This is a genomic window from Xylella fastidiosa (assembly GCF_011801475.1).
Classification (GTDB): domain Bacteria; phylum Pseudomonadota; class Gammaproteobacteria; order Xanthomonadales; family Xanthomonadaceae; genus Xylella; species Xylella fastidiosa.
Genome location: NZ_CP044352.1, coordinates 1,037,573 through 1,095,243, shown reverse-complemented (window position 1 = coordinate 1,095,243; position 57,671 = coordinate 1,037,573). Strand labels below are relative to the sequence as shown.

Below are 57,671 nucleotides of genomic sequence, written 5' to 3'. Positions count from 1 at the left end.
CTAAACCCTGCACCTCAATCAGTCACCAGAGCAAGCACCTGAGCAACAACCTCATCGACTTCCATACAGGTACTATCGATTAACAAAGCATCATCAGCTGGTTTTAACGGTGCCACAGATCGGCAAGCATCACGCGCATCGCGCGCCCTAATTTCTTCCAGTAAAGCGCCAAACATAACCGAAACACCCTTCTTCATCAACTGTTTATACCGACGTTGAGCACGCTCCTCGGCCTTAGCAGTCAAGAAAACTTTATATTTAGCATCTGGAAAGATGACCGTACCCATGTCACGGCCATCTGCAACTAATCCCGGAGTGCGCCGAAACATCTGCTGACGTTTTTTCAATGTAGCACGCACCTCAGAGATAGAAGCAATTGTCGAGGCCAACACACCCGTCGTCTCCATGCGCAGCACGTCGGTGGCATCAATCGAATTCACCAAGACACGCATCTCCCCATCAGCACACTCGGCAAAATTGACACACGTATCAAACGCGCACTTCACTAAAGCCGTTGTGTCGGAAACATCAACAGCAGCCCAGTCAGCCGCCACTGCAACAGCGCGATACAACGCCCCTGAATCCAAGTAATGCCAACCCAAGCGCGCAGCAACGATCTTACTGACTGTGCCCTTACCAACCCCGGACGGACCATCAATAGTAAGGACAGGCACAAGATCAGCCATTCAACCCCCGAGGGTCTAGAAAACAAGAGATTGTAGCTCCGCCTGTTTCTTTACGCGCTATAAGCACTTGAAAATCCACTTCAAAGACAGATACGATTGACAAGCAGATGCGATTGACATGATTACGTTCACGATCACATGATCGCATAGTCATTTTTAGGGCCTAGTGCATTTAGTTTTATTTAATTAAAAAATGCATGGGCATCCAACTCTAGCGATATTTTAAAGATAAAGCGTCTCACCGAGGTGTATATGAAAGTTCTATCCTCCCTAAAATCAGCAAAGACGCGTCACCGCGACTGCAAAGTCATCCTCCGTCGCGGTAAGATCTTCGTGATTTGCAAGTCCAACCCTCGTTTTAAAGCGCGTCAGCGCTAAAGCTGGGCTTTCTGGCAGTCTGTCCTGGAAAACCGCCTCAGGGCGGTTTTTTATTTTTACACTGCATCAAAAAAACGCTGGTACACCCCGTACGTATGTGACCAAAGCATTTCATCAATGTTTCTTGTTGTTGTCATCGTCGTTCAACATCATCCAATTGAGGAAATAAAAACATGCAAAACGGCCGTATCGCCTGCACGTTGAGCGCTCTACTGGGGATCTCCTTCACTGCACAAGCCGAAACGCTACTGATTGATCGCGTTAAAATTAACCCAGCAGCAGCCCCAATGCGGGGCCAATCCATCGCCCAGGTGGAAACCCACTACGGCACACCTACAGAGAAACTGGAGCCACGTGGTGGTCAAAAGCGGAAATGGCCAAAGATTGATCGGTGGGTCTACCCTCATTACACAGTTTACTTCGAGAAAGGGAAAGTCATCGACAGCGTGATGAACAGCGTAAGTGCCGACGAAATTGGACCAAAAGCAACGCCAACACGCTAATGGCAGCCATCATCGCTACAGCGTGGCAACCATTTAAGAATGAAACACCATTGACCACATTCCCGTTCCGCTTCCCCGCCGAGTGGGAACCCCAATCTGCCATCCTAATCGCCTGGCCGCATGCCAATACTGACTGGTCTGCACATCTTGCTGACGTCGAAGAGACCTACATTACATTGGTAGCAGCGATCACTCGCTTTCAGATGGTCATCATCTGTGTCTTGGACGACGACTTGCAGACCTATACCGAAGCACGGCTACGTTCAGCATCTGTCGCGATGCAACAAGTACGGTTCACCGTTGCCAGTTACAACGACACTTGGTTGCGCGACTCAGGCCCGATTATTCTAATTGGGATAAATGGCGATTTCCGCTTACTAGACTTCCGCTTTACTGGCTGGGGCGGCAAGTTCGAAGCGAAAGCAGACGACCAGTTGGTGAGCTCCTTGCACGCCAACGGTCTTTTCAAAAACACACAGATGCACAGCATCAACTTTGCCCTAGAAGGTGGCGCGATCGAAACGGATGGTGCCGGCACCTTGCTAACCACGTGGCGCTGTCTGCACGAACGCCACCCCCAGCGCACCCGTACAACACTGGATGCCAACTTGACTGCATGGCTGGCACAAAACAGGGTGCTTTGGCTGGAACATGGTTATCTTGAGGGCGACGATACCGACGCCCACATCGACACCCTTGCCCGCTTCGCCTCGACAGACAGCATTGTCTATCAGTCATGCGACAACACAACGGACAGCCATTACGCCGAATTGCAAGCAATGGCTAATGAATTGACCGCGCTACGCACCACCGAAGGACGTCCTTACAGACTGTTCCCACTCCCATGGACAAAGCCAATCCTAGACCAAGATCGACGCCTACCCGCTTCTTACGCCAACTTTCTCATCATCGAAGGAGCGGTCCTGATGCCAACCTATGACGATCCAGCCGATACAATCGCACAATCAGTGTTGGCCGAAGCCTTTCCAACTCGTGAAATCGTTCCAGTACCATGCCGTCCCTTAATCTGGCAAAACGGAAGCCTGCACTGCATCACCATGCAGATACCAGCTGGCCTGCTTGCCACATAAACACATGTATTGGATAACACTGCGCTGAGGCCGCAACCCCTCTCAAGATTACACACGAGCCCCCCATTGCGCATTCTTCATATATGTCATGACAACTCATCTTCTCCCCGTAGCGCTGATCCAAGAGCGCAACCATGGCACTGCGGAAGCCAATTTGAGCATCATCGAAGCACGTGTCGCCGAAGCTGCCGCACAGGGCGCTCAACTGGTGCTACTGCATGAATTACACAACAACGCATACTTCTGCCAACATGAATCGGTCAACGAATTCGACTTAGCAGAGCCAATTCCAGGTCCAAGTACCGAACGTCTAAGCGCACTGGCGAAACAACATCGTGTGGTTATTATTGGCTCACTGTTTGAGAAGCGTGCCGCAGGCCTCTATCACAATACTGCAGTGGTACTAGAAAAGGACGGCAGGCTAGTTGGCAAATACCGTAAGATGCACATTCCAGATGACCCTGGTTTCTATGAGAAGTTCTACTTCACCCCAGGTGATATCGGCTTCAAACCAATCGATACATCTGTCGGCCGTCTCGGTGTTCTAGTGTGCTGGGATCAATGGTACCCAGAAGCAGCACGACTAATGGCGCTTGCAGGTGCCGAACTACTGCTATACCCAACTGCAATCGGCTGGGATCCGAATGATGAACACGACGAGCAAACCCTGCAGCGCGACGCTTGGTTACTGAGCCACCGTGGCCACGCCATTGCAAATAGCCTACCCGTACTCAGTTGCAACCGTACCGGCCACGAACCATCGCCACTTTGCACCTCAGGCATTCATTTTTGGGGAAACAGCCACGTCCTCGGCCCACAAGGCGAGTTCCTCGCTGAAGCCAACAGCAACGGACCAGAAATTTTGACATGCGAAATCAACCTACAACGCAGCGAGCACGTACGGCGGATCTGGCCATTTCTGCGCGACCGTCGCATCGACGCCTACGGCGACTTACTCAAACGTTACATTGACTAGACGGTAAACACCTCAGCCTTACAGGCACGCATGAATGAGAAGCCAATGATCACACCTGCCCACCACCAGACAGCACATCCGTCTAGTGTGGCTCACCTTCCCTCTTCCGGACGAATCCTTCGATGATTCCTTCTGTTTCCCCACAACAAGACGCCCTCACCGGACAACCGCTACGTGTAGTTGAACGCGATGGCGTGCACTACACCCTCCTCGGTACTGCTCACATCTCCCAAGCCAGCGTGGCTGCGGTCAAACAGGAAGTTGAAAGTGGCTGCTACGACGCCATCGCTGTCGAACTGGACGCACAGCGCCTGCAAGCACTATGCGATCCGGATACGTTAGCTAAGCTCGACCTGATACAAGTGATCCGTAAAGGACAATTGGCATTATTTGCAGCCAACCTGGCTCTAGCGGCATACCAGCGCCGCCTAGCCAAGCAACTAGGCATCGAACCTGGTGCCGAACTGAAGACCGCGGTGACCATGGCACGCGAACGCGATCTCCCCGTCCATCTGATCGACCGCGAAGTCGGCCTTACTTTTAAACGTGCCTCGGCCAAACTTGGCTTCCTCGGAAAAATGAAGTTGGGCGGTGGACTGATTGCCGGACTGTTCGCCGCCGATGAGGTCGGAGAAGAAGAAATTGAAAAACTCAAGCAAGGCGACATGCTCGAAGCTAGCTTTGGCGACTTTGCCAACGAAAGCCCGGAGCTATACCAAACCATCATCGCCGAGCGCGACCGCTACATGGCCACCCGCCTACGCGAAGAAGTAAACAGCGCAACACCCAAAGTACTGGTGGTTGTCGGTGCAGGTCATTTAACTGGATTGGCCAAACACCTTGAGAACGACACAGAGCCACCTACCGAACTGCGCGCCCTACTGGAAAAAGTACAACAGAAAAAACGCGTCCCCTGGTTCACACTGGGACTAATGGCACTCATCGCCACTGGTATTGTCCACGGATTCTTGCGTGGTGGCTTCGCAATGGGCACGGATCTATTACTACAATGGGCGCTATACACTAGTACCCTAGCCGCACTCGGCTGCGCATTAGCAGGCAGCCATCCATTAAGTGTGCTGGTGGCATTACTGGTCGCACCATTCAAACCGTTCCGGGTAACCCTACCGACTGGTGCCTTCGCCGCACTGGTCGAAGTGCATATGCGCAAACCAGCCTACCAAGACTTCCTCACCCTACGCGACGACGCGCAAACCCTCTACGGCTGGTATAAAAACCGAGTCTCAAGAGTGATGCTGACCTTCGCATTCACCAACCTAGGCAGCATGCTCGGCGTCTGGATTGCCGTTGTAAGCATCTACAATCGCCTACACAGCTAACCCACCATCAAAAAACCCCAACGGGCCTCCCATACAAACGGATCACTGCACCACATAACGATACCCATCATTGAGTGGTGCATCATCCATTGCCGCAATGAGCACAAGCAGTCACAAAACACCACCGTCACTTCCACTACCAAACACACACCTCATGGCCCCTAGCGCCCCACAGGGCGTAACCCCATCGGCATATCAATTTCCACCGTCACCGGCAACCGCAAAATACGCAATTCCCTGCCCTGCCAAGCCGTCACCTCACCGTTAACCCTGGACACACCAGGCACGCCAGCATATGGCCAGCGAAATACCACACCACCAGATGGCATCACCAATCCCGACTTCAGCTCAATGCGTAATTTCTTTTCGCTCCCCTGAATGCGATAGCTCAATCGTCCCTGAGGCGTGCGCAGATCGTGCAAAGCCACACCCTCACCTCCAAACCAATGGACCGGCACACCTGCGGCAATCACCAAACTGGAATCCGATTCACGCGTATAAGCAAACATATCAAGTACCGAACGCACAAAATCCGAAGCAACCCAGGCATGCGGCAAATCACCAAGGAAAAACGGCACATTAGGGGTGTGCGAAACAACCTCGGGCCACTGATTCCATCCCTGCGGCGCACGGTCTCCAAGAAAATACTTAGCCGCATCCCAGACACGGTTACGCCAATCCAAGCGCACAAAAGCAGACACATTACGCCACTCATACAGCGTGTAATCCTTCCACTTGTGCTTACCATCACGGCGCTCAACAAAATCACTCCAGTAACGCTCAAAAGTATTAACGAGTAAATCCTGAGGCAGTAAAGACCGCTCCCCCTCAAGCGCCAACGCAACCGCCGTTGAGGTCGCATCAAAATCACCATGCTCGACCGACCCAGGTAAAAAATTGATACCACGGTTCCGAACCGCCGAACGCAACGACGCAGACAAATCAGCAGCGAACTCGTCCCGTGAAATGCTCAGACGCACCGCATCCTCAGGCTTATCCAACACACTCGCCAGATACGCCGCATCTTCATAGCCACGCAATGCCCAAAAATTATCCCAATACGCATGCACAGGCTTATCCGAATAACCCTCGTGACTGATTGACGCCGGCATCATCCCGTAAAACGCCTGATCACGCATGAAGTTAGCCTCGGTACGTTCACTCAAACGCAACGTATCCATATAAGCCGCCGCAGCATTCACATGTGGCCACATCGCCGCCAGAAAATCACGATCACGCGTATAGCGATAATACTCACCGATGGCGTAGATCAACTCCCCATGACTGTCATTCTCTGGTGATGGATCACTACCACGGTGATCCACACAACAGGGCACCATGCCATTAGCAAACTGATACTGTGCAAACCAGCGAATGTAGTCACGCACCACATCTTCCCGACCCAATCGCAGTAAAGCCTCGGAAACCATCGCACCATCACGAATCCAACTACGCGAATAAGCACGTGTCCCAGGCTGCACACTTGGCCCATCTCGCGAAATAAGCATATGCGCCAGTGCGGTGCGCATGACATCCACCACTGACCGACCTTCAGCAGGCACATCAATCTTCACCAAATCGAGTTTGTCGCGCCACATCTGCGCAACCTGCTGCTGAGCCTGCTGGGCCTCAAAACCACTCGGCCATCCGGAAGTCCCAGTTTGCGGCATCAACACGGCGATCTCACGCATTTCGTTTGGCTGAAGATGCCAGCGAAACAACATGGCCCCAGACGCCAACCCACTCTCATCATTCACCTGAGTGATAGATGGCAGAGACGCTTGCGCCAAATGGACAACATCCATACCGGCATCGAATGCAGTAGCGTATACCCTATCTGGTACCCGCGAAGCGAACACCCGCGCCTTGCCATTAACACTGACTTGAGTCCCATTGAACCCAAGCTGATCAATCCGACTGACACCACCAAGCATATTGAGAAATTGCGAAGGTGGATTCACCTGGAACGGCCGCACTGCCAACGCAAGCGTGAAATCACGCGCCTGCTTGCCCACATTACGCAACTGATAGCGCGCCACCAACTGTGCCTGCTCAGGTATCCCTTGCACGAATGCAGTCACCTGCAAATTGACCTGATCGTGACGCCACTCCACACGCGGAATCGGCAAATACCCCTCTTGTAGACTCTGCTGGCTGCTGACGTCAGACCAACGTAACAAGCGGTTACCGTCCATCACCACAAAAGGCTCAATACTGAAACCGGACTTAGTCGCCTCAATTGCACCATCTGTATTGATCAACCCCTGCTCGGTACCACCATCCAAACCGAGGATCGTCCAATAAGACTGCTCACCCGAAAAACCGCGTGGGAAACTACCACGTGGCCAAACCGACGCTAAAGATTTAATAAAATCGTTCGGCGTCGCAGCGAATGCCAACGGCTGCAACTTAATCTCCTTAATTCCATAGCGCCAATTCGGGCCATCCTGCAGATCAAAGCGCACATAACGCGCCTCAGTATCCGGTAGCGCCAGCCAATGAGTGAAGTAAGTACCAGCAACCACATTGCGCAACACCTTCCAGCGACGACCATCCATTGAACCGCGGACCGTATAGCGTGTCGCCTGTAATCCTGGCACCCAATCGATTACCGCACCACCAATCTCCCGTGGCCCTCCCATGTCCAAAGTGACCGTCTGCTGCTTGACTCCACTACTTAACCAAAAAGTCTCGGGCCTTCCATCCACCAAACGATGCACAAGCGCCGGCGCAGTGTCGGTAATTGCCTTAGCAGTCAACGGCGAAGTATCCGACGCAGGCAACACCTTCAACGCAAGCCTATCGAAACAGATACTCCCACGCCCACCAACACTATTGTGGATATTGAACTCAAGCTGCGCACTGCGACGCAGCGTCTTATCCGTATCCGGGCCCCAAGCATTGTCGATCTGGCGCTTACGGTAAGTGACCGATGTCCAATTGCCTGGCACCTCGAACTTAGTTCGATTGACCCACCAAACATTGTCACCACTCACATCAAGCAACTTCAATTGCAAATCGTTGGCTGGCGCATCACCGCGCACTAAGAAAGAGAACTGATAATTTTCAGAATACTGGATCGGCAACTCACGGCGGATACCAACATCACCAGCAACCCCATTAAAGTTGTAATCCAAACACAGCGCATAGCCCCCAGAAGCGACTGCCACTTGACGCAAAGTGCCACTCACATCATGAGAAAGAACCAGCTTCCAAGAAGAAATATTCTCAAAATCATCGAGAACCTGCTCCTGCTCAGCCTGGGCAGCGCATATCCAGATACACGCCACAACCACGCTGAGGACTTGTAACACTCGCTTCACCCTTTCACGCTCCCCAGCAACAAACCCTGGATGTAGTAACGCTGCAACAGCATGAACAACAGCAATACCGGGAGCACAGTCACCACTGCTCCTGCCATCATCATTTCTATATCCATGACGTGTTCGCGCGCGAGCGCAGCCAACGTCACCGGCAACGTGTAGTGCGCCTGGTCAGTGAGCACAATCAACGGCCACATAAAATCATTCCAAGACGCCATGAAAGTAAACGTTATTAACGTCACCAGTACCGGTTTCAGCATGGGCAGAACAATCTGGAAGAAAATCCGCATCTCACTGGCACCATCAATGCGTGCAGCCTCAATCAGATCATTGGGAATACCCCGCACGTACTGCCGAACCAAAAAAATGCCAAATACCGTGGCCAATGCTGGCATGATCACCCCGGCGAAACTATCGACCAAATGCAAATGCTTCATCAACAAAAATAACGGCAACATCGCCACCTGTGCTGGGATCACTAACGCCGTAAGAAGCAACTGAAAAACCCGTTCACGGCCAACAAAACGTAACTTGGCGAAAGCGTAACCAGCCATCGTATTAAAAAGCACTGAACCAAATGTAATCGATAACGACACCAGCAAACTGTTAACGAAATAACGCCCCATACCAACGCGCGCAAACAACTCACGGTAATTCGCGAACGTCACCACAGAAGGAAAAAATGGCGGCGGAAAGCGACTGGCCTCACCCGCTGGCATCAATGATGCAGACACCATCCAAAGCAAGGGCGCCAGACTCACCAACGCAAACATAAATAAGCACCCATTGACAAACACAATATTCCACTTCGTGCGCCCGACCTCACGACTCATACCAAATCTTTCCTACGTCCAGCACACAGCATCAACGTCGTCACCCCAAGAACAACCAAAAACAACAGAAACGCGACAGCAGAAGCACGTCCCAGATTCCACCACTTAAAACCCTCCTCAAACATGAAATACAGCACACTGACCGTACTCTGTAGAGGATCCCCTCGGGTCATCACATAAGGCTCTGCAAACAACTGGAAATAGCCGGATACCGTGATAATCCCAACCACCATCAGCACAGGCCCCAGCATCGGAAACGTGATATGCAAGAATTGCTGCCATTTGGACGCGCCATCAATGCGCGCAGCCTCGTACAGATCCTGTGGAATCGCCTGCAACCCGGCCAGAAAAATCACCATGTTGTAGCCAAAGTTCTTCCACACCGCGAACAACATGATCATCGGCATCGCCAAAGGCGGATCACCCAACCAATCAATTGGATGAATACCAACACAATTCAGCAGCCAATTCACCACCCCATACTTCAGGTGAAACAGATAACGCCAAATCAGCGCGACAGCTACCAGCGTCGTCACCACCGGAGCAAACAACACGGTGCGAAACAATCCCTTAAAACGCGCCGCTCTTGAATTCAGCAGCAACGCAGCTCCCAGAGACACCATAATCGACATCGGCATCCCCAGCAGCACAAAATAGGTCGTATTCCACAGCGACTTCCAGAACAACGGGGTGTGCAACAACTCCAGATAATTATCCAATCCAACAAAACGCAGATACATCGGATTGCCCAGAGCATACAAATCGAAATCGGTCAAACTGAGCGCCAACGCCATCAACACCGGCACACCGAAGAACATCCCGATAACCAACACCGCAGGACCAGCAAACACCCAACCCACCAAAGAAGCCCGCCTCATGGATGCACTCCCTCAGCATGCGGCCCCTTACCGACCTGTTGCTGGATCCAACGACGCTTAGCAAGAATCTTATCGACCCGCTGATCAAGTTGCTCTACCGCCTGCTGCTCCGATAAACCTCCACGCACCACCTGCTCAGTGATCAACCGCATCTCCTGCACGATCCGCTCCCACTCAAGCACCTTGGGTGTGGCTTTGACCCGCTCCAACTGCTCTGCAAAAGCACGCGCCAACGGATCTTCAGCCAAACCAGGAAAATGCCAAGTACTACGCCGCGGCGGCAAATCCCCAATGATACTGTGGAAGCGAGCCTGCACCTGCGGTCGAGACAGATATTCCACCAATCGCCAAGCCGCCTGTTTACTCTGCGAAGATTTAAAAATCACCAAACTAGAGCCACCAGCAATACCAGCACCAAGCCCATTCGGACCAGGTAGCGCCATCGTGCCCCATTGACCACTCATATTCGGTGGCTGACGCAACTTAAACTCACGCACATTCCACGGCCCTGAAAAATAAAACGCATAATTTCCGTTAAAGAACTCATACCAGACATTAGACACCTGGGTTTCGGACACCTTAGGTGCCCACTCTTGCTCATAAATGGTGCGATAAAAATGCAGCGCCCTACGGAATCCAGGACTGCGGAAATTGCCGTAATTATCGTTATCACGTAGCAGCGGATCATCCTGCTGCAACGCCAACGAAAGCTGCTGCTCAAACTCATTGAGCGGCATTAAGATGGCATAACGATCTGCTCCAACGTAGCGCTTGATCGCGGCCATCGCACGTTCCCAATCGGCCCACGTCGTTAAAGGCGTACGGTACCCAGCGGCCTCCAAAATATCCTTGCGATAGAACAGCAAACGTGTGTCCACATACCACGGCACACCATAAAGCCTCCCAGCAACGACGTTGGTCTCCCAAACACCAGGGAAGTAATCCGCAGACATCACTACCTTGGACGTGGACACATACGGCTGTAGCGGCTCGAGCGCATCCAACAACGCAAATTCCGGAAGCCAGGTATTCCCTAATTGGCACACGTCAGGAAGTCGATCCGCAGCAAACGCTGTCAACAACTTCTCATGAGCAGCACTCATCGGAATGTTCTGAAGCTCCACATGGATCCCCGGATACTCCTTCTCGAAGTCACGAACCAATGCAGCGACCACCTCAGCCTCACGGCCCATTGCCCAAAATCGCACCGTGTGCCTGGATGACTCATGACCACAAGCCACCATCACCAAACCAGCCAACAACCAAACAAGACATTTACCGGAATACACTCACTACTCCGGTTTCTTACCTAAAGAAGATGGGACCCGCTGCGTCTGCGCAGGCGGAGCATGTGACTCTGCAATCCCTAACGAACGTACCGCCGCCGCACGCTCATCCTTTTGCGACCCACGCAACACCTCATCCTCTTGGAGCCAGCCACCAGTAAAACCAGCACGCTCCAAACCAATACGGACATATTTATTCTTCTTCATCACATTCCAGACGAAATCATTACGATAATTAGCAATCATGCTAAGAATGATCCCTTGGTCGATACCGATATAATCACTGGCCACCCAACCACGGCCAGGGATCAAACGACCTGTTTTAAGCGGAACTTTATAATCGAAACTCGGATTAAACGCATCCAGAAAACCATAACTGGAATATAAAAAGTCACCGTAACGCTTATGCATCTCAAGCGTCGCTGGGATCACCACTTCCGGAGCGAACACGATCGAAGCCACCATCGCAGTTGGTGCAATCGTACCGTCATCAAAGAACTCAAACAGCCCAGCACCACGGCTGCGATAGTGGAAAAACTGACGCTGCTCACCGCGATATTCCTGCGTCGTGTTTTGCGGCCCATCGCTGGCAGTCAATCCCCAAACGTTCTCACTGTAATCCTTCCACTTCATCGGGTTATCAATTGCATAATCCCGGTGAGCAAGCACCGCACGACGACTATTAAGAAAATAATCAATACCGCGCTCACGCATGTATTGGTCTTGAATATCTCGAAAATCCACCCAGACATGCGTGTACTGATGGCCAAACAACGGCCCGAAAGCCAGATACTCCTGCCCCTGAAACACCCCCCAATCCTTGTTATAAGTGCGTGTCCATTCATCCCAGGAGACCGATTCCAACGGATGAGTTGGCGAACCGAGTGCGAGCAAATAGACCATCATCGCTTCGTTGTAGCCCATCCAGTCATGCTCAATGAAGCCACGCTCAGGATACCAACCCATCGAAATCAGCGGTTTGCGCTGTTGCAAATACAACCAATCAACCCGCCTGTATAGCTTGTCAGCAATCTGACGGATTTCCTTCTCACGGACATCCTCACCATCGTAATAAGACTCGACGAACAACACCCCCATCATCAGCAATGCAGTATCCACACTCGACAACTCCACCCAACTGTCGTAGCGATGCCCATGCTGCATATCCAAGAAGTGGTAGAAAAAACCCTTGTAGCCAGCGCAACCGGTACGCTGCGGCCCCATTGGAGCATCGCGCAAGAATTTCAACGTCGTCAAAGTACGATCAATCGCTTGATTACGACTGATCCAACCGTTTTCTATCCCGATAGGATATGCGGTCAGCGCAAACCCGACAGAAGCAATACTTGCAAACGGCCTTGACGGATAACGATCCGGAGTCAAGCCATTCATCTCATTCGTCGTGTCCCAAAAAAACTGAAACGTACGCCGCTCAATATCCAAAAACAACGGAGGCAGATCAGGTTTGAGCGGACGCGGCGGCAATTTAGCTTCAACCATGATGATCTGCCGCTTAGCCGATGGGGAGTCCTGTTTGCAGCCTACCAATAACAACGCAACAACTGACAAGGAAAAAAGCCAATGTGATGAAAATCGCAGACTCATCGAATCCACCAATATGCAACGCCTACATATCACATAAAAAAACACAGCCTTAGCAACCACCCCAATTTGGAGCGGAACCAACATACCCAATCACTCCCCCACACCGAACTCAAACAACAACTTGAAAGTGTCTTGTAATACGAACCTACAAGCGGATGCTGACACTTTGGATAGCCCCCCCTCCTTGACCATGGACCCTCTCAATTTACATGGAAAAATCACATATAAACAAAGACTACCAGCACATTATCAAATCTATAGAGTGCAGATTAACGAACAAGAAAATGATCTAATTTGTAAGACAAGACTCACAAAAGAATCCCAACTTCATGCCCCATCGCACATTGCATCCCTATGCCCAGTCAGCCACCTACTGACGACTATCAAAATGCTTTACTCAAAATACGTGAATGGCTGGAATCGATTCAAAGAAAAACCACACTAAAAACCTCACGGAACCACCCAAACAACCATCTCAATGCACCTAAAAAATGAAAACGAAACAGCATTGGAAAAACCACTTCAGACATTTTGGACAGCCCCAACGACAATCGTTTATTGCCCCTCACCTTCATCAACCAACGCTTGGATTGAGAGCGCGTGGATATCCGTTTTCATCATGGAACCCAATGCCGCATACACAGCACGATGCCGAGCGAGCAGCGTTTTTCCAGCAAACATCGGCGTGACAATCAAAACACTGAAATGCCCACGCCCATCACGCGCACCGGAATGACCAATATGGCGATCACTTTCATCCTTCACCTCCAACCGTGACGGTGCAAAAGCATCCCCAAGCGCAATCTGAATCCGTTCGACACGATTCACAGCCCCCCCCCACCCCACAGATAATTCCTTAACCTGACACAAGGATCCATATCGACACAAGCGACAGACATACCACGACAAACAAAACCAGACAATGACCGCACTACTACTGACCGCAACGGCCTCGCATCGACCACAGAGAACACACCAGCAACCGTCAAACCATTAAGCACCTGCAGACACTGAAGACCTCCAACCCTCGTCCCCCCTGCCTTCGCAACATCGGCACCACCCTCAACCTCAATCACGTAACACATACAACTTTGCTTGCGCTTAGCGAAAACCGACATTCATCGCAGCGCCCCCACCTCCACACAATGCTGGACACCGGACCAGCAAGCGAATTACCCTTAGGCAGAATGGTACGCTGCCACAGGACAACGGCTCTGCCGGTCTTGCGAAAAATATAGAAAAGGCATCCCAGTCATGATCAGCACGCTATGCGATGCTGGCAATGCAATACCACAGGACATCCTGTTTTGACCTCAAGTCACTAACGATTTCGATTGTGCATTCTCAAAGGCGTGCTACAAGCGACACCGCATCGGATTCCAGAAAAATTTTAATGTGATACAAAAACATCTACCGGATCGAAACCACGACCCGCAATTGCTCCATCCGATATCAACACGATGAATTCAGAACGCGCACAAATCGCGAACCCACCAACACAAACACCAGTGCCGCAACAGCAGGAAATACCGCTGGCAATGGTGCATGGCCAGCCAGTGCTACAGATCCCTCAGGACCTATACATCCCCCAGATGCGCTGGAAGTCATTCTTGATGCATTCGAAGGTCCTCTGGACCTGCTTCTGTATCTCATCCGCCGTCAGAACCTGAATATCCTCGACATTCCGGTTGCTGAAATCACCCGACAATACGTTGACTACATCAATGTGATGCAGGAACTGCGCTTTGAACTGGCCGCTGAGTATCTTGTCATGGCAGCTATCCTCGCAGAAATCAAATCACGCATGCTTCTACCGCGCCCACCCGACATCGAAAACGAAGAAGGTGAAGATCCCCGCGCCGAATTGGTACGGCGTTTGCAAGAATATGAACGCTTCAAACAAGCCGCTGAAGATCTGGACGCCCTACCACGGATGGACCGCGACAACAGCGCAGCACATGCCTTTGTTCCAGACCAGACCACAGTACGGATTCCTCCTCCGGTCAACATGAAAGAACTGCTGCTGGCACTACAAGACGTCCTCAAACGTGCCGAACTGTTCAGCGGCCACGCCATCCGACGCGAAGCACTGAGCGTACGCCAACGCATGGGCGATATACTGGCACATCTGGAAGGCGGCAAGTTTCACCCGTTTACGGCGCTGTTCACCGCTGAGGAAGGCAAGCTTGGTGTGCTAGTCACCTTCCTAGCAATACTGGAACTCGCCAAAGAACAGCTATTGGATATCGTCCAAGAAGCTTCACTAGGCCCGATCTACATAAAATCCCTGGCCACCCATCACACCAACGGAGCGCTGCAGCTCTCCAGCGACTTCGACAACAGCCCCTCAACCCATGTCCCCCCATGAAGCCGACAACCAGCTGGATTTGACATTGATCGCACGCATCGTCGAAGGTGCATTGCTGGCCAGCAATCAACCACTAACACTGGCGCAACTGCAAGGCTTGTTCCCAAACGACCCACCGATCCCCCCGGATAGCATCCAGCGTGCCATTGAACTGCTACAGCACACCTGTACTGAACGCAGCGTAGAACTGGTGGAAGTAGCCTCCGGTTTCCGTTTTCAACTCAAAGCAGATGTGCATGCTTGGGTCAGCCCGCTCTGGACAGAACGCAAGACAAAATACTCTCGCGCCACACTTGAAACCTTAGCCCTCATTGCCTACCGCCAACCGATCACACGTGGAGAAATCGAGCAAATACGCGGCGTCGCCGTCAACAGCAATATTATTCACACATTGGAAGAACGCGAATGGATTCGTGTTGTCGGCCATCGCGATGCACCTGGCAAACCAGCATTATTCGGTACTACCAAAGCATTTCTAGATTACTTCGGACTTAAACGTCTGGACGAACTACCGCCACTATCGGACCTGAAAGACATTGGCGAACTGGAACCGCAATTGCCGCTGCATAACAACCACCGACACACCGCACAGCTTCAAATTCAAACAGACCAGACTCCCAACAGATCAATATCAGGCACAACAGCCCCCATATCTGGCATTTCTCCGCAACCAACCCAAGAGGTGAATACCGATACACAGAGCAACAGACCTGATAACAATCGACCTTGAAAATCACAACACCTCCCCCTTTCCCCTCGAAGACGTACCGGATAACAGCGTGACACCACCAAACGAACACGAAGACAACACCATCAACAAAACGTCTACAGCCGATCACTACATTGACTCAGACTCACAGAGCGACGCAGACACGCCCCCGGACGGAACTTACCCCCATGAGTGATACCCCAAAACCACCATCAAACACACTTTCACTCAAACGCGAGACAGCCACAGAAGCACCAAAACTGGAAGAGCGCCTGCATAAAGTGCTTGCCCAAGCGGGTCTAGGTTCCCGCCGTGCCCTGGAACAACGCATCTCCAACGGACTCATCAAAGTCAATGGAGACATTGCGCAGCTCGGCATGTCCGTTAAAAGTGGCGACAAAATCGAACTGGACGGCCGCAGCTTCGTCGCCAGCGCCCTCACTGAACCGGCGCGCGTACTGATCTACAACAAACCAGAAGGCGAAGTGACCACACGCGAAGACCCAGAGGGTCGCCCCACTGTGTTCGAAACACTCCCCGTCCTCAAAGGCGCACGTTGGATCGCCATCGGCCGCCTGGATATCAACACCACTGGCTTATTACTGCTCACCACAGACGGCGAACTTGCCAATGCAATGATGCACCCCTCATCGGAAATAGAACGCGAATATGTCGTACGTGTACGCTCCCCCGAAGGAGAAGAACATGTGCAGGATGAGCTACTCGAGCAACTTACGCGCGGCGTCATGCTGGAAGACGGCACCGCAAAATTCGACACGATTGAACGCATCGGCAACACCGACTCACACGACTGGTTTCGTGTCGTCGTCAAAGAAGGCCGCAACCGCGAAGTACGTCGGCTATGGGAATCGCAAGGCTGCCAAGTCAGCCGCCTCAAACGTACACGTTATGGTTCCGTCCTCCTACCACGCGAACTACTGCGTGGCCAATCGACCGAACTACCCAAGACCCAAGTAGAAGCACTACGCACCCAACTGAAACTAGAAAAAGACATGCCGTTAGCACTCACCCTGCAACCGGTTATCGGCCAACGCCGTTCAGCCAAAGCCACGCTGCACGTGAATCGCAACGACAACAACAAACACGCCTACCACAACAACCACAGCACCGCCGATGAAAGTCGCGAACTGCGTCGCTTTGACACCCTGCGTGATGACCGAGGTCGCGGCCAAGGCAAGCACCACTTCAAAGATAGACTGACTGTCAGTGGTGAAGCTGCCGCAAAACAAGCACACAAACCCTTCAAACAATACAAACCCAAGAACGACCGTTCGCTATCGGAAGGCAGCCCGGCAACATTCCAGAGCTGGTACGTCCCTGAAGGCGTCAGCACCGGCCCCCGCAACCACCGCAATGCTGGTGCTGGCAATGGTGCCCACCCCAACAAAAAAAGCCCAAACCCAAACACCCGTAACACACAGGGACAACAAACACGCAAGTCTCCATACAAATACACGAACAATGCACCCAACTTCCCCTCCGACCACGCCACGCCAACCTTCAACCCCTATGGCAACCCTGGTCAGAAAACAGGAGCAGGCCAACCAAACAACAGCGGTGGCAAATACAACCGGAATCGGGGACCAAGATACCCATAATCATTCAACCCTCATTAGCCCCATTGAAACATCTCAAGCATTCACCACCACATTCCCCCCTTACAAACGCTTGAAACCAAATCAATCACCAACGAATAACCTTGCATTCCGCAACATCAATACCCATTGATTTAGCTAAAACACCCGGAACGCCCGCTTATCCTGCCTGCCTGATAAGCAGGCACCCACCACTGCACACCTGCGAACAACTTACAACCTTACAAACCCCTGAAAAGCGGCTTCGAAGCTCCCCACAACAATAAAACGATGCATAGTACTCAATCAGTAAAACCAACAACGAAACACCCACTGTAACCACACACAGCACCTGACTCACAGCAAACCCAGGCCCCACCTCCATTCATTCATCATTCCGTCATAGCAACCCCAACGGAATCCTCAACTTGCTGGTTTGCACCCCCCTGCCGAGCGTGGCTGCACACGCCGCGCAACATTGCTCTGGCCGCCAGATTCACGGCGTTTAATGACGAAATTGCCGAAACCAATACCAAGATCAATGCCACTCCCCGTCCCGCCTAGAGACAACGACGCATCCCCTTTCGTCACTAACTGGATGTTCCCTGATTTCACAATCCCGACATGCGCCTCCGCCCCACCATACGTGCCAAACACATCATTGATGTTGTAGATCCCAAAGAACTTGCCGCGCCCACCAATGATCTTGGACTTGCCAAACGTCAGCCCCCCCCCTTGGCGCTAATCGTGACTGGAACCACCATGCCATTCGCACACGTGACCGTACCAATACCACTGGCCGTCTTATAGAACACCGACCAACCAGCCAAATTAAAGCGAAGCTTACAGCCCATATCGTCTACAGCTTTGGCTTGTGGCGTCAATAAAACCGTACTCAAAGCCACCGCTATGGCCCAATACTTAAAATGCATGATCGGTATTCCAAATGAACAATGGCGCTGACTGTAGCAGCCCATCCCCCTAGGAGATGAGATACCCCCAAGTGCCCATTCAGCAACTAATCACCGATTAATACCCGCCCATTTCCAACGCAAAAGCATCTGCATCCAGCATTGCCGGAAAACGAGCGCGGTGCTCTGCCAACACCTGCCCCGAAATGACCGTAGTCACCACCTGTTCACGCCCGCGGATCTCCACTTGAGCCTGACCAAAGACATCAATCACCGCACTATCCCCCACATAATGCAATTGATTACCATCCACCCCCACCCGATTGACCCCAACGACATAACATAAATTCTCAATCGCACGCGCCCGCAACAGCGTTTTCCAAGCCTCAGCCCGTACCGACGGCCAGTTGGCAACAAAAAGCTGCACATCAAAATCAAGCTGGCCAGAACGCTCAACGTCATAGCGATTCCTGCAAAACACGGGGAAACGCAAGTCATAACAAATCTGCGGATTGATTCTCCAGCCCTTCCATTCCACAACCAAACGCCTACACCCAGCGACATAACGCTGATGCTCGTTCGCATAACGAAACAAATGCCGCTTATCGTACGTCTCCAACCGTCCCTCTGGAGTCGCCCATAACAACCGATTGAATACCCCCTCAGGCGTACATAACCGCACACTTCCCGTCACCACAGCCTCTAAAGACGCCGCCTGCTCAAGAACCCAAGCGACCGTCGGACCATCCATCCCCTCCACATCCTCAAGGACATCGTTAGAAAAACCACTGGTAAACGTCTCAGGCAACACCGCCACATCCGTGACACCCGCCAGAGGAGCCAACAGCGCACCGTAGTAATGCCGATTACCCGCTGCGTCATGCCACCGCGTCTCACCTTGAACAAGAGAAATACGCAAATCCTGCATCACATCCTCCACATCAAAGCCGTTGTAACCGCTCGATCGCCGCCCCCAACGTCATATCATTTTTAGCGAAACACAACCGCACCAAACGCTGCCCCGCTGGAGCAGTCTCATAGAACGGCGATAACGGAATCGACGCCACCCCCTTTTCCACCGCTAACCACCTTGAAAACTCCACATCAGACAAATCACTGACCGCCCCATAATCCACCAACTGAAAATAACCTCCCGACACAGGCAACGGCACTAACTTGGTTGTCAACAACTGCTCACGGAAACAATCCCGTCTTGCCTGATAGAACAAACCAACCTGCTCCACATACCCAGGCTCCTCATGCAACATCGCAGCAAACGCATATTGCGCCGGTCCAAAACTAGTAAACGTGTTGTATTGATGGACCTTACGAAACTCCGCACTAAGCGCCGACGGTGCAATCGCATAACCGATTTTCCATCCGGTGCAATGATAGGTTTTACCGAAACTAGAAATCACAAACGCACGCGCACGCAACTGCGGCCAACGCAACACCGACTCATGGCCACACCCATCAAACACAATATGCTCATACACCTCATCGGAAATCAGCAAAATATCCGTCCCATCCAACAAAGCCGCTAAAGCCCGCATATCATCGGCTGAAAACAACGCCCCGGACGGATTATGCGGACTATTCACGATCAACAACCGCGTTCTTGACGTGATCGCCGCACCCACCCGCTCCCAATCCACCTTAAAACTCACCGCATCCAATGGCACATGCACCGCACGCGCACCGGCCAACACAATCCCCGGCTCATAACAGTCATACGCTGGATCAAGCACAATGACCTCATCACCCGCCCCCACCACCGCATGGATTGCATTAAAAATCGCCTCCGTCGCCCCACTGGTCACCGTGATCTCAACATCCGCATCCACCTGCGCACCGTAACAGCGCAACACCTTCGCAGCGATTCCCTGACGCAACCCAGCCACCCCAATCATCGGCGGATACTGATTGTGTCCCTCACGCACCGCACCCGCCAACGCCTCCTGCAAACGCAACGGCACCGGAAAATCCGGAAACCCCTGCCCTAAATTGACCGCCCCATACACATCCGCCAACTGCGACATCACACTAAATATCGTGGTCCCCACTTGGGGTAACTTACTCGTGACCTGCATGAAGGACTTATCTCTCGTCAGAACATAAAAGAACGCAAAGTCTACTGAATGTGTATCCGAGTACCGCCCCATGGACCGCAACATCCACCATACACCTGCCCACCACACCGCTCCACACACCATGCCGCGATACAATGCCCCCGCATTCACCTGCCTGCCACATATCGCGTGCTTCCCAATCGCACCCCCTGATGACCGCCCTTCCCTCCTCCGCACCGCCCCTACTGGCTGCACATGCCCTGACCTACTCGCGCAACGCAATCCCCATCCTCGGCCCCCTGCATTTCCACATCAATCCCGGTGAAGCCCTCATCGTCCAGGGACCCAACGGCATCGGCAAAACCACCCTACTACGCATCCTGGCCGGACTCCTGCACAGCGACAGCGGCCACATCCACATCAACACACACCACAACACCACAGCCCCAGAACGCACCCGCCACATTGCCTACCTGAGCCACCTCCCTGGACTGAAACAAGACCTCTCAGCCCTGGAAAACCTCCACTTTCTGAACGCCTTGCACGGCTGCCACCCCCAACGGACACCCAGCAACGCACTCACCATCGTTGGCCTGACAGACCATGCACAGACACTGGTTCGGCAACTTTCAGCCGGCCAGAAAAAACGCCTCAGCCTGGCCCGACTGTGGCTCTCACCAGCCCCGTTATGGCTCTTGGACGAACCCTACGCCAACCTAGATCCAGAGGGCATCACACTCCTCAACCACATCCTCACCACACACCTTCACACCCAAGGCGGCACACTGCTCACCACACCCGGCGCGCTCCCCACACTGCCAGTCCCCACCCGCCTGCTTCACTTACAGAAAGCTCCATGAGCGCACCGCCCCCTCCCCTATCCCTCTGGCAGGCCTCATCTGCCATCATCACCCGAGACCTGCGCCTACTGTGGCGCCGCCGCGCCGCCGCCATACACCCCATCTTAGTTGCACTGCTCATTACCCTCCTCTTCACCCTCGGCCTGGGCCCCAAACCACAACAACTGGCAGACGCCGCCCCAACCATCCTATGGATCACAGTGCTCCTCGCAAGCTTACTGACACTGGACACACTGTTCCGCGCCGACGTTGAAGACGGCACCATGGAACAATGGCTCCTCTCACCCGTCCCCCTCGCCTGGCTCATCGCCGTGCGGATCGCCTGCCACTGGACCGCCAGCGTCCTACCACTGATCATCATCACCCCATTACTGGGCGCATTCCTGCAACTACCACATGAACAACTGCCCATCGTGATGGCATCCCTACTATTGGGCACCCCACTACTAAGCCTCCTCGGCGCTGTCATCGCCGCACTGACCGTCACCATGCCACGCGCTGGGATCCTCGTCGCGCTCCTTGCACTCCCCCTATACGTCCCCGTCCTGATATTCGGCACCGGCAGCATCACCGCCGCCACCCAGGGCCATGACAGTACTGGCGCACTCCTTCTCCTCGGCGCCGGCTTAGCCCTTGGCACAGTACTAGCGCCACTCACCGCTGCCGCAGCAATCCGCATTTCACTCAGCTAAAACACCCTTGTTTATCCAAGCACCCACCACCGCATGAACACCTTTGTCCATACACTGCATCGGCTCAGCTCACCGCAGACGTTCGACCAATTCGCCGCCCGCTGGGCACCCCGATGCTATTGCACCGCACTGATCCTGATGATTCCCGCACTGTGGCAAGCCCTGATCGTCTTGCCACCAGAACACTACATGGGCGACAGCGTACGCATCGTCTATCTCCATGTCCCCAGTGCATGGATGAGCCTGTTCATATTCGGACTGATGGCACTGTACGCAGCAATCGCCTTGGTATGGCGCATCAAATTGTGCGAGATCCTCGCAATGGCATGCGCCCCCAGCGGTGCCGCCTTCACCCTCATCACCTTACTGACCGGAAGCCTGTGGGGTCGTAGCACCTGGGGTACCTTCTGGGACTGGGATCCCCGCCTGACAAGCGAACTAATCCTCCTATTCCTCTATTTGGGCGTGATCGGCCTCTACCACACTATCGAAGACCGCCGCACCGCAGCACGCACCGCCGGACTCCTTGCCATCGTCGGCACCGCACTGCTACCCGTCATCCGTTACTCCGTCCTCTGGTGGAACTCCCTACATCAAGGGCAAACCCTGCGCCTCTTTGGCACATCAAGCATGTACGGCATCACCACAGTGTGGCTGATGGTGGCAGCCACCCAATGCTGGTTCCTTGGCTCACTGCTACGCCGCGCCCGTGCCGAAAACCTACGCTGGAACGCCAACCAACACTGGGTCACCGCACACCTGGAGTCACCCCGATGACCCACCTCCCCTATGTCACCGGCGCGTATGCCGTATTCATCCTCATCCTCCTATGGGACTGGCTCGCCGCACGCCGCCAACTCCACACTGCACAGCGACTTGCACAGCATTTACACAAATGCCGCAACACACCTGCCATCAACAACACACCGACACAATGAATGCACGCCGCCGCCTTTGGAGTGTCCTGATGCTGATACTGGCCGTCGGAACCGCAGCCACCCTCACTATCATGGCGTTGCGACACAACCTCACATACCTATACATGCCCTCAGAAGTACTACGTGGCGACACGGCACAGCAAACACATTTCAGACTCGGCGGCATCGTAGAAAAAGGATCATTCCAACGCACCTCCGGCACCCTGAACACCCGCTTCATCGTCACCGATGGCAACGCACGCCTCCAAGTACGCTATGCCCGCATCCTCCCAGACCTGTTCCGCGAAGGCCAAGCAATCGTCGCAACCGGACAGATGCAACATGGCACCTTCATTGCAGAAAACATCTTGGCACGGCACAACGAAACCTATACACCGCGGCAACTGGCCAACAAAATGCAACCCACACCTACGCAACACACCCACCTAGATACCCCCATCGCCGAAACAACACCTTGAGCAGTTCCGCACCACCACACCGGTATCAGATGATGCCTCCCCAGCCCCTGGAACCACACCCTGCACCCCTGCTCCTCCCATGAAGCCCCCCCGCCGCATCCCCACTCGATACAACCCACATGCTGCCTGAGTTTGGCCAGATCCTCCTGATCCTCGCCCTGCTGACAGCACTGCTGCAGGGACTGCTTCCCCTGATTGGCGCCCAGCGCCGCCGCACTGCTTGGATGGCCGTTGCACGCCCAGCCGCCTATGTGCAACTGAGCCTGCTCGCTAGCGCATTCGCACTGCTCACCTATGCCTTCCTCGGCAACGACTTCTCCGTCCAGTACGTCGCCGAAAACTCTCATTCACTGCTACCCACCCTCTACCGCTCTACCGCCGTGTGGGGTGCCCACGAAGGATCCCTCCTACTCTGGGTATTACTCCTGGCAGGATGGACCGCCAGCGTCGCCTTACGTTCCCACACCCTCCCAGCCACCCTGAGCGCACGCATCCTTGGCGTCCTGGGCCTGATTGCACTCGGCTTCCTCGCACTGATCCTCTTCACCTCCAACCCATTCGCACGTCTCCTGCCTGCCGTCCCAGAAGGGAACGACCTCAACCCGTTGCTGCAAGATCCCGGAATGATTCTGCATCCCCCCCTGTTATATGCCGGCTACATCGGTTTGGCGGTACCATTCGCCTTTGCCGTCGCGGTCCTGCTGGAAGGACGGATAGAGCCAGCCTGGCTACGCTGGAGCCGACCTTGGACCAACATCGCCTGGGCACTGCTGACCTTGGGCATTGCCCTGGGCAGCTGGTGGGCCTATTACGAACTCGGCTGGGGCGGCTGGTGGTTCTGGGACCCAGTGGAAAACGCCAGCTTCATGCCTTGGCTCATCGGTGTCGCACTGATTCATTCCCAAGCGATCACCGACAAACGCGGCAGCTTCACCCAATGGACACTCCTGCTCGCAATCACCGCCTTTGCACTAGCACTGCTTGGCACATTCCTCGTTCGCTCAAGCGTACTGACCTCAGTCCATGCCTTTGCTGCTGATCCGGTACGCGGCACGTTTATTCTGCTGCTCATCTTCACGTTGATTGGCGGCGCACTGCTGCTGTATGCACGGCGTGCACCGCAGCTCACCCCCGTCACAATGGACATGCAACAACGCTTTACACCCGTCTCACGCGAAACCCTATTACTGCTCAACAACCTATTGCTGACCTGCGCCTGTGCGATGGTACTGCTAGGCACCCTCTATCCCCTGCTGGCCGATGCACTGGCACTGGGTCAACTTTCAGTCGGCCCACCCTACTTCGGCCCCCTATTCACCCTGCTGATGACACCACTAATCGTCTTACTGCCATTGGGTCCATTCACCCGATGGCAACGCGAACACCCCTCAACACCCCTCGTATTGCTGGCCCCTTGGGCCGCACTGAGCCTGGTTGTCGCCGCACTGGCTGGCATCGCCACACCACAACACCATTGGAAAACCATGCTCAGCGTGGCCGCGGCAGCATGGGTACTCCTAGGAACCCTCCGCTTCCTCTGGTGGCACTGGCGCACCACCGAATCCCGTCCCACCCCCAGCACCCTGGGCATGGTCCTGGCACACGCCGGAATTGGCGTCTTCCTCACTGGTGCGCTGTTAGTTGAAACACTCAGCCTACAACGTGAAATTGCACTCACCCCTGGCCAGACACTCACCCTCGGCCCCATCACCCTACACTTTGATGCCATCCTCGAACACCACGGCCCCAACTACGTGGCTGATCGCGCCCAATTCAGCCTATTACGCAACACGCATCCCCTGGGCACCCTGACGACAGAAAAACGCCGCTATGTCAGTGGCGGCCAAGTCACCACCGAAGTTGGCATCCATCCTGGAGCGCTCGGTGATATTTACGTCGCCTTAGGAGAATCGCTCGGCAATGGGTCATGGGCAATTCAGGCACACTACAAACCATTCGTCCGCTGGATCTGGCTGGGCGCAGCACTGATGGCCCTGGGCGGGCTGATCGCTGCTGCTGATCGCCGGTTCCGCCACCACCCGGAGTCATCGCATGTCTGATTCACCCCGCCGCTTTCCCACCCCGCTACTCCTTACAGGTGTCATGGGAGTGCTGATCCTGATCGCACTGCTCACCTTCACATTAATGCGCTCCTGGGATAACGCATCGGACCAATCGGCACTACTCGGGAAACCAGCGCCAAACTTCTCACTCCCACTGCTGCATGACCCGTCACTGCAAATCAGCAACACCGACTTAGCCGGTGCCCCCTACCTGTTGCATGTCTGGGGCAGCTGGTGTGCCGCCTGCGCCACCGAACAGCCCGTACTGACGCACTTTGCACTCAGCAAGCGGGTACGCGTGATTGGCTACAACTGGAAAGACCGGCGGGAAGATGCCTTGCAATGGCTCGAACAACTCGGCAACCCGTATTTGGCCGTGGTGTCTGATCCAGAAGGCAAAACCGCTATAGATTGGGGCGTGACCGCCGCACCAACAACATTCTTGATTGACGGACGTGGGATCGTACGCTGGCATCACAAAGGCGCCCTGAATCAGCAGATGATCGAACACAAACTACTACCGATCCTTGCCGATATCGAACACTCACCCACCGCCGCACCCGCATTGCATCAGGCACCATGAAACACGCACGTGCACTTCTGCTATGTGCGGCATTGCCCTTTGCCATCCAAGCACAGCTAAGGAGCGATCCAACACCACTCCACTATCGCGATACCGCCGAAGCAACCCGTTTTCACACCCTCACCGCAGAACTACGCTGCGTGCAATGCCCAAACCAGTCACTGGCTGATTCTCAAGCCCCAATCGCCCAAGACCTGCGGCATCAAGTGTTGTCACTGATGCACCAAGGTCACAGCGACGCACAAATCAAACAATTTATGGTGGATCGCTACGGCCTCTTCGTGCTGTACCACCCACCATTGCAGTACACCACCCTGGCACTGTGGTTCGGTCCACTGCTCTTACTACTCATCGGCGTGACCGTGGTTACAGGGGTGATCCGGCGCTACCGCGCACCCCCACCGCCCTCAGACAACCGCACCACCAGGTGAAACCCACGTTTTGGTTCCTGACGCTATTATTCACCCTGGCAACATTAAGCCTGGTGCTAAAACCACTGTGGCCCCAAGCACGCGGCACCCTGGCAATGTCATTACTCCTGCTGAGTCTTGCTGCCGCCGCACTGTATACCTTGGTCGGCACCCCACAGGCATTACAACCGGCCCAGATCGCCGCACCGCAGACCCTTGATGCAGCCATTGCACAACTGCGTGACACCTTGCATCAGCATCCAGAACGGATAGAAGGCTGGATGCTACTGGGACACGCACTGCGCCAACAACAGCGTTTTGGCGAAGCACAGAAGGCCTTTACAGAAGCCGCGCGACGCGCCCCAAACAATCCCGATATTTTGATGGCTACTGCAGAAATACGGATGCACATGGCACCAAACCAACGCCTTGACGCCGAAGCAATCGGCCTCCTCAAACACGTCTTGATCTTGCAACCCCGGCACCAACGCGCCCGCTGGTTTCTCGGCATGGCATACCGCCAAGCCGGCGATGCCGCCGCCGCAGTAGCAACCTGGGAACCGCTGCTGAGCGTCGTCGACACCGCAACCGCCCGCAGCCTAGGCGAACAGATCGCCCTAGCACAGCACGATGCCCACGTAGCAGCACAGCCACATCAATCGCACCCACATCAATAACTGGGCGCACGTTCCACCAACCGCACCGACACTGGGCCGCAACCGGACACTCCCCAGCTTGGACACCAACACATTGCCTTACACCAATCGCCGTGACCGGCCCCCTAGAGAAACGACCACTGCATCTGCGCGTTGCTAACAGCACCGCCCCTGAAACCACGCCAGCCATCCTGCCACATCAACAGGGAGCAGCAGCATCCCACCTGGCACACAACAATCACACATCACCACGCAGCAAAAACCTGGCCTATGCTCTGGCACGCTTTGATCGACAAGAAAACAAGCCAATTGCACTCACATCCCATCATGAAGATGCAAAGACCTGCCGTAGCCCATTCCCGCTCTGGACATGCTCCTAACTCACACTGCGTCCCCCTTCTGGGGCATCACACATCAGGCACTATCTGCACACCACATGAAAAAGGCAGAGACCACAACAGCGACGCGCGCCACAACCACATCTGCCAGGTTCCCCCACGTCGTGCCAAACACGGATCGCTCAATCCTAAGCACAGACCTCACTAGAATTTTGAAATGACCGAATTTATCCCTCCGGGCAGCCTATTCCATGCGCTCTCCTCTCCATTTGCGATGAAGCGTGGCGGACAACTCCACCACGCCCGCATCGCTTACGAAACATGGGGCCGCCTCAATGCCGGCGCCACCAATGCCATTCTGATCATGCCTGGCTTATCACCCAATGCACATGCCGCACACCATGACAGCAATGCTGAGCCAGGCTGGTGGGAGTCAATGCTAGGTCCAGGCAAACCCATCGACACAGACCGTTGGTTCGTGATCTGTGTCAACTCACTTGGTAGCTGCAAAGGATCGACTGGCCCTGCATCGTACAACCCCATCACGCAGGCCATGTATCGTTTGGACTTTCCAGCACTGTCAATCGAAGACGGGGCCAATGCCGCAATTGAAGTGGTACATGCACTGGGCATCAAGCAACTTGCCAGCCTGATCGGCAATTCAATGGGGGGCATGACGGCACTGGCCATCCTGCTGTTACATCCAGATATTGCCCGCAGCCACATCAACATCTCAGGCAGCGCGCAGGCATTACCGTTTTCCATCGCCATTCGCTCGCTACAACGCGAGGCGATCCGCCTGGACCCCCATTGGAAGCAGGGACACTACGACGACACCCACTACCCGGAATCGGGGCTACGCATCGCACGCAAACTCGGGGTGATCACCTACCGCTCCGCGCTGGAATGGGACGGGCGTTTTGGCCGGGTACGCTTGGATTCGGACCAAACCAACGACACACCATTCGGACTGGAATTCCAAATTGAAAACTACTTGGAAAGCCATGCGCACCGCTTCGTGCACACCTTCGACCCAAACTGCTACCTGTACCTGAGCCGCTCCATGGACTGGTTCGACGTGGCCGAGTACGCCAATGGAGACATTATTGCCGGACTGGCCAGGATCCGAATCCAACGCGCACTCGCCATCGGTAGCCATACCGACATCCTCTTTCCAATACAACAGCAACAACAAATTGCCGAAGGGCTACGCCGTGGCGGTACACACGCCACCTTCCTGGGCCTTGACTCACCGCAGGGACATGATGCATTCCTTGTAGATATCGCAGGATTTGGCCCTCCAGTGAAGGAATTTCTGGACGAACTGTGAGCCCCCCGGAACCGTAAGACGCCTGCGCAGATGTACACAGACAGGCTCATCAGCACCAAGCAACCCGCATCCCCGCAAGCGCAACGATGCATTGATCCACACCTTGAGGAGTGCGCTCATACAACAACAGCGTGATCCAATAGCAACGCGCAGCCGTGGAGGCCGCCGACCAGCGCCTCCACGTTCATTCGACACATCCGGCATTTTTTGAAATGCCGTCATTGTGACCGACAGCAGCTGTGTTGCTTGGATCAACGTCCGGCCACTGCTGTTTCAACATCCGCATGGCCGCTGTACAGCTGCGATTGGACACACATTGATTAGATAGGCGAATCAGGAAATACGCTGGAAAAATTGATAAATGCCGCCGAACAATCGTATGGGTTGCCCACACCTGGACTTCCACTCACAGTCACATCGTAAGCAACCGAGGGGGTAATCAAAGGAGCGAAACTGACCGGACCGGGACCGAAGTGAAAATGCACTGCCTGCGGATTGGCGAATACGACACTGCTGGGAGGCGCTATCAATGTTGGCAAAAAACCGTCGAATACGACGTTATCCATGCTCAGCGTCATTGGCAGATTATTCCCACTGCCCAGGATCCCCATGAAAAGCAGCTGACCAGCACCAAAGACAGGACTTTCAAGCACATGAATATCTTGCAGCACGATATTTTTGAAGAGTGGATAAGAATTCCCGTTGGAAGGTTTGTAGAAGGTGTCAAACGCCAGCGGACGTTTCAGACGACGCATGCATATTTTGGAGTAGGTGACATGGTCGACCACTCCGCCATGATCGGCATCAGATTTCATCTGCAAACCATTGCTGTTAGGGCTGTCAAAGCCGTCGATACTCAAATCACTGACTTCCATATCGTGTACACCTGACTCGGTGTCGCTACCGATGGACATGCCATGTCCATAGCCAAAGTGGTTGTGTAAGAAGCTCAGAGCGTAGCTTGGCATCTTGCCCCGCGCTTTGATGGCAACGTGGTCATCCCCAGTGCTGATGTAGGAGTACGCTAGCAGCACGTGGTTTGATTGCCCAGGATCAAAGCCATCGGTGTTCTTGACCGTGTCCGGGGTAAAGCATGTCGCCGGCGTCACAACATCCGGCGTGGTACCGGGCGGACAGTGGTACCCCGGCGTGGTATAGACCAAGCTTGGGGTCAGGATGCGGATGCCCCATGCGGTGACACCGCTAACCGTATCAGCAACCACATGGAAGTTAGGTGCATTTTCGATGGCAACACGGTACAACGTGAAGTCGTTACCGCCCCTGATTTGGATCAACCGTGGTACCTGTTGATGCAGTGCATGGCGCTTGTTCTGATAGGCCAGGTCCCACCAGGTACGCTGCCGAGCATACTTACCGCCAGTCAAAATGCTACCGCCACGCCCATCAATGACACCCCCACCCACGATACCGCTACCGGTGGTGTTGATCGCGGAGATCAAAGGCATACAACTGAACTCATGAGTTGACGTTGCAGTACCGCACGTACCATTGCCTTTGTCGTAATCCTTGGGGTTGCGCGATGCAAACAGCGTAACACCCTCGTCAATCCACAACGTCACCCCAGATTTCAAGTGCAACGGCCCACTCAAAAAGCCGGATTTGCGATGACTGTCGATCACTAGTTTGACCGCGCTACCGGCGGGACAATCATCAATGGCATCCTGTAAACGCTTGGTATCAGGCTTGGAAACCTTTGGATTGGCATCGAGTGCGTCAATGGAGCCATGTTTAGGAGTCAGGCGCGCAGGCAATACCGTACACACGTGGGTAGGTAGGCTGGGACGTTGCACCTCGCCCCATAGCGTTTTCACCGATACCGGCTCGGAAAGATCTGATGAGGACAGCTGTGACACTCGAAAGACATCAGCAGTGCCGCCCATTGCGGCAAAACAGTGCAGTCCAAACACTAGGGGGAGGAAACGGTCAAGGTTCATAAGAAAAACACTCTGAAAAAAAGGGTAAGGAAGCAGTCGCACCGGAGGCAAAAAGGACCAACATCGTTAGGCCAGCACTAGGGAGAGACTCACCGTCACATTGCGATTGCGATTGCGATTGCGATGTTTGTATCAGCATGACCAGAAGGGCTAACCAGCAACCGGCGGTGCTCTGAGCTGTTAGGCAAGGACGCAGGGGTATAGCCTGACCAGCATCAGGGGTTGCTGGCTGTGCTACGTCGGGGACATCGACTGGAGTGCAATGATGGCAATAGTGGATGTGTCCCGAGGCATATCCTCCAGCAAACTAGTACACCGGACTGAAGCTGAGCGATTGCCGAACACTGGGGAGAAAACGGCAGCGGATCATCACTGGTGAAGGGGGCCTGTTGACGTTGGGCGTTACTGGCGACAAACAACATCGGAGGGCGCCGATGCTTAATATGGCCACCGATGACTGGTCGGTTAGTGTGATTCTGGGGGCTGCCAGTGCAACGGATGGGGTCATTGCGCGGGTTTGGAACTGAATCCATCCATCCATCCATCCATCCATCCATCCATCCAGGCAGGTAGGCAGGTAGGCAGGTAGGCAGGTAGGCAGGTAGGCAGGTAGGCAGGTAGGCAGGTAGGTAGGTAGGTAGTAGAAAATAGCTGGCTTGATACGGGATTCGGCAGCCCTTGCGTCCGTATCGTCCGCCGTGTGGGGCACAGGTCAGGAACGAGCATTGCTACGCTCCCCTTTCAGTCTCCACCGCTGGCAGCACGCCAGCACTGCCAGAGTTGCCGTAATGGCGATGGGGCGCCGCGCTGCCCCAGCACTTCACGCTGCAAGCGTAGCCGCAGCAGACACGACCAGATCCTGTGCGGGCGTACCAATGTGGGCTTCACCGGCCAAGCAGCAAGCAGTTGTGCACGCCATGCCAGGAGACTAACTCCGGCAGGGGCCGCCGCCTCGCCCATCGCGCGGTGACGGGCATCCAACCATTGCACTGCAAGCGCGCGTCTGTCAGCCCCTTCAATACGAGCAAACGCCACCGTTTCTACTGCGGCGATGGCTTCTACCAGCGGTTGCAATGGCAGCAAGGCCTGGTCAAAGGAATCAGGGCGTCGGCGTGCCGCCTGCAATGCGGGCAAGGCATCGGCTAAGACGGCCCAGGGTGCAGAGACAGGCTCTAACAACCGTCCGAGGGGATGCCGCGAGCGCTGCGCTGTCCAGTCCATCAGTTCTTGCTGCCACCAGGCAAGCTTGGCATCGGCTGGCAGTGGGTCGCCTGCGACATTCATGACATCTTCAAATTCTTGAAGCAGGGTGAACCATGCCATCGCCAGAGGCCGCTGCAGCTCAGGGATAAACACTTCGGCCACTGACCATTGCGGCCAGCGGGCCAGCCACTTGTCCAGGAAGCTATCCAGAGCAACGGAGCCAGTCACCGTCAGTACACGATCAATACAACAAGGCGATGTTCAGGTGCTGGGCCAAACATCGGGCCGACTCAACAGGTGGGGTTGTTCAACCAGGGTATCGGCCTGCCAGGTCATGGGGTTGTCTTCATGGGAGCGATATCCCCACAGTGCAACCATTGAGGGCATACCCGCCGCACGTGCCGCCTGGATGTCTCTGACATCGTCCCCCACGTAGACACAGTCTGTAGGCATGACGCCAATACGCTCAGCGGCCGTCAACAGTGGTAGGGGATGCGGTTTACGCTCGGCGAGGGTATCTCCGCCGATCAGCACGGCGCAACGGGATGTCCATCCCAGCAACGGTAAGATCAGCCGCGCTAAAAACTCCGGTTTGTTGGTAACAATGCCCCACACCGTCCCAGCGCACTCCAGAGCATGAAGCATCATTTCAACGCCATCGAATGGCTTGGAGACGCTACCAATCAGTGCTTCATAACGCTGGAGAAACTCCGGTATCAGTCCCTGGATGGCTGCGGCATCCAGTTCCGGGAAAGCCACAGCAATAATCCTAAATGTGCCTCTGGAAATCACCGGACGTAGTTGCATCAAGGTGATTGGGGCACGACCACGTGCAGCCAACATGGCGTTGGCAGTGGCAAGCATGTCGGGGGCGCTATCAAGCAATGTGCCATCCAAATCAAACAACACGGTACGGGGGAAGGCGTTGCCGGACACTTCATTCAGTGGCATGCGAAGCCTCAGGGGAGATGGCGCAAGCAAGATAGTTGATGTCAGTGCGAGCGGTAAGCCGGGCACGATTGCGCCACGGCTCGTACCGCATGCCGCTGACATCTTCCAAATGCAGTCCTGCGTGACGCAACCAAGCGGCCAGTTCAGCTGGTCTGATGAAGTCTTTGTACTGGTGGGTGCCTTTAGGCAAGAGACGCACCACATATTCAGCACCCACCACGGCCAGCATGAATGCAGCCAGGGTCCGGTTGATTGTGGACACAAACAATCTGCCTCCGGGTTTTAAGAGGTGGGCGCAGGCGTCCACAATCGCCGCAGGATCAGGGACATGCTCAAGCATTTCCATGCAGGCGATGGCATCAAACGGGGCCGGTTGTTCAGCAAGCAGGTCTTCAATGGCCTGGATGCGGTAGTCGACCTGGATCCCCGATTCCAAACCATGCAGACGGGCGACCTTAATCAGTTCTGGAACCAGGTCAATGGCGGTGACGTGTGCGCCTTGGCGCGCCAGGGCTTCACTCAACAGTCCGCCACCGCAACCGACATCAAGGACACGGGCACCAGACAGGGACACACGCTTGCTGATGTAATCCAAACGGACCGGATTCAAGGCATGTAAGGGTTTCTGGGGGCCGTGTGGATCCCACCAACCACTGGTGAAGGATGCGAATTTATCCAGTTCACTTTGGCGGTAATTCTTGGAAACACGGTCATATGAGGAGGGCATGGCGAATCTCCTTGAAGCGGTGCGCAGGATTCAAATACGGATGGCGCGGATGCGCTCGCGCCACTGACGCGCTTTAGTCAGCAGTGCTGCGGTATCAATGCCGATGAGCTCACGCTGGATCAATTTTGGCTGGCCGGCAATCCACACATCCGTGACGTGCTGACGCCCTGCAGCGTAAACCAGTTGCGAGAGTACGTGGTACAAGGGTTGTGTTTCGAGCGCGCTCAAGTCCACGCAGATCAGGTCGGCTTGCTTGCCGATTTCAATGGAACCGATCAGATGGCCGAAACCGAGTGCGCGGGCACCGCCCAGGGTCGCCGCACGCAAGGTGGTCGCTGCGTCCAAGGCGGTAGGGTCGTTGGCCACAGCTTTCGCCAGCATGGCTGCGATGCGATGTTCACTAAACATGTCTAGGTCGTTGTTGCTTGCACAGCCATCGGTACCGATGGCGAGGTTCACACCAGCGCGGTGCAGTGCGAAAGCGGGGCAAAAACCGGAAGCCAGTTTGAGGTTGGATTCTGGGCAATGCACTACGCTAACTCCACGTGTGGCGCACAATTGGATCTCGGCTTCTGTTAATTGCGTCATATGTACCGCAATCAGGCGGTCATTGACCAAATCAAGCCGGTCCAATCGCGCCAACGGACGCTGGCCATGGTGTTTGATGGAGTCAGCAATTTCCTGGGCGGTTTCGTGGGTATGCAGATGCACCAAAACATCCAGTTGATCGGCAAGGACGCGGATGCGCTCGAAGTTCGCATCGCTCACTGTATAGGGGGCATGTGGCGCAAAGGCGGTACCGATTAAGGGATCGCCGCGCCATTGGTCGTGCAATTCAATGGCACGGGCAAAGTACTCATCATCGCTGTTGGCCCAGGCGGTCGGAAAATCAATGATGATCGCACCGACCAGGGCGCGGAAACCGTGCTGTTTGTAAACGGCGGCTTGGACATCAGGGAAAAAATAGTTCTCGTTGGCGCAGGTGGTGCCACCACGCAGCATCTCGGCGATGGCCAGTGCGGTGCCGTCGCCCACAAATTCCGGGCCGATCACGGCGGTCTCCACGGGCCAGATGTGTTGTTGCAACCATGTCATGAGTGGCAGGTCATCGGCCATGCCACGTAGTAGGGTCATGGGGTTGTGGGTATGGGCGTTGACCAATCCGGGTAATAAGGCGGCTTGAGGGCGGCTGACCGTGAGCGAGGGGGCAAAGCGCAGGCGGGCCTCGGCAATTGGAAGTAGGCCAACGATGACACTCTCACGGACCGCAACGGCATGTTGTTCTAGCACGATGCCATGTGGTTGGATGGGGACAACGTAGCCAGCCTCGATCAGCACATCGCAGGGTTCAGCAGGGAGAGATTCATTGGTCATGACAAGTGGGGCCAGAAGGTGATGTAGGAGGATCTGGCCCTGTCTGTAAAGCAAAGGCCAGCCAGTGTGGTTGCTATGTTGGCTGGCATCGGGTTCTCAATAGTGGCTTGCATACGCAATCAGTGGAAGAAACCGTGTTATTTGACACGTGAGACGTACTCGCCAGAGCGGGTATCCACTTTGATGACTTCATCTTGATTCACAAATAACGGGACACGCACGACAGCACCGGTTTCCAAGGTAGCGGGCTTGCCGCCGCCGCCAGAGGTGTCACCGCGTAAGCCCGGATCGGTTTCGGTGATTTTCAGTTCGACGAAGTTCGGTGGCTGCACTCCGATCGGCACACCGTTCCAGAGTGTGACCACACACTGTTCTTCACCTTTAAGCCATTTTTCGGCGCCACCCATTCCGTTTTTGTCGGCTTGAACTTGTTCAAAGGTTTCTTGTTGCATGAAGTGCCAGTATTCGCCATCGCTGTACAAATACTGCATATCTGTATCGACCACGTCGGCTGCTTCAAGCGTATCGGTGGATTTCATGGTGACTTCCTGCACCCGGCCAGATTTGATCAAACGGTATTTGACGCGGGTAAAGGCTTGGCCCTTACCAGGCTTGACATATTCAGTGTCCGTAATGACTGCGGGTTCGGCATTGACCAGAATTTTCATGCCGTTTTTTACATCGTTCATGCCGTAACTGGCCATGCTGAAGTTCCTCAATTAAACAAAAAAACCGCCGCGATAGGAGGGGGCAGCGGATACAATGAGGCAGCCCACCGAACATGGTGGGTTTTTCCTCAACGCAGCATGATAACCGCAGCCCCTGTTCCCTTACAGCCATCCACCGCCAGTCCATTGCAGCCGCCACGCTGGCAGCAGGTATGGCGGGAGGCAATCCGCGATCCGCGCGAGCTACTTGCATTACTCAAGCTTGATCCGACATCGGTGGGGATGAGTGAGGCGGCGGCGGCACAGTTCCCGCTGCGCGTGCCGCGGGGGTTCGTGACACGGATGCGGGTTGGTGATCTGCATGATCCGCTGTTACGTCAGGTGTTGCCAATGGACGCGGAACAAGATCAGATCGCTGGCTTCGGTGTGGATGCGGTGGGCGATGGTGCAGCCAAACAGGCAACGGGAATCATCCAGAAATATCAAGGGCGCATTCTGCTGATTGCTACTGGAAGTTGCGCGGTGCATTGCCGGTATTGTTTCAGACGGCACTTTCCGTACGCTGAAGACACGGCTTCGCATGATCGCTGGCGGGAAGCGGCAGCGTTCGTCAGGGCTGATCCATCGATTGAGGAAGTTATTTTGTCGGGGGGCGATCCGCTGTCGTTGTCTACCGCTAAGTTGGTGGAATTAACCGACGCGCTGCGCGGCACTCCCCATCTGAAACGCCTGCGCATCCACAGCCGATTGCCGGTGGTGCTCCCTGAGCGGATCGATACACCGCTGCTGGAGTGGCTCAGCGCACTTCCCTGGCCTGTGGCGTTTGTAATTCACGCCAATCACGCTAACGAGTTCGACGCCAGTGTCGATGCCGCTCTGGCGGCGCTGCGCGGTGTTGGAACCCAGTTGCTCAATCAAGCGGTGTTACTGCGCGGGGTCAACGACAATATCAATGCGCTGGCCGCATTAAGTGAACGCAGCTTCGCTGCTGGGGTACTGCCGTACTATCTGCATCAGCTCGACCGCATCGCGGGGACCGCCCACTATGAGGTGGAGGATGCGCGGGCACGGACGCTACACGCGGAGTTAGTTGCGCGGCTATCCGGTTATCTGGTGCCACGCTTCGTGCGTGAGGTCCCTGGTGACAGCAGTAAACGTCCGCTGTAGCCATCTCGGGGAGCTTGAGGGGCGCGGCTCAACGAAGGTCATGCTGTCTGTGACGGTCTCTGTGGTGATCCATGCGCATCACGCTCACCAGATGAAAAACTCCGGGACGCGATGCGATGGTTCAGGTGTCGCGCTGACGTTTCAGCATGACGATACGTTGGACATCGGAGAGTACTCCCCGAAGTAATCTTATTTCTTGCTGGGTTAGTTCGGCCTTGGCAAAGAGGCGACGCAATTTGCGCATTGCCGATTCCGGGGCGCGCCCTTTGTGAAAATCGATCTCATCCAAGGTCTGTTTGAATTGGCCGAATAAACCTTCCAGTTGGGCATGGCTGGCGGGTGTCTTGCGGAATCCTGAGGTTGAATGGAGGGGCGCGGAGGGTGCATCAAGAGATGCCAAACGGATTTCATAGGCCAAGATCTGCACGGCAGCGGCCAGGTTCAATGAGCTAAACAGTGGATCAGCAGGAATATGCACGGCAACATGGCATAGCTGCAGTTCTTCGTTGGTCAGTCCGGTGCGTTCGCGTCCAAACAACAACGCGACTTCACCTGCTGCGTTAATGTTCGTCAGGATCTGGGATGCCGCTGCTGCCGGACGTAGTTCCTCAAAGGCAACACGGCGCGTGCGTGCGGTGCATCCAAGCACAAAGGTGCAATCGGCCACGGCATCGGCCAGAACGGTATGCACGGAGGCGGCCTCCAGGACATCTTCAGCGCCTGCCGAACGCCGGTAAGCATGTTCATCGAGCTGGCATTCGGGCGCAACCAGGACCAAACGCGATATCCCCATCGTCTTCATGGCGCGGGCAGCCGCACCGATGTTGCCTGGATGCTGGGTACCAACAAGGACAAAACGCAGACGCGGGAATGCAAACATGGTGAGGGAGACCAAAGAAGTGTAGTGCTGCATGGTAAACTGCCCGACGGGCGACGCACTGGATTGTTCCTCCCCCTACTCAACCATCCACTCTTCTCACGTGACGAGAGTCTCCAGGCATGCAGAAACCCGCGGTTAACATCATGGTCAAAGCCGCTCGTTCCGCCGGCAACGTCCTATTGCGACACATCAATAAATTAGAAACGCTGCATGTCATCCAAAAAAGCCGTATGGACTATGCCAGCGACGTGGATGAGATGGCTGAAAAGGTCATTGTCAAGGAACTCAAGCGGGCCTATCCGGACTACGGCATCCTCGGCGAGGAAGGGGGACTGCAGGGCAATCATCGAATCATGTGGGTGATTGATCCACTGGACGGCACCAGTAACTATTTGCGTGGTTTCCCGCATTACTGCGTTTCAATCGCGTTGGTCGAAAATGGTGAACCTACAGATGCCGTGATTTTCGATCCGCTGCGCAACGAGCTGTTCACTGCCAGCCGTGGTGCTGGTGCAGTCCTCAATGAACGCAAGATCCGCGTGGCGAACCGTAAAGATTTGAACGGTACGATGCTAAACACGGGTTTCTCACCACGGGAACGCAGCCGTGCTCATGCGCAGTTGAAATGCGTGGATGCGTTGCTGATGCAGGCCGAAGATATCCGCCGTAGCGGTTCGGCCGCTCTGGACTTGGCCTACGTTGCTTGTGGCCGTGCAGATGCTTACTTCGAGGCTGGAATAAAGGTGTGGGATGTGGCTGCGGGAATGTTGTTAGTCCGCGAAGCCGGGGGTTACGTGTGCGACTTCAAGGGTGCTGATGCGCCCCGCATGGATGATAAAGGGCCGGAGAGCTGCCAGTTGATCGCAGGCAATATCAAAGTGGCCCACGCGCTGCAACAAGTCATTGTCAGCAGTGGTTACGGGCGGGAGTTCGATCCGAAGCGCTGAGTCGGTATGGTTCTCTTGGAACGTTTGTAAGGTTGGGATGAAAGATCGTATCGGTGACACAGTCCCTGTTGCGGGGGCAACGTCCTACTGCAAGCTACAGACAGGGGCTAGGGATAAACAGGAACTGCGGATATGCTGGGAGGCTTTTCCATTTCACTCGGCACAGTGCATGTCCTTGTCTGATTTCTATGTCACCGGCACCGATACTGGTATCGGAAAAACCTTTGTCAGTTGTATTTTGCTGCATATGCTGCGCGGGCGCGGGCAACGCGCGGTAGGTATGAAGCCCGTCGCCAGCGGCTGTACGTATAGCGATACTGGGTGGCGGAACGAAGATGCTCTAGCACTGCAAGCAGCCAGCGATCCAACGCCTGCCTACGATCTGATTAATCCGTACGCACTTCCCGCCGCAGTGGCACCCGAGATCGCGGCAATCGAGGCTGGGGTCACTGTGGCGCTAGAACCGTTGAGTGCCTCATTCACTCAGTTACGCGCACAGGCGGATGTGGTGGTGGTCGAGGGAGTGGGTGGCTGGGCTACACCGCTAAACGCCACCTTTGATCAAGCCACCTTGGTACGCGCTTTAGAGATACCCGTCGTGCTGGTCGTCGGGCTGCGTCTGGGCTGTATGAATCACGCGCGCCTGAGTACAGCGGCGATCATGGCTGACGGGCTGCGCTGTATCGGCTGGATCGCTAACACCATTGACCCACACATGGCACGTATTGAAGAGAATCTGGCTCTGTTACGCCAACGCCTGCCAATCCCCTACTGGGGGCACCTACCGCATATCCCCCCAGGGATAAACCCGGCGACATTGGCCACACGGCTACATCCACAGGGGGATTGAACCATTGGCATGCTGTCATGCTAAAGCAGTGTTGCGGGTTGAATCCAAATAGGGATCACGTTGCGATTCGGAAGATCTTGATGCCAACACAGCTAAAAGAAACCGTTCCAAAGGTAATCCGGCACACGATGGCTACCGAGCTACGTTCGGCGGGCGTGGCCGCACAAGACATTCAAGGGATGCTGGGGCACCGTGCCTATGGTGGGACTACGGATGTTTACGCCAAGTACCGGCCTGACTATATGGCCGATGCTGTTCGGGCTATTGATGCGTACATGAGGCGCTTGCGTGTTAGTTGCGTGTCAGTCAATAAACCACAGATTGCGCAACCTATTGATTCTATTGGTGGGCGATGCAGGGTTCGAACCTGCGACCCTTGCCGTGTGAAGGCAATGCTCTACCGCTGAGCTAACCGCCCGTTTGACACTAAGCCGCCGATTATAAATGAACCAAGCAACACATCAAGCACAACAGCAATCACATTGTGTGCGTTGGCTTATCTGAGTTGAACATGCCGGCAAGCAACGTCTCAATGCGATTGCGCACCACTTCCCCTCCTGGACCATCGGGCAGTTGCACACCGATACCCGCAACACGATTGCCTTGGGCTCCAACGGGAGTACACCAGACCACTTTGCCAGCAACCGGTAAGCGCTCGCTGGAATCAGGGAGGGTCAGCAACAAAAATACTTCATTACCAAGGAAATAACGTTTGGGCGTAGGGACGAAAATCGCTCCATTTTGCATATACATCATATAGGCGCTATAGAGCGCCGCCCTGTCTTTCAGGGTGAGCGACAGAATACCCTGGCGCGTACTTGTTGTACTCATCAATACTCCTTACATTCTGCTCAGCATTCCCAGCGGGTGCGCCAAGCTAACAACAATTCAATGACTGCCAGATCGGCACGTACTGTGGTACGGAGCAAATCACGGGTACGGTTGACTGCGTCGAACCAAGTCGCCAGCTTGTGCAAACGTGACGGATCGGTCAAGACAGACGTAGCCTGCATGAAGGCCAGATCAGCCGCATGATACAGGCGCTGTTCGGCCTTGCCGTCAGCAGTCCACTGCTGCGCTAACTTAACTGCACTCATTTGGCCGCTGGCAAGCTGTTCCAACTCAACAGCAACCCTGCGGCGCAATGCCATCCCCTCATCGCACAACCACTGCATAGCCAAACCAGGATGGCCACGTGCCGCATCAAGTGCTTCAACGGCAACCTTCTCAGTGATGCCCTGTGCCACTAACCAGGCCAGCGCTTCGTGCAGCGGCGGCAATTTAAATTCTAAACGCTGGCAACGACTGCGAATGGTCACTGGCAGTCGTGCCGGCTGTGGGCTGATCAACCAGAGATAGCACCCCGAGGCTGGCTCCTCAAGCGTCTTCAGCAATGCATTACACGCAGCGGGGTTGATCGCATCAGCAGGATCAATGATCACCACTTGAGCTTGACCATACTGCGGAGTCAACACCAGCTTCTCAGAGAGGTCACGTATCTGTTCGATCACGATTTCGGTACGCAGCTTGTCTGCCGTCTTCGTCGGAATAAACGAGACCAAATGGAGATCAGGATGGGTACCGGCAGTGATCAATTGACCACAACGCTGGCGTGCAACTTCTGTCAGTCCCTTGCCAAGGACAGTATCAGCAAAAGCAAGCGCAACCGCACGTTGCCCTAATCCTTCAGGACCGCACAGTAATAAGCCATGCCCAAGGTGGCCAGCATCCAACGCCGCTACCATCTGATCGTAAGCACGCTGCTGCCAAGGGGTAAGTGCCGATATCATCCATGAATTGCCTAGGCAATCAACACCATTCATTGCCGCTCCTTCGTTTTGCTTTCGCGTTCACGAAGGCGTTGCAAGTAACGCGCCACCGCCGCGTTATGCTGCTGCAGTGATGAGGAAAACGTATGTCCGCCACTCCCATCGCCAAGGGCAACAAAATACAGCGCGTCGCCCAATGCAGGACGCGTCACAGCACGCAATGCATCCTGGCCAGGCATTGAAATTGGAGTCGGCGTCAATCCGGTGTGGACGTAAGTGTTATAAGGGGTGGGGGTCTTTAAATCACGCTTGCGGATATTACCGTCGTAAATGCTGCCCAGCCCATAGATCACCGTCGAATCTGCCTGTAATCGCATCCCTAGCGCAATGCGGTGCAGAAACACTCCAGCAATCTTCGGTCGCTCGGTAGACAAGGCACTTTCTTTCTCCACAATCGAAGCAAGAATCAGCGCCTCATCAGGAGTATGCAACTTCAGTGCCGGATCACGCGCCGCCCACGTCTCGGCAAGCGCCTTTTGCATCGCTCCATGGGCACGACGCAAAACGTCCAAGTCGCTGTCTCCACGTTGGTACAAATAGGTCTCAGGCAAAAAACGCCCTTCCGGATGTTCACCCGGGAAACCCAATTGAGCCATTAATGTCGCATCGTCCAGCATGCCTGCACGATGCACCAAAGGGGTAGCTTGGCGCAACGCAGCACGCAGCTGACGAATGTTCCAACCCTCAACGATAGTGAAGCGGTAATGCTCACCCTTGCCATGACGCATACGCTGTAGCAAATCATGTGGAGAAACCGCAGGCACCAATGCGTAATCGCCGAACTTCAAATTACCGGCAGCACCTACCTGATATGCCAATAGTTGCCACTCCAAGTCACTACCGCTTTGAACCCCAGCCTTACGTAATTTAAGCAAGACCGTATGCAGAGAATCACCACGTGCAATCTCCACACTAGGCGCGCTCGCACTGAGCGGGGTATGCGCAAAATGCTGATAATGCTCGTAATACTTCCAGCCTGGCACATAATGCTTTAAATCCGGCCGTGCAATGAGTCCCAGTAAAACGATCAACACCAACATCATCGGTGCCACCAGCACGACTAGACATCCGCGTTTGCGTCCCACCAAGTCCACCTCGTCAAGCCTTCAAGGCCAGACAGCATAACGCGGGTATCAGCATCACCGAAAACTAACGTTCAGATGACATGCAGGGCGCGCAGTACGCCAGTGGCCTTGGCACGGGTCTCATCCAGCTCACGCTCAGGCAGTGAATTGATCACGATGCCGGCACCGTTACGGAAACGTACAGTCACACCGTCAATCTCAGCGGTGCGAATTAAAATGTTCAGGTCCAAATCACCATCACAATTGAGCCATCCAAAGGCACCAGTGTAGGCACCGCGTGCCACCTGCTCGAGCTGGGCAATGATCTGCATGCAACGCACCTTCGGACAACCAGTGATTGTCCCCCCCGGAAACACGGCGCGAATGATCTCCCCTGGGGTCCTGCCCGTAGGCAACCAGCCACGCACATTACTGACGATATGATGGACATGCGCATAGCTTTCCACCGTCATCAACTCATCGACCTCAACGGTCCCAGGCAAACACACTCTCCCTAAATCGTTACGCTCTAAGTCAATCAACATCACATGTTCAGCACGCTCCTTAGGATGATTCACCAGTTCGCGGATGCGTGCTGCGTCATCGTCACCGACAAAACGTGGCCGGGTACCAGCAATCGGACGCGTCTGAATGCGCCCTCCTTGCACCGAAATCAACCGCTCTGGTGAGGAGCTCACCACAGCTCGGCCATGAGCCACAAACAATCCCGAGAAAGGCGCAGGATTGGCTAAACGCAAACGCATGTACAACGCTGCTGGATCAAGTGCAGTGGCAAAGCGAGCTTCCCAAAGGCGTGAGATATTTGCCTGGAACACGTCTCCCTCACGAAGGTAATCCAGCACACGCTCTGCATTGGCAATAAACTGCGACGGCTCATCCTCAGTCACGGCCACTGGAGATCGCCAAACCGGCAATGGCGGCAACAAGGCAACAGCAGCTAAATCCGCCTCAATCACGTCCAGTAAATGCTCATTTCCCAGCTCAGCGACAATCAAAAAAACACCACTGTGGCGGTCACGTAATACCGCTGCCGGACAACGCAACGCTAACGCCATAGGCAAACCATCAGTACGCACTGGCAATTTCAACACTGGCTCAACCTGCGCAGCCAGTTCATAGTCAAGAAGTAAAGCCCAACCGCCACGGAATGGAGGAGCATCCTCACACGTATCACGCAGCACGTACTCAGTGCTCCACACTGCATCCAATACCTGCAAAAAGTCTCCGGACAGCGCCCTGCCCTGAGCATCGCGTGTTACACCATCGGAATCCAAACGGAAGAAACGACCATCTGTATGCAACAACACATCCCAACGACTCTGCTGAGTACCAGAAGCAGTAGATTCAAAAAGCGCCGGATAACGCTCCGGTGCCAACCGGTGCATGGACAATAAATCCGGATCCGTACGCAGAAATCGAATGAGTGTCATTAGTCTAGACTGGATTCAGATCAGCTGCGAAGCATAGGGAAGGCACGTTGAGTCTCTCCGCCTACATAGAAACATAGCGAGGCGCCATGCCATCGGAAAAGCGCCGCTGCAACGTCACCAAAACAGCGATGGATAAAACACATTTTTACACAGTATAAAGGGCGCATCGCTCAACCATGCGCCCCTCTCAAACGTGTCAAGGCAAACAGGAAACCATCATATACGCTTGAACACTAATGTGCCGTTAGTACCACCAAAACCAAAACCGTTTGAAACCACCACATCCAGTTTGGCCTCACGCGCCACATGCGGCACGTAATCAAGATCACAGCCTTCGTCTGGTTCTTCGAGATTAATCGTCGGCGGAACGATGCCAGTATGCAACGCCATCACTGAGAAAATTGCTTCCACACCACCGGCCGCACCGAGTAGATGTCCGGTCATTGATTTGGTCGAGCTAACCATCACTTTGTAGGCATGATCTCCTAATACCGTTTTGATCGCGTTGGTTTCGCACAGATCGCCCAAAGGAGTTGAGGTACCGTGTGCATTGAGATAATCAATTTGCTCCGGAGTGACCTTCGCATCCTGCAACGCTATACGCATACAACGCGCTGCACCTTCACCATCCTCGACCGGCATCGTCATGTGGAAGGCATCGGAAGTGGCGCCGAAACCAGCCAATTCAGCATAGATGCGTGCGCCTCGCGCTTTAGCATACTCATACTCTTCCAGCACTAGAATGCCGGCACCATCACCAAGCACAAAGCCATCGCGCCCCTTGTCCCACGGCCGCGAAGCGCCGGTTGGATCATCGTTACGCGTAGACATCGCCCTCATCGCACAAAAGCCACCAATCGCAGTTGGCGAAGAAGCGCGCTCAGAACCACCAGCCAACATAACATCAGCATCACCATACTGGATCATGCGCATTGCCATACCAATGGAGTGGTTTGAAGTCGCGCAGGCAGATACCGCAGAGAACGTCGGGCCTTTCAAGCCTTTCAAAACACTCAACTGTCCTGGCAGCATGTTGATGATCGTCGCTGGCACATAGAAAGGAGATATCTTGCGTGCGCCCCCCTCATAGAGCTTGATGGTCTGCTCTTCAATGCCAAACACGCCACCAATACCAGAACCAATCAAGGCACCAACACGCTCAGCATTGATCTCATTGATCTCTAAACCAGCATCATCCAGCGCCATAAACGCTGCGCCTATACCATAGTAAATGAACGAATCCATTTTCTTCGCATCCTTCGCGGATACGAACTTCGTTGGATCGAATCCCTTGATTTCGCCAGCAATCTGAGTGGGGAACTTAGAAGCATCAATCTGGACGATGGGAGCGATACCCGAACGTCCGTGAACGATGCCATCCCAACTTGTGGTCAAATCATTGCCCAACGGCGACACCATCCCCATCCCAGTAACGACAACCCGACGATTCATTACAGATCTCCTGACCAAGGATTCTTACTATTTGGAACGATTACAAACTTCATTCTTACTTATTTACAAGCGTTGTAATAAAAACAGGGCCGCAGCAGCGGCCCCATGCAGATGACGCAGACACAACGCACGCGTTGTCAGCACCGAAACAGCGGATTAGCACTTAGCATTACTCTTAATGTAGTCGATAGCATGTTGCACCGAAGTCATCTTCTCAGCAGCCTCGTCACCGATCTCACATTGGAACTCGTCTTCCAGGGCCATCACCAACTCGACGGTATCCAACGAATCCGCACCCAGTTCATCGACGAACGTCGAGGTATTAGTTACTTTTTCTTCATCGACATTGAGTTTCTCGGCGACAATTTTTCTGACGCGCGCTTCGATGTCACTCATTGGCTTATCACTCCGCAAAAATCTATAAATTAAGACGTTTCATAAAGCCATCAAACCACGATGGGCCATGTTGGATAGTGTAATGGAAGCAGCGAAACCATGCACCGCTGCATAATCACAATCCAATCAATAAAAATAAAATAGTAGACACAACCCGGATACGCACCGAGTCACGGCATATACATACCACCGTTGACATGTAATGTCTCACCAGTAATGTAGCGTGCTGCTGGGGCAGCCAGAAAAGCGACCGCGTTCGCAATATCCACCGGATCACCTAAATGACCAAGCGGGACGTGGTTAAGGATATCATTGCGTACACCCTCAGACAGCACACGAGTCATGTCGGTATCGATAAACCCCGGAGCGACCACATTGACAGTGATCCCACGTGGGCCAACTTCCTTAGCCAGTGACTTGGTAAACCCAATCACACCAGCTTTGGCCGCAGCATAGTTTGCCTGACCGGCATTACCAGTCACGCCAACAACCGAAGCAATGTTGATGATACGGCCCTTGCGCGCCTTCATCATGTTGCGAACCACCGCCCTGCTGGTACGAAAAATACTGCTCAGATTAGTGTCAACAATGGACTCCCAATCCTCATCCTTCATCCGCATCAACAGATTGTCTCGTGTGATACCAGCATTATTAACCAGAATCGAAACCGAACCGAATTGTTCAGCAATCTCCTCTACCAATGCACCAACTGCAGCAGTATCGGTCACATCCAGAGCGCGACCATGACCACCCAGCAAGGCCAAACGATCACCAATTAACTGCGCACCAGAAGCAGACGTTGCCGTACCAATCACGGTAGCCCCATGATCAGCCAAAAGATCAGCCACTGCAGCGCCGATGCCACGGCTAGCACCAGTCACTAACGCAACCTCACCCTGTAAGGGTTTGTTCATTGTTTCAGTTCCTCAAATGAGTGGATAACACCGCATAACGGCAACAAAGAACTTAAGAGCAAGCCCTGAAACTGAAACTACACCAACCATTTTCATTAGAAAACAATTCAAAAAACCCACTCGTCCAAGACATCAGAGAACCCCGTTGGAGTCGCCAACGAACGCACATCCAATGTTTTATCGATACGCCTAATGAGTCCCATAAGCACCTTACCAGGACCACATTCAGCGATATGTACCACACCACACGTAGCCAACTCTCTCACACAATCCGTCCACTGAACTGGCAGATAAAGCTGCTTGACCAGAGCCTCACGGATCGCTTCAACACCGTCATGCACTCTGCCATCAACATTCTGCACTACCGGAATCTGCGGCACCTTCCAAACCAACCCAAGCATCGCCTCAGCGAGACGATGCGCAGCATCACGCATTAGTGGCGTATGCGACGGCACACTCACTGCCAACTTGACTGTTTTAGACACACCACGTTCTGCCAACAACACCAGCGCACGATCAACCGCCGTGGCATGACCACCAATCACCACCTGCACCGGCGAATTAAAATTGGCTGGGACGACAATCTCGCTTCCCGCAACCTGCGCACAAACCTCAGCCACCAAAGCATCCTCAGCACCCAGGACCGCGGCCATCGCACCGACACCCACAGCAACCGCATCCTGCATTAACTGACCGCGCAACCTTACCAAATAAGCACCATCCTTCAATGACAATGCACCAGCCGCTACCAAAGCGCTGTACTCCCCCAAACTGTGACCAGCAAACAGATCCGGTGCACGGCCACCGCGAGCCTGCCAAAGCCGCCATAGCGCCACACTGGCGGCCAACAACGCTGGCTGAGTGTACTCAGTACGGTTCAACATCTCCTCAGGCCCACGTTGCGACAACGTCCAAAGATCCACACCAGCTCCCTCAGATGCCTCAGCGAAAGTATCGAGAATCTCCGGATAGAGCACAGCAAACTCGGAAAGCATGCCAAGAGACTGAGAACCCTGACCTGGAAAAACGAAAGCGAAAATAGACTCTGTCACGGGCATCATGGATCAAAAGTAAAGACAAGCTCCGATCATACGGGCAAAACCATCACATCGCCTGTACCGACACGTATGCATCAACCGGATAAAACACGAAAACCACTCATCACACACGCACCTAACACATCATCCACCTGCAGCACCCAGGATCGGAAGCCACCGTATCGAACACCTACGGTATACATTCAAAAAGAGCGTGAGGAATGCACACATCGTCCACACACCCAGCACGATGCAACATCTCAAGTACACGCATAGCGACAGTTTCGAGATTGACAAACCGAGGGATGCGCTTTTGAAAGTTCTACCCAAACAAACCAACAACCAGACAAGGCCCTCACGTCTTGCCCCCATTGCAACATCCCACACAAATGTACTACGCCGGCTACATACGCAATCGCGATGTAGCCAGGAATGCAATTGAACCAGTGCGTTACACTTACGCATCCAAACATATTTAACGCTTAGCGCATGCGCGCGCGAAGCCCTGGGAATACTAATGAACCGGTTGAAAGAAGCACTGCACAACGATCCAAACCCGCTAGAAACCCAGGAATGGCTCGAATCGATCAAGGCCGTCATCGACATCGCCGGTCCCGAACGTGCACACCAATTACTGGAAGGAGTCGCCGAACAGATTCACCGTACTGGCACCAACCTACCCTTCTCCCCCATCACCGAATACGTCAACACAATTCCCACAGCCGACGAAGCCAAAAACCCCGGCGACCCCGCATTAGAACGCAGCATCCGCTCCATCATCCGTTGGAATGCGATGGCGACCGTCGTACGCGCCAATCGCAAGCCTGGCGACCTCGGCGGCCACATCGCCTCCTTCGCATCTTCAGCCACACTCTACGACGTCGGATTCAACCACTTCTGGCGCGCACCCAGCCCCCAACATCCTGGCGACCTGTTATACATCCAAGGTCATAGCTCCCCGGGCATCTATGCACGCGCCTTCCTCGAAGGCCGGATCAGCGAAAGCCAACTCGACCACTTCCGTATGGAAGTCGATGGCAAAGGCATCTCCTCTTACCCCCACCCCTGGCTGATGCCGCAATTCTGGCAGACACCCACCGTATCAATGGGCCTGGGTCCACTGAGTGCCATCTACCAAGCCCAATTCATGAAATACCTGGAACACCGCGGCCTGATCGCCCCATCCGACCGCAAAGTATGGTGCTTCATCGGCGATGGCGAAAGCGATGAACCAGAAACATTAGGCGCCATTGCACTCGCCGGCCGCGAAGGCTTAGACAACTTGATCTTTGTAGTCAATTGCAACCTGCAACGGCTAGATGGCCCTGTCCGTGGCAACGGCAAAATTATCCAAGAACTGGAAGGCGTCTTCCGCGGCGGTGGCTGGAATGTCATCAAACTACTGTGGGGAGCGCACTGGGACCCACTCCTGGCCCAAGACACCCAAGGCGTGCTGCGCAAACTGATGATGGAAACCGTCGATGGCGAATACCAAAACTGCAAAGCATTCGGTGGCGAATACACCCGTAAACACTTCTTCGATAAGTACCCAGAAACGGCTGCGATGGTCGCCCACCTATCCGATAACGACATCTGGCGCCTCAACCGTGGCGGCCACGACCCACACAAGATTTATGCTGCCTACCATCGCGCGGTCAACACCCAAGGCATGCCTACCGTCATCCTAGCCAAGACCGTCAAAGGCTACGGCATGGGGACCGCCGGCGAATCACTGAACCCCACACATCAAACCAAAAAGCTGGACCACGACGCAATCAAACACTTCCGTGACCGATTCAACATCCCAATCAGCGACCAACAATTGGACGCAGCGGATCAAATTCCGTTCTACCACCCTGGCCCGGATTCGCCGGAAATAAAGTACATGCTTGCCCGCCGTGAAGCCTTGGGCGGCTTCCTCCCGCAACGTCGCACCAAATCCAGCAAATCATTCATCGTCCCTGGCCTAGACAAGTACGAACGCCTCCTCACCTCAAGCGGCGAACGCACCTACTCTACAACCATGGCGTTTGTACAAAGCCTCAACATCACCCTACGCGACAAAGCACTCGGTCCCCACATCGTACCGATCGTCGCCGACGAAGCACGCACCTTCGGTATGGAAGGCCTCTTCCGCCAGATCGGCATCTATGCCCCATTCGGCCAAAAATACAAACCAGTCGACGCCGATCAATTGATGTACTACCGCGAAGATGAATCCGGCCAAGTACTGCAACAAGGCATCACCGAACCTGGAGCAATCGCCTCATGGATGGCTGCCGGCACCAGCTACTCCGTGTCTGATGTCCCCATGCTGCCGTTTTACATCTACTACTCCATGTTTGGCTTCCAACGCATCGGCGATATCGCCTGGCAAGCCGCAGACATGCGCACCCGCGGCTTCCTACTTGGAGGCACTGCTGGCCGCACCACATTGAACGGCGAAGGCCTACAACACGAAGATGGCCACAGCCATCTGATGGCCGGTGCAATCCCCAACGTACGCAGCTACGACCCCACCTTTGGTTACGAAGTCACCGTGATCCTGCAACATGGCATGAAAGCAATGATGCAAGACCAAATCGACGAGTACTACTACCTAACCTTGATGAACGAAAACTACGCCCATCCGGACATGCCAGCCGGCGCAGAACAAGGCATCATCAAAGGCATGTACCTGCTCAAAGACGCCGGAAAACCAAAAAAAGGCGAACTGCGCGTGCAATTACTGGGTTCAGGCACCATCTTGCGCGAAGCTATTGCTGCTGCCGAATTACTCCATCAAGATTTTGGTATCACTGCCGATATCTGGTCCTGCCCCAGCTTTAGCGAATTACGCAAAGATGGCTTTGATGCAGAACGATGGAACCGCCTCCATCCAGACAACCAACCGCGTACACCCTACGTCACCCAACAACTGGAAAACCGTCAGGGACCGGCCATTGCCGCAACAGATTACGTACGTCTGTTCGCCGACCAAATCCGTGCTTTTGTACCGATGCACTACACCGTCCTTGGCACCGATGGCTTCGGGCGCAGCGATACCCGCAGCAACCTGCGCCGCTTCTTCGAAGTGGACCGCTACTTTATCGCCCACGCCGCGATTGCCGCATTAGCCAAAGAAGGCAAAATGACCGGGAAAGACGTTGCACGTGCCATTGAGCAATACAACATCAATCCGGAGAAACTAAACCCAGTAGACACCTGAGGTCTTGCCAAAGTAAACACCCTCAACCGTGCTGGATTGAACCACATCACCACCCACCCCTAACATCCTGTGAAACGTTGCAGAAAACTCACAATGATGAGTTACTGCCGATACATTCGCATACCCATGTCTCAAGTGTTGATGACAATCCCTCGCAATCGGTGCATCGCGAGGGATGCCATTCATACCATCCACGCAGACCAACACTACAAAAGCAATCACCGAAACGGACCGAACACATGGCTGCGCCCTTAATAAAGGGCACATCATTCTCATTGCATTGACATTGCATCACGGCGACCACCCACGCACCTGCGTATAACGGCGCAATAACATGTATCGGCCATCCCAACACAACAGGCCCCGCAACTGCGGGGCCTGGCAACACAACAACAGATCACATACTCACACAATCGAACTGGCGACCAACCTGGGCAACTCCTTGTGATCACGCACACTGGCTTGCGTCGTCGTCACCGCAGGGGACAGCGCCATCGCCGCAATCAAACGCTCCACCTCACCGGACAGCACCGTCCCATCCTGGAACACCAACGATTCCACCTGATGCGCCGCCGCACTGAACCAACCCGCCACAGTCACCTGATCCTCACTCCCATTGAACAGGATAGACAGATCATCACCTGAGCGCGTAAAACACGCCTCTTCCCGATGCAGCCCCTCACCAAAGACGAGTTTGTCATCACCGCTTTGCTCAATGATCGTGTCGTGGCCGTCTCCTTGATTAAATAGGTATGTGTCCGCAAAGGCGCTGCCATACAACGTGTCATCACCGGTGCCACCGTTCAGTACGTTATCTGCGGACCAATACGACACTTTCAGGACATCATTACCAGCGCCGCCCTCTAGGCGGTTGCTGCCTTCGCCGCCGTCTAGGACGTCATCGCCAGCACCGCCCAGCAGAATATCCTTGCCTTGCCAGCCCTTGAGGGTGTCATTGCCCAAGGTGCCCAGCGTGATGAGGCCCATGCTGCTCAAGGTTTCCGGGGTCCAGAGCGTTCCATCGGCAAAGACGATCTGTTCAATATCGGCGCTGTAGTTACGCCGACCCTCGGCAGTCAACCAGTCTTTCAAACGGATGCTGTCGTGGCCGTTACCCAGGTCCAGCACCACATCTTGCCCTTGGCGCAGTAACCGGACATCAGCGGCTGCAATGCCCTCACCAAAGACGAGTTTGTCATCACCGCTTTGCTCAATGATCGTGTCGTGGCCGTCTCCTTTGTTGAATAGATACGTATCCGCAAAGGCGCTGCCATACAACGTGTCATCACCGCTGCCACCGTTCAGCACGTTATCTGCGGACCAATACGACACTTTCAGGACATCGTTACCGGCGCCGCCTTCTAGGCGGTTGCTGCCTTCGCCGCCGTCTAGGACGTCATCGCCATCGCCGCCCAGCAGAATATCCTTGCCTTGCCAGCCCTTGAGGGTGTCATTGCCGGAGGTGCCCAGCGTGGTGAGGCCCATGCTGCTCAAGGTCTCTGGAGTCCAGAGCGTTCCATCGGCAAAGACGATCTGTTCAATATCGGCGCTATGGTTGCGGGTGCCATTGGAAGTCAACCAGTCCTTCAAGCGGATGCTGTCGTGGCCGTTGCCCAGGTCCAGCACCACGTCTTGCCCTTGGCGCAGTAACCGGACATCAGCGGCTGCAATGCCCTCACCAAAGACGAGTTTGTCATCACCGCTTTGCTCAATGATCGTGTCGTGGCCGTCTCCTTTGTTGAATAGATACGTATCCGCAAAGGCGCTGCCATACAACGTGTCATCGCCGGTACCACCGTTCAGCACGTTATCTGCGGACCAATACGATACTTTCAGTACATCGTTACCGGCGCCGCCTTCTAGGCGGTTGCTGCCTTCGCCGCCGTCTAGGACGTCATCGCCAGCACCACCCAGCAGCAGATCATTGCCGCCACCGCCGTAGAGGGTGTCATCTCCATCACCACCCAACAAACTATCCCGGACGTCAATGCCCTTCAGAATGTCATTGCCGGAAGTGCCCAGCGTCGTCAGACCCAGCGTGCTCAAGGTCTCTGGAGTCCAGAGCGTTCCATCGGCAAAGACGATCTGTTCAATATCGGCGCTATGGTTGCGGGTGCCATTGGAAGTCAACCAGTCCTTCAAGCGGATGCTGTCGTGGCCGTTGCCCAGGTCCAGCACCACGTCTTGCCCTTGGCGCAGTAACCGGACATCAGCGGCTGCAATGCCCTCACCAAAGACGAGTTTGTCATCACCGCTTTGCTCAATGATCGTGTCGTGGCCGTCTCCTTTGTTGAATAGATACGTATCCGCAAAGGCGCTGCCATACAACGTGTCATCGCCGGTACCACCGTTCAGCACGTTATCTGCGGACCAATACGATACTTTCAGTACATCGTTACCGGCGCCGCCTTCTAGGCGGTTGCTGCCTTCGCCGCCGTCTAGGACGTCATCGCCAGCACCACCCAGCAGCAGATCATTGCCGCCACCGCCGTAGAGGGTGTCATCTCCATCACCACCCAACAAACTATCCCGGACGTCAGTGCCCTTCAGAATGTCATTGCCGGAAGTGCCCAGCGTCGTCAGACCCAGCGTGCTCAAGGTCTCTGGAGTCCAGAGCGTTCCATCGGCAAAGACGATCTGTTCAATATCGGCGCTATGGTTGCGGGTGCCATTGGAAGTCAACCAGTCCTTCAAGCGGATGCTGTCGTGGCCGTTGCCCAGGTCCAGCACCACGTCTTGCCCTTGGCGCAGTAACCGGACATCAGCGGCTGCAATGCCCTCACCAAAGACGAGTTTGTCATCACCGCTTTGCTCAATGATCGTGTCGTGGCCGTCTCCTTTGTTGAATAGATACGTATCCGCAAAGGCGCTGCCATACAACGTGTCATCGCCGGTACCACCGTTCAGCACGTTATCTGCGGACCAATACGATACTTTCAGTACATCGTTACCGGCGCCGCCTTCTAGGCGGTTGCTGCCTTCGCCGCCGTCTAGGACGTCATCGCCAGCACCACCCAGCAGCAGATCATTGCCGCCACCGCCGTAGAGGGTGTCATCTCCATCACCACCCAACAAACTATCCCGGACGTCAGTGCCCTTCAGAATGTCATTGCCGGAAGTGCCCAGCGTCGTCAGACCCAGCGTGCTCAAGGTCTCTGGAGTCCAGAGCGTTCCATCGGCAAAGACGATCTGTTCAATATCGGCGCTATGGTTGCGGGTGCCATTGGAAGTCAACCAGTCCTTCAAGCGGATGCTGTCGTGGCCGTTGCCCAGGTCCAGCACCACGTCTTGCCCTTGGCGCAGTAACCGGACATCAGCGGCTGCAATGCCCTCACCAAAGACGAGTTTGTCATCACCGCTTTGCTCAATGATCGTGTCGTGGCCGTCTCCTTTGTTGAATAGATACGTATCCGCAAAGGCGCTGCCATACAACGTGTCATCACCGCTGCCACCGTTCAGCACGTTATCTGCGGACCAATACGACACTTTCAGTACATCGTTACCGGCGCCGCCTTCTAGGCGGTTGCTGCCTTCGCCGCCGTCTAGGACGTCATCGCCATCGCCGCCCAGCAGAATATCCTTGCCTTGCCAGCCCTTGAGGGTGTCATTGCCCAAGGTGCCCAGCGTGGTGAGGCCCATGCTGCTCAAGGTCTCCGGAGTCCAGAGCGTTCCATCGGCAAAGACAATCTGTTCAATATCGGCGCTATGGTTGCGGGTGCCATTGGAAGTCAACCAGTCCTTCAAACGGATGCTGTCGTGGCCGTTCCCCAGGTCCAACACCACATCTTGCCCTTGGCGTAGTAACCGGACATCAGCGGCAAGAATCCCCTCACCAAAGACGAGTTTGTCATCACCGCTTTGCTCAATGATCGTGTCGTGGCCGTCTCCTTGATTAAATAGGTATGTGTCCGCAAAGGCGCTGCCATACAACGTGTCATCGCCGGTGCCACCGTTCAGTACGTTATCTGCGGACCAATACGACACTTTCAGGACATCATTACCAGCGCCGCCTTCTAGGCGGTTGCTGCCCATGCCGCCGTCTAGGACGTCATCGCCATCGCCGCCGTAGAGGGTATCGTTGCCCGCACCGCCTTCCAGGGTGTCGTCTCCATCACCGCCGGAGAGCAGATCATCACCGCCGCCGCCCCGCAGGAGATTGGCACCCGCATCGCCAAACAGCAGATCTGTGGCGTCACTGCCTTCGGCATTTCCAGAAATAAAGCGAATGCCCACATCGGCCAGGGCCTGCCTCCCATCAGGTGTTGCTGCGGCCCGGTCGATCATGTGGCGTAAGGCATCGAAGGGTTTCCAGCCGCTCGCCGCTACGGCGTTACTGCCATAGCGGTACAGGTCCATGACATCCTGAAGCGCTTGGGTTTTGTTGTGCTGCCAGGTGTGATCTAGCTTGGCCTCTAGGGCGGACGCATCCCATCCAAAGGCATCATTGCTGTAGGTCAGGGTGAGTCCAGACAGGTAATCACTCAACCGGGTGCCGAGGACCAGTCCGGCATAGGCAGATTCTTTCAGGCTGGCGTAGGCGCTCATCAAGCTATTGATCTGCTCCGGCTGGAGCAGGATGCTCATCACGTCTTCGCTGTGTCCGTCAGGATGGATGACACGGTTCCAGGTGAAGGTTTCGCCCCCTGTGGACACCTGGCCATTGCGTTCGCTGACCAAGCTGGAGCCGTTGAACTTCTCCAAGATGGCGATGATCGGGCCGAGTTGGGCGTGCTGCTGCTGTATCCAGGCTTGCACTGCCTCCTTCCCCTGGGCGGTCACGGCAGCGGGAACGGCACCATGGTAATAGACGGTACGGGGCACCGCTCCGGAGGTCTCCAAGCGCTGCTCGGTGCTAGGCATGGCCGAGGTGCCGGCCCAGAGGGCGAGAAGCGGATCCAACGCGGTGCGCATGGTGTCGCGGGTAGTGCCGGGTGTCAACGCCTGAACAGCCGCCAATAAGGCGGGCGACAGGCTGGCGGCCTCTTGCAGATCGCGCACCGCACCGCTGCCTGTCAAATGTGGCAAGGCCGCAGCGGCATCCGTGACGGTCACCTGCTCTTTAGCGCCGCTGTAATCGCGGTAGAAGTGCTCAAGACCTAATTGCAGGTCGCCCACCACGCCGGTACGGCCATCGGTACGGGTGTAGGTACCGCGGTTGTCAATGAGGTTACCGTTGCCTAAGTCCACATCCTCTGTGTTGGTGGGGGTCAGCGTGATGGAGGCAATGCCTAGGCTGGAGAGGGTGAACAGCTCGTTGGCCTGGGACTGGCCATCTTGGTTGAGATCGCGCCAGACGCGCACGTCCGTAAAGCGGGCGTCGGCGGCATCGAAGAGGCCATCACCGTTGCTGTCCAGGTCGCGCAGTGCCTCAAAACCGGAGGTGGCTTTGTGACCGTTGGCTAGCACGGTATCGGCACCGAATAATTCACTGCCATCATCAATACGTCCGTTGCCGTTGCGGTCCAGCACCAAGAAGCCGTCATCGGGCTTCACCCAGCCGCTGGCGTGTTTAATGCCGTCGCCGTCGTGATCAAACAGGATATGTTTACCCGCGGCCACGGTTTCGATGCCGTCACCGTCCAAGTCCAGGACTAGCGGGTCGCGACGCGGGGTGAAACGGCGGATTTGATCAAAGAGATCTTTGAATGTTTCTTTGCTTTTATTCTCGATGCTTTCCCACCATGCCTGTGGTATCAAGTATTCGGCAGTCAATTGCACGAGAGTAGCGGCCAAACCAGCTGCAACCGCAGCACCAAGTCCAGTAGCTCCAATAGCCGCTGCTCCAAGCCCTACTAAGGACCCAGCGGCCAATCCAATAGCGATGATACCTAACGCTTTTGCAACATCGCCGGGACCGCCAAACATGAGAGCATTGCCGATGCCCGCCAGATCACCCGCAATCCCTGCATATTTCAAGGCATTGCGCAGTGCTGGACTGGCCTCGATTAATGCGGAATATCCTGATCTTGCCCGATCATAATGTGAATTAAGTATCGCCTGGGCGCTATCTGTCTTCAGCGATAAATCCCGCGTCTGGTAAGCCGCTCCTAGTGCCGCATCGGCATACATATCCCTCAAGACAGCATTTCCAGCACGATTGGCTCTATCCGAATACGCCCAGTACAGATCGGCCTGATGCTGATGTGCAGCCACCAAAGATTGAATGATGGCTTTTTGCGGATCCATACTCCGGATCATTATGGAATACTGATTCTGGTACTCCTGCGTAAAGGCAATAACCCCAGTTGCATAGGCTGAACTGAAATTATTTATATTATTGTAATCAACTAGATCAGATGCGGCTTTACCTGCCGTATTGTCACTCATGACGATAACACTCCTCATTAAAGCCTGTTAGAAATTAAACGCAACGTTAAATATGATGCGCCATAAATCATTGTACAAAAACAAAAAACAAGCCCCCCATATAGCATGCAGAAACCCCAATGCCACCTCATAAGTGAGAAAATCCTTGCCCGAGAAAAACTTGAATATTCAAGAAAAGAAGGCTTGACTTCACCAAAAACAATCACCCCAAGAGCAATGATTATCAACCACCACGAAGGAACGATGATCATCATTTTTATAAAAGACGTACTCTGGTAATTCACTTGCGAAAATATCCACAAAAACGCAAGAGGTGACATGAGCCAATAGAGGAGCACGGTCAGAGAATATCCCTCGGCACTACCAAATGCCGCGCGACACGCTGTTTCCCA

The 57,671-nt window shown here is 54.5% G+C and carries 49 protein-coding genes, 1 tRNA gene and 3 pseudogenes (1 of these 53 cut by a window edge); 23 read left to right on the top strand and 30 right to left on the bottom strand.

The genetic code is table 11. The annotated features are described in order from the left end of the window. Positions 1 to 14: 14 nt before the first annotated feature. Positions 15 to 686 (bottom strand): (d)CMP kinase, encoded by a 672-nt coding sequence (cmk, locus tag F7G16_RS04785; protein WP_004088434.1) that lies wholly within the window; start codon positions 684 to 686, stop codon positions 15 to 17. 252 nt (positions 687 to 938) lie between these two features. Between cmk and ykgO the strand changes: the two genes are divergently transcribed. The 5 genes from ykgO (at position 939) to F7G16_RS04760 (ending at position 4,974) form a co-directional block, all read left to right on the top strand. Continuing rightward, complete coding sequence (gene ykgO / locus F7G16_RS04780; RefSeq protein WP_011098120.1) at positions 939 to 1,064, top strand: type B 50S ribosomal protein L36; 126 nt, start codon at positions 939 to 941, stop codon at positions 1,062 to 1,064. Between the two features lie 173 nt (positions 1,065 to 1,237). Further along, positions 1,238 to 1,567, top strand: coding sequence for a hypothetical protein (locus F7G16_RS04775; RefSeq protein WP_004088436.1), 330 nt, complete (start codon positions 1,238 to 1,240; stop codon positions 1,565 to 1,567). Beyond that, positions 1,567 to 2,658, top strand: coding sequence for an agamatine deiminase (locus F7G16_RS04770; protein ID WP_004088442.1), 1,092 nt, complete (start codon positions 1,567 to 1,569; stop codon positions 2,656 to 2,658). Before F7G16_RS04775 ends, F7G16_RS04770 begins: the two co-directional genes overlap by 1 nt. A gap of 88 nt (positions 2,659 to 2,746) precedes the next feature. Continuing rightward, positions 2,747 to 3,634 carry a carbon-nitrogen hydrolase gene (locus tag F7G16_RS04765; protein WP_004088445.1) on the top strand — a complete coding sequence of 296 codons (888 nt, stop codon included), beginning with the start codon at positions 2,747 to 2,749 and terminating at the stop codon, positions 3,632 to 3,634. 122 nt (positions 3,635 to 3,756) lie between these two features. Then, entirely contained in the window at positions 3,757 to 4,974 is a 1,218-nt protein-coding gene (locus F7G16_RS04760; RefSeq protein WP_004088447.1) for a TraB/GumN family protein, read from the top strand. Between the two features lie 161 nt (positions 4,975 to 5,135). On the opposite strand, the gene F7G16_RS04755 is transcribed toward F7G16_RS04760, so the two are convergent. The 7 genes from F7G16_RS04755 to F7G16_RS04725 all read right to left on the bottom strand — a co-directional run bounded on the left by F7G16_RS04755 (position 5,136) and on the right by F7G16_RS04725 (position 13,984). After that, entirely contained in the window at positions 5,136 to 8,288 is a 3,153-nt protein-coding gene (locus F7G16_RS04755; RefSeq protein WP_004088450.1) for a discoidin domain-containing protein, read from the bottom strand. 5 nt (positions 8,289 to 8,293) lie between these two features. Further along, a complete protein-coding gene (locus F7G16_RS04750) occupies positions 8,294 to 9,130 on the bottom strand; it encodes a carbohydrate ABC transporter permease (RefSeq protein ID WP_004088453.1) in 837 nt (278 codons plus the stop codon). Beyond that, positions 9,127 to 10,008 (bottom strand): carbohydrate ABC transporter permease, encoded by an 882-nt coding sequence (locus F7G16_RS04745; RefSeq protein ID WP_038233141.1) that lies wholly within the window; start codon positions 10,006 to 10,008, stop codon positions 9,127 to 9,129. Before F7G16_RS04745 ends, F7G16_RS04750 begins: the two co-directional genes overlap by 4 nt. Further along, positions 10,005 to 11,252, bottom strand: a complete 1,248-nt coding sequence (locus F7G16_RS04740) for a sugar ABC transporter substrate-binding protein (protein ID WP_042466566.1) — start codon at positions 11,250 to 11,252, stop codon at positions 10,005 to 10,007. The genes F7G16_RS04745 and F7G16_RS04740 overlap by 4 nt, the downstream gene beginning before the upstream one ends. 48 nt (positions 11,253 to 11,300) lie before the next feature. Further along, the gene (locus tag F7G16_RS04735; protein WP_011098123.1) at positions 11,301 to 12,899 is read right to left on the bottom strand and encodes a glucoamylase family protein; all 1,599 of its coding nucleotides are present in this window, start codon (positions 12,897 to 12,899) and stop codon (positions 11,301 to 11,303) included. Between the two features lie 555 nt (positions 12,900 to 13,454). After that, entirely contained in the window at positions 13,455 to 13,727 is a 273-nt protein-coding gene (locus F7G16_RS04730) for a BolA family protein (RefSeq protein WP_038231765.1), read from the bottom strand. Continuing rightward, complete coding sequence (locus F7G16_RS04725) at positions 13,724 to 13,984, bottom strand: hypothetical protein (protein ID WP_004088465.1); 261 nt, start codon at positions 13,982 to 13,984, stop codon at positions 13,724 to 13,726. The genes F7G16_RS04730 and F7G16_RS04725 overlap by 4 nt, the downstream gene beginning before the upstream one ends. Before the next feature lie 375 nt (positions 13,985 to 14,359). On the opposite strand from F7G16_RS04725, the pseudogene F7G16_RS04720 reads away from it, so the two are divergent. From F7G16_RS04720 to rluB, 3 genes and pseudogenes are all read left to right on the top strand, one after another. Beyond that, positions 14,360 to 15,267: pseudogene (locus F7G16_RS04720) on the top strand (segregation and condensation protein A). Next, positions 15,254 to 15,832, top strand: a pseudogene (scpB, locus tag F7G16_RS04715) (SMC-Scp complex subunit ScpB); the annotation flags it as partial. The pseudogenes F7G16_RS04720 and scpB, both read left to right, overlap by 14 nt. Positions 15,833 to 16,164: 332 nt before the next feature. Further along, the gene (gene rluB, locus F7G16_RS04710) at positions 16,165 to 17,595 is read left to right on the top strand and encodes a 23S rRNA pseudouridine(2605) synthase RluB (RefSeq protein WP_004088470.1); all 1,431 of its coding nucleotides are present in this window, start codon (positions 16,165 to 16,167) and stop codon (positions 17,593 to 17,595) included. Between the two features lie 399 nt (positions 17,596 to 17,994). Here rluB and F7G16_RS04705 read toward each other — a convergent pair. The 3 genes and pseudogenes from F7G16_RS04705 to F7G16_RS04695 all read right to left on the bottom strand — a co-directional run bounded on the left by F7G16_RS04705 (position 17,995) and on the right by F7G16_RS04695 (position 20,572). Continuing rightward, positions 17,995 to 18,503 (bottom strand): annotated as a pseudogene (locus F7G16_RS04705) (hypothetical protein). Positions 18,504 to 18,600: 97 nt separating this feature from the next. After that, positions 18,601 to 19,410, bottom strand: a complete 810-nt coding sequence (locus F7G16_RS04700; protein WP_004088475.1) for an amidohydrolase — start codon at positions 19,408 to 19,410, stop codon at positions 18,601 to 18,603. A gap of 13 nt (positions 19,411 to 19,423) precedes the next feature. Then, the gene (locus F7G16_RS04695) at positions 19,424 to 20,572 is read right to left on the bottom strand and encodes a pyridoxal phosphate-dependent aminotransferase (RefSeq protein WP_004088476.1); all 1,149 of its coding nucleotides are present in this window, start codon (positions 20,570 to 20,572) and stop codon (positions 19,424 to 19,426) included. A 191-nt stretch (positions 20,573 to 20,763) separates the two neighbouring features. On the opposite strand from F7G16_RS04695, the gene ccmA reads away from it, so the two are divergent. From ccmA to metX, 11 genes are all read left to right on the top strand, one after another. After that, positions 20,764 to 21,411 (top strand): heme ABC exporter ATP-binding protein CcmA, encoded by a 648-nt coding sequence (gene ccmA, locus F7G16_RS04690; RefSeq protein WP_004088477.1) that lies wholly within the window; start codon positions 20,764 to 20,766, stop codon positions 21,409 to 21,411. Further along, on the top strand, positions 21,408 to 22,103 hold the full coding sequence (ccmB, locus tag F7G16_RS04685; RefSeq protein WP_004088478.1) for a heme exporter protein CcmB: 696 nt from the start codon (positions 21,408 to 21,410) through the stop codon (positions 22,101 to 22,103). The genes ccmA and ccmB overlap by 4 nt, the downstream gene beginning before the upstream one ends. Positions 22,104 to 22,136: 33 nt before the next feature. Continuing rightward, positions 22,137 to 22,880 (top strand): heme ABC transporter permease CcmC, encoded by a 744-nt coding sequence (gene ccmC, locus F7G16_RS04680; RefSeq protein WP_004088479.1) that lies wholly within the window; start codon positions 22,137 to 22,139, stop codon positions 22,878 to 22,880. Continuing rightward, entirely contained in the window at positions 22,877 to 23,041 is a 165-nt protein-coding gene (locus F7G16_RS04675) for a heme exporter protein CcmD (protein WP_012382686.1), read from the top strand. The genes ccmC and F7G16_RS04675 overlap by 4 nt, the downstream gene beginning before the upstream one ends. Beyond that, positions 23,038 to 23,499 carry a cytochrome c maturation protein CcmE gene (gene ccmE, locus F7G16_RS04670; RefSeq protein ID WP_011098126.1) on the top strand — a complete coding sequence of 154 codons (462 nt, stop codon included), beginning with the start codon at positions 23,038 to 23,040 and terminating at the stop codon, positions 23,497 to 23,499. The genes F7G16_RS04675 and ccmE overlap by 4 nt, the downstream gene beginning before the upstream one ends. Before the next feature lie 119 nt (positions 23,500 to 23,618). Beyond that, a complete protein-coding gene (locus F7G16_RS04665) occupies positions 23,619 to 25,559 on the top strand; it encodes a heme lyase CcmF/NrfE family subunit (protein WP_004088485.1) in 1,941 nt (646 codons plus the stop codon). Continuing rightward, the gene (locus tag F7G16_RS04660) at positions 25,552 to 26,145 is read left to right on the top strand and encodes a DsbE family thiol:disulfide interchange protein (protein ID WP_004088487.1); all 594 of its coding nucleotides are present in this window, start codon (positions 25,552 to 25,554) and stop codon (positions 26,143 to 26,145) included. The genes F7G16_RS04665 and F7G16_RS04660 overlap by 8 nt, the downstream gene beginning before the upstream one ends. Further along, positions 26,142 to 26,576: a cytochrome c-type biogenesis protein gene (locus tag F7G16_RS04655; RefSeq protein WP_004088488.1), complete on the top strand. Its 435-nt coding sequence runs from the start codon at positions 26,142 to 26,144 to the stop codon at positions 26,574 to 26,576. Before F7G16_RS04660 ends, F7G16_RS04655 begins: the two co-directional genes overlap by 4 nt. Positions 26,577 to 26,629: 53 nt before the next feature. Continuing rightward, entirely contained in the window at positions 26,630 to 27,232 is a 603-nt protein-coding gene (locus tag F7G16_RS04650; RefSeq protein WP_228762612.1) for a tetratricopeptide repeat protein, read from the top strand. A 92-nt stretch (positions 27,233 to 27,324) separates the two neighbouring features. Then, positions 27,325 to 27,591, top strand: a complete 267-nt coding sequence (locus tag F7G16_RS04645; protein ID WP_011098128.1) for a hypothetical protein — start codon at positions 27,325 to 27,327, stop codon at positions 27,589 to 27,591. A gap of 175 nt (positions 27,592 to 27,766) precedes the next feature. After that, complete coding sequence (metX, locus tag F7G16_RS04640) at positions 27,767 to 28,879, top strand: homoserine O-acetyltransferase MetX (protein ID WP_004088494.1); 1,113 nt, start codon at positions 27,767 to 27,769, stop codon at positions 28,877 to 28,879. 320 nt (positions 28,880 to 29,199) lie between these two features. Here metX and F7G16_RS04635 read toward each other — a convergent pair whose 3' ends face one another. The 7 genes from F7G16_RS04635 to efp all read right to left on the bottom strand — a co-directional run bounded on the left by F7G16_RS04635 (position 29,200) and on the right by efp (position 35,793). Next, entirely contained in the window at positions 29,200 to 30,834 is a 1,635-nt protein-coding gene (locus F7G16_RS04635) for a glycoside hydrolase family 28 protein (protein WP_004088495.1), read from the bottom strand. A 307-nt stretch (positions 30,835 to 31,141) separates the two neighbouring features. After that, positions 31,142 to 31,543, bottom strand: coding sequence for a hypothetical protein (locus F7G16_RS04630; RefSeq protein ID WP_167405110.1), 402 nt, complete (start codon positions 31,541 to 31,543; stop codon positions 31,142 to 31,144). 32 nt (positions 31,544 to 31,575) lie between these two features. Next, a complete protein-coding gene (locus F7G16_RS04625; RefSeq protein ID WP_011098130.1) occupies positions 31,576 to 32,265 on the bottom strand; it encodes an isoprenoid biosynthesis enzyme family protein in 690 nt (229 codons plus the stop codon). Positions 32,266 to 32,298: 33 nt separating this feature from the next. Further along, on the bottom strand, positions 32,299 to 32,988 hold the full coding sequence (locus F7G16_RS04620) for a phosphoglycolate phosphatase (protein WP_004088499.1): 690 nt from the start codon (positions 32,986 to 32,988) through the stop codon (positions 32,299 to 32,301). Continuing rightward, a complete protein-coding gene (gene ubiG, locus F7G16_RS04615) occupies positions 32,975 to 33,715 on the bottom strand; it encodes a bifunctional 2-polyprenyl-6-hydroxyphenol methylase/3-demethylubiquinol 3-O-methyltransferase UbiG (protein WP_004088501.1) in 741 nt (246 codons plus the stop codon). The genes F7G16_RS04620 and ubiG overlap by 14 nt, the downstream gene beginning before the upstream one ends. Positions 33,716 to 33,745: 30 nt before the next feature. Next, positions 33,746 to 35,089 carry a TRZ/ATZ family hydrolase gene (locus F7G16_RS04610; protein ID WP_004088502.1) on the bottom strand — a complete coding sequence of 448 codons (1,344 nt, stop codon included), beginning with the start codon at positions 35,087 to 35,089 and terminating at the stop codon, positions 33,746 to 33,748. A gap of 137 nt (positions 35,090 to 35,226) precedes the next feature. Next, complete coding sequence (efp, locus tag F7G16_RS04605) at positions 35,227 to 35,793, bottom strand: elongation factor P (RefSeq protein ID WP_004086027.1); 567 nt, start codon at positions 35,791 to 35,793, stop codon at positions 35,227 to 35,229. 102 nt (positions 35,794 to 35,895) lie between these two features. Here efp and epmB point away from each other — a divergent pair, with 102 nt between their 5' ends. Then, a complete protein-coding gene (gene epmB / locus F7G16_RS04600) occupies positions 35,896 to 36,924 on the top strand; it encodes an EF-P beta-lysylation protein EpmB (protein WP_004088503.1) in 1,029 nt (342 codons plus the stop codon). A 121-nt stretch (positions 36,925 to 37,045) separates the two neighbouring features. On the opposite strand, the gene F7G16_RS04595 is transcribed toward epmB, so the two are convergent. After that, complete coding sequence (locus tag F7G16_RS04595; RefSeq protein WP_012382688.1) at positions 37,046 to 37,837, bottom strand: RNA methyltransferase; 792 nt, start codon at positions 37,835 to 37,837, stop codon at positions 37,046 to 37,048. 86 nt (positions 37,838 to 37,923) lie between these two features. Here F7G16_RS04595 and F7G16_RS04590 point away from each other — a divergent pair, with 86 nt between their 5' ends. Together F7G16_RS04590 and bioD are read left to right on the top strand one after the other, a co-directional pair. Continuing rightward, positions 37,924 to 38,751, top strand: coding sequence for an inositol monophosphatase family protein (locus tag F7G16_RS04590; RefSeq protein WP_004088505.1), 828 nt, complete (start codon positions 37,924 to 37,926; stop codon positions 38,749 to 38,751). Positions 38,752 to 38,920: 169 nt separating this feature from the next. Then, positions 38,921 to 39,601, top strand: a complete 681-nt coding sequence (gene bioD, locus F7G16_RS04585; RefSeq protein ID WP_004088506.1) for a dethiobiotin synthase — start codon at positions 38,921 to 38,923, stop codon at positions 39,599 to 39,601. Between the two features lie 343 nt (positions 39,602 to 39,944). Here bioD and F7G16_RS04575 read toward each other — a convergent pair. From F7G16_RS04575 to fabD, 9 genes are all read right to left on the bottom strand, one after another. After that, positions 39,945 to 40,019 (bottom strand) — tRNA-Val (locus tag F7G16_RS04575). A 59-nt stretch (positions 40,020 to 40,078) separates the two neighbouring features. Next, the gene (locus tag F7G16_RS04570) at positions 40,079 to 40,432 is read right to left on the bottom strand and encodes a PilZ domain-containing protein (RefSeq protein WP_004083467.1); all 354 of its coding nucleotides are present in this window, start codon (positions 40,430 to 40,432) and stop codon (positions 40,079 to 40,081) included. Positions 40,433 to 40,452: 20 nt separating this feature from the next. After that, positions 40,453 to 41,391 carry a DNA polymerase III subunit delta' gene (locus F7G16_RS04565; protein ID WP_038231774.1) on the bottom strand — a complete coding sequence of 313 codons (939 nt, stop codon included), beginning with the start codon at positions 41,389 to 41,391 and terminating at the stop codon, positions 40,453 to 40,455. A 29-nt stretch (positions 41,392 to 41,420) separates the two neighbouring features. After that, positions 41,421 to 42,473 carry an endolytic transglycosylase MltG gene (gene mltG / locus F7G16_RS04560; protein WP_004088511.1) on the bottom strand — a complete coding sequence of 351 codons (1,053 nt, stop codon included), beginning with the start codon at positions 42,471 to 42,473 and terminating at the stop codon, positions 41,421 to 41,423. A 113-nt stretch (positions 42,474 to 42,586) separates the two neighbouring features. Continuing rightward, positions 42,587 to 43,945, bottom strand: a complete 1,359-nt coding sequence (locus tag F7G16_RS04555; protein WP_038233144.1) for an aminodeoxychorismate synthase component I — start codon at positions 43,943 to 43,945, stop codon at positions 42,587 to 42,589. 216 nt (positions 43,946 to 44,161) lie between these two features. Further along, on the bottom strand, positions 44,162 to 45,397 hold the full coding sequence (gene fabF, locus F7G16_RS04550) for a beta-ketoacyl-ACP synthase II (protein WP_027700286.1): 1,236 nt from the start codon (positions 45,395 to 45,397) through the stop codon (positions 44,162 to 44,164). 156 nt (positions 45,398 to 45,553) lie between these two features. Then, entirely contained in the window at positions 45,554 to 45,793 is a 240-nt protein-coding gene (acpP, locus tag F7G16_RS04545) for an acyl carrier protein (RefSeq protein WP_004083472.1), read from the bottom strand. Positions 45,794 to 45,963: 170 nt separating this feature from the next. Then, on the bottom strand, positions 45,964 to 46,707 hold the full coding sequence (gene fabG / locus F7G16_RS04540) for a 3-oxoacyl-ACP reductase FabG (RefSeq protein WP_004083473.1): 744 nt from the start codon (positions 46,705 to 46,707) through the stop codon (positions 45,964 to 45,966). Between the two features lie 107 nt (positions 46,708 to 46,814). Then, positions 46,815 to 47,759 (bottom strand): ACP S-malonyltransferase, encoded by a 945-nt coding sequence (gene fabD / locus F7G16_RS04535; protein WP_014607396.1) that lies wholly within the window; start codon positions 47,757 to 47,759, stop codon positions 46,815 to 46,817. Positions 47,760 to 48,261: 502 nt separating this feature from the next. On the opposite strand from fabD, the gene aceE reads away from it, so the two are divergent. Further along, positions 48,262 to 50,952 (top strand): pyruvate dehydrogenase (acetyl-transferring), homodimeric type, encoded by a 2,691-nt coding sequence (aceE, locus tag F7G16_RS04530; RefSeq protein WP_004088516.1) that lies wholly within the window; start codon positions 48,262 to 48,264, stop codon positions 50,950 to 50,952. Positions 50,953 to 51,357: 405 nt separating this feature from the next. On the opposite strand, the gene F7G16_RS04525 is transcribed toward aceE, so the two are convergent. Continuing rightward, entirely contained in the window at positions 51,358 to 57,279 is a 5,922-nt protein-coding gene (locus F7G16_RS04525; RefSeq protein ID WP_167405109.1) for a calcium-binding protein, read from the bottom strand. Between the two features lie 17 nt (positions 57,280 to 57,296). Next, positions 57,297 to 57,671: the 3' portion of a hypothetical protein gene (locus tag F7G16_RS04520; protein ID WP_011098139.1), read on the bottom strand. Its footprint extends 171 nt past the window's final position; the window shows 375 of its 546 coding nt (coding positions 172-546); its start codon lies off the right edge, out of view; the stop codon is at positions 57,297 to 57,299.

What these genes read in the sequence shown, in the direction of transcription:
- F7G16_RS04725 (WP_004088465.1), bottom strand. Translation starts at nt 13,984, where the DNA reads ATGTGTTACGTGATTGAGGTTGAGGGTGGTGCCGATGTTGCGAAGGCA.
- rluB (WP_004088470.1), top strand. Translation starts at nt 16,165, where the DNA reads ATGAGTGATACCCCAAAACCACCATCAAACACACTTTCACTCAAACGC.
- acpP (WP_004083472.1), bottom strand. Translation starts at nt 45,793, where the DNA reads ATGAGTGACATCGAAGCGCGCGTCAGAAAAATTGTCGCCGAGAAACTC.
- F7G16_RS04765 (WP_004088445.1), top strand. Translation starts at nt 2,747, where the DNA reads ATGACAACTCATCTTCTCCCCGTAGCGCTGATCCAAGAGCGCAACCAT.
- mltG (WP_004088511.1), bottom strand. Translation starts at nt 42,473, where the DNA reads ATGATGTTGGTGTTGATCGTTTTACTGGGACTCATTGCACGGCCGGAT.
- metX (WP_004088494.1), top strand. Translation starts at nt 27,767, where the DNA reads ATGACCGAATTTATCCCTCCGGGCAGCCTATTCCATGCGCTCTCCTCT.
- ccmB (WP_004088478.1), top strand. Translation starts at nt 21,408, where the DNA reads ATGAGCGCACCGCCCCCTCCCCTATCCCTCTGGCAGGCCTCATCTGCC.
- F7G16_RS04620 (WP_004088499.1), bottom strand. Translation starts at nt 32,988, where the DNA reads ATGCCACTGAATGAAGTGTCCGGCAACGCCTTCCCCCGTACCGTGTTG.
- cmk (WP_004088434.1), bottom strand. Translation starts at nt 686, where the DNA reads ATGGCTGATCTTGTGCCTGTCCTTACTATTGATGGTCCGTCCGGGGTT.
- efp (WP_004086027.1), bottom strand. Translation starts at nt 35,793, where the DNA reads ATGGCCAGTTACGGCATGAACGATGTAAAAAACGGCATGAAAATTCTG.
- fabF (WP_027700286.1), bottom strand. Translation starts at nt 45,397, where the DNA reads ATGAATCGTCGGGTTGTCGTTACTGGGATGGGGATGGTGTCGCCGTTG.
- F7G16_RS04695 (WP_004088476.1), bottom strand. Translation starts at nt 20,572, where the DNA reads ATGCAGGTCACGAGTAAGTTACCCCAAGTGGGGACCACGATATTTAGT.
- F7G16_RS04635 (WP_004088495.1), bottom strand. Translation starts at nt 30,834, where the DNA reads ATGAACCTTGACCGTTTCCTCCCCCTAGTGTTTGGACTGCACTGTTTT.
- F7G16_RS04740 (WP_042466566.1), bottom strand. Translation starts at nt 11,252, where the DNA reads ATGGTGGCTTGTGGTCATGAGTCATCCAGGCACACGGTGCGATTTTGG.
- F7G16_RS04525 (WP_167405109.1), bottom strand. Translation starts at nt 57,279, where the DNA reads ATGAGTGACAATACGGCAGGTAAAGCCGCATCTGATCTAGTTGATTAC.
- ykgO (WP_011098120.1), top strand. Translation starts at nt 939, where the DNA reads ATGAAAGTTCTATCCTCCCTAAAATCAGCAAAGACGCGTCACCGCGAC.
- F7G16_RS04610 (WP_004088502.1), bottom strand. Translation starts at nt 35,089, where the DNA reads ATGACCAATGAATCTCTCCCTGCTGAACCCTGCGATGTGCTGATCGAG.
- F7G16_RS04775 (WP_004088436.1), top strand. Translation starts at nt 1,238, where the DNA reads ATGCAAAACGGCCGTATCGCCTGCACGTTGAGCGCTCTACTGGGGATC.
- ccmC (WP_004088479.1), top strand. Translation starts at nt 22,137, where the DNA reads ATGAACACCTTTGTCCATACACTGCATCGGCTCAGCTCACCGCAGACG.
- fabG (WP_004083473.1), bottom strand. Translation starts at nt 46,707, where the DNA reads ATGAACAAACCCTTACAGGGTGAGGTTGCGTTAGTGACTGGTGCTAGC.
- bioD (WP_004088506.1), top strand. Translation starts at nt 38,921, where the DNA reads ATGTCCTTGTCTGATTTCTATGTCACCGGCACCGATACTGGTATCGGA.
- F7G16_RS04750 (WP_004088453.1), bottom strand. Translation starts at nt 9,130, where the DNA reads ATGAGTCGTGAGGTCGGGCGCACGAAGTGGAATATTGTGTTTGTCAAT.
- F7G16_RS04770 (WP_004088442.1), top strand. Translation starts at nt 1,567, where the DNA reads ATGGCAGCCATCATCGCTACAGCGTGGCAACCATTTAAGAATGAAACA.
- F7G16_RS04745 (WP_038233141.1), bottom strand. Translation starts at nt 10,008, where the DNA reads ATGAGGCGGGCTTCTTTGGTGGGTTGGGTGTTTGCTGGTCCTGCGGTG.
- aceE (WP_004088516.1), top strand. Translation starts at nt 48,262, where the DNA reads ATGAACCGGTTGAAAGAAGCACTGCACAACGATCCAAACCCGCTAGAA.
- ccmE (WP_011098126.1), top strand. Translation starts at nt 23,038, where the DNA reads ATGAATGCACGCCGCCGCCTTTGGAGTGTCCTGATGCTGATACTGGCC.
- F7G16_RS04735 (WP_011098123.1), bottom strand. Translation starts at nt 12,899, where the DNA reads ATGAGTCTGCGATTTTCATCACATTGGCTTTTTTCCTTGTCAGTTGTT.
- F7G16_RS04760 (WP_004088447.1), top strand. Translation starts at nt 3,757, where the DNA reads ATGATTCCTTCTGTTTCCCCACAACAAGACGCCCTCACCGGACAACCG.
- F7G16_RS04595 (WP_012382688.1), bottom strand. Translation starts at nt 37,837, where the DNA reads ATGCAGCACTACACTTCTTTGGTCTCCCTCACCATGTTTGCATTCCCG.
- F7G16_RS04565 (WP_038231774.1), bottom strand. Translation starts at nt 41,391, where the DNA reads ATGATATCGGCACTTACCCCTTGGCAGCAGCGTGCTTACGATCAGATG.
- F7G16_RS04590 (WP_004088505.1), top strand. Translation starts at nt 37,924, where the DNA reads ATGCAGAAACCCGCGGTTAACATCATGGTCAAAGCCGCTCGTTCCGCC.
- F7G16_RS04700 (WP_004088475.1), bottom strand. Translation starts at nt 19,410, where the DNA reads ATGCAGGATTTGCGTATTTCTCTTGTTCAAGGTGAGACGCGGTGGCAT.
- F7G16_RS04555 (WP_038233144.1), bottom strand. Translation starts at nt 43,945, where the DNA reads ATGACACTCATTCGATTTCTGCGTACGGATCCGGATTTATTGTCCATG.
- F7G16_RS04655 (WP_004088488.1), top strand. Translation starts at nt 26,142, where the DNA reads ATGAAACACGCACGTGCACTTCTGCTATGTGCGGCATTGCCCTTTGCC.
- F7G16_RS04665 (WP_004088485.1), top strand. Translation starts at nt 23,619, where the DNA reads ATGCTGCCTGAGTTTGGCCAGATCCTCCTGATCCTCGCCCTGCTGACA.
- epmB (WP_004088503.1), top strand. Translation starts at nt 35,896, where the DNA reads ATGATAACCGCAGCCCCTGTTCCCTTACAGCCATCCACCGCCAGTCCA.
- F7G16_RS04570 (WP_004083467.1), bottom strand. Translation starts at nt 40,432, where the DNA reads ATGAGTACAACAAGTACGCGCCAGGGTATTCTGTCGCTCACCCTGAAA.
- F7G16_RS04660 (WP_004088487.1), top strand. Translation starts at nt 25,552, where the DNA reads ATGTCTGATTCACCCCGCCGCTTTCCCACCCCGCTACTCCTTACAGGT.
- ubiG (WP_004088501.1), bottom strand. Translation starts at nt 33,715, where the DNA reads ATGCCCTCCTCATATGACCGTGTTTCCAAGAATTACCGCCAAAGTGAA.
- ccmA (WP_004088477.1), top strand. Translation starts at nt 20,764, where the DNA reads ATGACCGCCCTTCCCTCCTCCGCACCGCCCCTACTGGCTGCACATGCC.
- F7G16_RS04675 (WP_012382686.1), top strand. Translation starts at nt 22,877, where the DNA reads ATGACCCACCTCCCCTATGTCACCGGCGCGTATGCCGTATTCATCCTC.